A 50,018-nucleotide genomic window follows, 5' to 3' on the forward strand; every position below is an offset into this window, starting at 1 on the left:
TGCCGACCGCCGCCAGCATCGCCTCGCGCCGCGCCGCGTACAGCTTGCGCATGGCCCGCACGTGCGCGTTGTAGTGGCCGTCGGCCATGAAGCGCGCCAGCGTCAGTTGCAGGATCTGCGGCGTATGGCCGTCAACGATGCTGCGCGCGCGGCTGAAGGCGCCGACCAGTTCGTCCGGCAGGGCCATGTAGCCCATCCGCAGGCCCGGATAGAGCGTCTTGCTGAAGGTGCCGAGGTATATCGTGCGGCCATGCCGGTCCAGCCCCTGCACGCAGGCGGTCGGCAGGCCGTCGTAATGGAATTCGCTGTCGTAGTCGTCCTCGATGATCCACTTGCCGCTCTCGGCCGCCCAGCGCGTCAGGTCGAGCCGCCGCTCCAGCGACAGGGTCGCCCCGGTCGGATACTGGTGCGACGGCGTCACGTAGACGCAGCTGGCGCCGCTGCGGTCGGCCCGCAGCAGGTCGGTGCGGATGCCCTGCGCGTCGACATCGATCGGCACCACCCGGGCCTCGGCGAATTCGAATGCCTTGCGGGCGCCGAAGTAGCCCGGATTCTCCAACAGGATCGGCTTGCCCGCGTCCACCAGCAGCTGCGCGCACAGGAACAGCGCCTGGCGCGTGCTGCTCAGCACCACGATCTGCTCGGCGCGGACCTTGGCGCCGCGCTCCAGGTTCAGGTAGGTCGCGATAGCCTTGCGCAAGGGCTCGGCGCCCTGCGGATCGCCATGCAGCAGCACCGTGCCGCGATGATCCTTCATCACCTGCCGCTGCAGCCGTTCCCACACGCCGGTCGGAAAGGTGCGGGTCTCGGGCAGGCCGGTGGCGAAGGCCTGGATCGTCTGCTGGTCGGCCACGCCGCCGCTGTCGAAGATCGCGCGCCCGCGCCGGCTCAGGCCCGCCGTCGGCGCGGCCGGTTGCGGCGCCTCGGGCCGGCGTTCGCGGGCCGGCGGGCGGCGCCGCGCCGATCCGCGCAGTTCGGTGCCGATGGTCTCGGACACGTAGCTGCCCGAGCCCTTGCGCCGCGCGATGAAGCCGTCGCGCTGCAACTGCACGTAGGCGTTTTCGACCGTGTCGCGGGCCACGCCCAGCGACTGCGCCAGCGCGCGCGTGGCGGGCAGTTTCACGCCCGGGTCCAGATCGCCGTCCAGCACCAGCGCGCGCAGGGCACGCTGGATGCGCAGATGCAGATCGAGCGGCGCCAGGTCGGCGTCGCCCATGCGGATCTTCAGGGTATCCAGCGCGAAGGTCTTGCTCATGCGGTCTGCCCAAAGGCCATGAAAGCGTAGATGAAAGCCGACCATTCTAGTCGCGGCCGGCTGCGTCGGGCTAAAAAAGTGGTCTGGCCTGGAACGATAAAGTGTACTGACGTGACAGTCCAATACGGCGCTACAAAGTGGGCTGCCACTCAACCCTTCCCGCATCCCCTCGCCCCCCATGTCCTCCCCCAGCGCCTCCTCCCTGCTTCCGCGCGATCTCGTCCATCCCATCGTCGCCGGCCTGATCTCGGTCATCGTCAACTACGGCGGCACCTTCATCCTGGTGTTCCAGGCCGCCAAGGTCGCCGGTCTCAGTCCGGCGCTGACCGCCTCCTGGGTCTGGTCGGTGTCGATCGGCGTGGGCATCACCGGCATCGTGCTGAGCTGGCTCAGCCGCGAACCGGTCATCACCGCCTGGTCCACGCCCGCCGCCGCCTTCCTGGTCACGGCCCTGGCGACCACGCCGTATGCCGAGGCCATCGGCGCCTACCTGATCTCGGCCGCCGCCTTCGTCCTGCTCGGACTGTCCGGCTATTTCGACAAGGCCATCCGCCTCATCCCCCCGGGCGTGGCCGCCGGCCTGCTGGCGGGCATCCTGCTGCCGTTCGGCATCGGCGCCTTCGGCGGCATGAGCCTGGACCCGCTGCTGGTGGGCTGGCTGATCCTGGCCTATGTCGCGCTCAAGCGCTATACGGCGCGCTACGCCGTGGTCGGCATCCTGGTGTCCGGCCTGGCGCTGCTGCTGGCGCAGGACCGGGTCGACCTGTCGGGGCTGCGGCTGGAATTCGCCGCGCCCGTCTTCACCGCGCCCGCGTTCTCATTCAACGGACTGCTGAGCGTGGCGCTGCCGCTGTTCCTGATCACGCTGACGGGCCAGTACATGCCCGGCATGCTGGTGCTGCGCAACGACGGCTTCAAGACCAGCGCCAACCCCATCGTCACCCTCACCGGCCTGGGTTCGCTGCTGATGGCGCCGTTCGGCTCGCATGCCTTCAACCTGGCCGCCATCACCGCCGCCATCTGCACCGGCCGCGAAGCCCATGACGACCCGTCCAGGCGCTGGATCGCCGGCGTCGCCGCGGGCGTCTTCTACATCCTGGTCGGCATCTTCGGCGTGACGCTGGCCGCCGTATTCATGGCGCTGCCCGCGACCTTCATCACCACGCTGGCGGGCCTGGCCCTGCTGGGCACCATCGGCGGCAGCCTGGCCAGCGCGCTGGCCGACGCCAAATCGCGCGAGGCCTCGCTCATCACCTTCCTGGCGGCCGCCGCCAACATCAAGCTGTTCGGCATCGGCGGCGCCTTCTGGGGCCTGGTGATCGGCCTGCTGGCGCACGCCCTGCTCAATGGCCGCCTGCCATGGCGCGCGGCCCGTTACACTGCATCGACGCGTTCCGACTCCGCGCCCAAGCAACTGGTGAAATGATGACGACTTCCCCCGACAGCGCTGCGGCCACGCCGGCCGACGGCGACACCCAGACCCGGCACGACCAGCATGGCCGCTATCCGCAGGCCCTCAGCGTCGAGGATTTCCAGCACAACCTGGCGACGATCCACGCCCGCATGGCGGCCGCCTGCGATCGCGTCGGGCGCGATCCGGCCAGCGTGCAATTGCTGCCGGTCAGCAAGACCATGGACGAATCCCGCATCCGGCTGGCCTACGCCGCCGGCTGCCGCCTGCTGGGCGAGAACAAGGTGCAGGAAGCGCACCGCAAATGGGAAAACACCGCCGACCTGGCCGATCTGCGCTGGTCGGTCATCGGCCACCTGCAGACCAACAAGGCCAAGCTGGTGGCGCAGTTCGCCAGCGAGTTCCAGGCGCTGGACAGCCTGCGGCTGGCCGAGGCGCTGGACCGGCGCCTGCAGGCCGAGGGCCGCGCGCTGGACGTGTTCGTGCAGGTCAACACCTCCGGCGAACCCAGCAAGTATGGCCTGGCGCCCGACGACGTGGCGGCCTTCCTCCAGGCGCTGCCGGCGTATTCCGCGCTGCGCGTGCGCGGCTTCATGACGCTGGCGCTGTTCTCCAGCGAGGCCGAACGCGTGCGCCAGTGCTTCGTGCTGCTGCGCGGCCTGCGCGACCGCCTGCGCCAGGAAGCGCCCGCGGGCATCCACCTGGACGAACTGTCGATGGGCATGTCCGGCGACTTCGAGATCGCCATCGAAGAAGGCGCCACCCTGGTGCGCGTCGGTCAGGCGATCTTCGGCGCGCGCGCGTTGCCGGACAGCCATTACTGGCCGGGCAGCGCCTGATCCGCCGGGCGCTTCAGCCCACCGGCCAGCGCCCTGCCCCCTCCGGCAACGCCGGCAGGCTGGCCCGCAGCATCTCATCGATGAACGCCGCCGGCCGCAGCCGGCCGTCAGGCTTGTACCACTGCACCGTCAGGTTCATCGCGCCCAGCACGCAACGCTTGATCACGCGCGCGTCGCCGCGCAGCAGGCCGGCGGCCACCGCCGCCGCCACCGCGTCCTGCCACATCGCCTCGTAGCGGTCGCTCAACCCCTTGACGCTGGCCTGGCTCGGCGCCGACAGGCTGCGCCACTCGTAGACCAGCGCATTCATGGCATCGCCGCCGGCGCCGTGCAGCATGCTCCACATGTGCACGCGAAACAGCGCCGCCAGCCGGTCGGCCGGCGCCTGGTACAACGCCAGGGCCTGGCGGCCCGCATCCAGCACTTCCTGGATGCCGTTGTTCATCACCGCCACCAGGATTTCCTCCTTGCTGCGGAAATGGTGGAACAGGCTGCCGGACTGCAGGCCCACGGCGCGCGCCAGCTCGCGCACCGTGGTGCGCTCGTAGCCATGCTTGCGGAACAGGCGGGCCGCCGTCAGGATCACCTCGGCGCGACGCAGCGATTCCGCGCCGTCCTCGTGTCCGATCGGCGCCGCGCCCAGGTCGTCCCTGTCGATCCGGCTCATAGGCGTTCGATGATCGTCGCGGTCGCCATGCCATGGCCGATGCACATGACCTGCAGCCCGAACTGGCCGCCGGTGGCGCGCAGTCCCGCCAGCATCTTGGCCATCAACGCCGCGCCGGTCGCGCCCAAGGGATGACCATGGGCGATGGTGCCGCCCCACGGGTTGACCTTCGACGGATCCGCGCCCAGCGTCTTCAGCCAGGCCAGCACCACGCTGGCGAAGGCCTCGTTGATCTCGATCCAGTCGATATCCGCCAGCCGCAGGCCGGCGCGCGCCAGGGCCTGCTCGGTGGCGGGGATGACGCCGGTCAGCTGCAACACCGGGTCCGAGCCGATCGCCACGCGCGCGCGGAACCGCGCCTGCGGCCGCAGCCCGTCGGCCAGCGCCACGGCGCGGTCCGCCAGCAGCACCGCGGCGGCGCCGTCGGCCAGCTGGCTGGCCTGCGCCGCCGTCACATTGCCCTGCCCCGGCGCGCGCATGGCCGGCGCCAGCGCCGCCATCTTGGCCGGGTCGGCGCGCTCGCGGATGCCTTCGTCGCGCGCCGGCGTGCCGGCCGGCCCCGGCAACAGCTCGGCGTGGCGGCCCGCGCTGGCCGCCTGCCAGGCGCGCGCATGGCTTTGCATCGACCACGCGTCCAGTTCTTCGCGGCGCAACTGCCACTGCTCGGCGATACGCTCCGCGCTCTCGATCTGATGGATCAAGGGATAACGTTGCAGCAGTCCGGGGTTCAGCGATTCGAAGCCGCGGAACTCGCCCTGCCCCAGCGTCACGTCCAGGAACATGGGCACCCGGCTCATGCTCTCGACGCCGCCCGCCACCACGTAGCGCATATCGCCCGCGGCAATCGCCTGCGCCCCGACATGCACGGCTTGCTGGCTCGACCCGCACATGCGGTTCAAAGCCACGCCCGGCACCGTTTGCGGCAGGCCCGCCAGCAGCGCGGCCAGGCGGCCGATGTTGGCGCCCTGCTCGCCCGCCTGGCTGACGCAGCCGGCCACCACGTCGTCCACCTGTCCGGCCGGCAGGCCGGCGCGGGCCAGCACGCCCTGGATGGCCATGGCCAGCAAGTCATCGGGCCGGGTATGGGCCCACCAGCCGCCGCGCCGCCCGAACGGGGTGCGCACCGCTTCCACGATCACCGCGTCATTCATGCCGGCGTCTCCTCGGCGTACAGCCGTTCGATCTCGTCCGCGTAGCTGCGGTAGATGCTGGCGCGCCGCACCTTCATGGTCGCGGTCACCTCGCCATCGTCATGATCCAGTTCCTTGGTCAGCAGATGGAAGCGCTTGATCTGCGCCACGGGCGCCAGCCCCGCGTTGGCGCGCGCCACCTCGCCGGCCACCAGTTCCCGCACCTGCGCGCACTCGGCCAGCGAACGGAAATGGGTGAAGGCGATGCGCTGCGATTCGGCCCACTTGCCCACCGTCTCGAACTCCAGCTGGATCAGCGCGGCCACATAGCGCCGGCCGTCGGCGACGACCACGCACTCCTTCACGTAGGGACTGCTCTTGACCGCGTTCTCGATCTCGGACGGCGTCAGGTTCTTGCCGCCGGCCGTGATCATGATGTCCTTCAGGCGATCGACGATGCGCAGCTGGCCGTCCCGCACCGCGGCCACGTCGCCCGTGTGCAGCCAGCCGTCGCGCACCGTGTCGGCGGTGGCGGCGTCGTTCTTGTAGTAGCCCGCGAACACCATCTCGCCGCGCATCTGCAATTCACCCGCCTCGCCCAGGCGCCATTCGACGCCCAGGATCGGCTCGCCCACCGTGCCCGCCTTCACACGGTCCGGGTGCTGGCCGAAGATCATGCCGGTCGACTCGGTCAGGCCATACACCTCCACCAGCGGCACGCCGAGATTGCGGAAGTAGCGCACCACCTCGGGCGCGATCGGCGCCGCCCCCGTCATCGCCACCCGCACGCGCCGCAGGCCGATGAAGTTCTGCAGGGCCCGCAACACCAGCCAGTACCAAAGGGCGTAGGTCAGCCGTTCGCCCGCATTGCGCTGCCCGGCCGACTTTTCCGCGAACGGCGCGCAGGCCGCCATGGCCCGCTGGTACAGCCAGCGCTGCAGGCGCCCGGCCTCCTGCATCTTGATCGAGATCGACGCGTGCAGCTTCTCCCAGATGCGGGGCACGCCCAGAAACACGGTCGGCGCCACTTCGCGCAGGTCTTCCTGCACGGTGCGGATCGACTCGCCGAAATTGACCTGCGCGCCCAGGTAGATGGGCACGAAGGTCGACAGCATCTGCTCGGCCACGTGGCACAGCGGCAGGTACGACAGATGCACGCTGGCCGCGTCCATCCCCAGGCGGTCGGCGATCCCCGGCGCCACGCCGCGCATGTTGCGATAGCTCAGCATCGCGCCCTTGGGCTTGCCGGTCGACCCCGAGGTATAGATCATCAATCCCAGGTCATCCAGCCGCTGTCCGTCCAGCACGCTGTTCAACGCCGGCAGCGCCTCGGCCTCCATCCGCTGGCCGTCGGCCTCCAGTTCGGCGAAGGCGGTGATGCGGTCGCGCTCGGCCGGCGCATAGGAGCGCAGGCCCTTGGTCTCCATCACCACGATGCGGCGCAACAGCGGCAGGCGGTGCGCCACCTGCAGCACCTTGTCGGTCTGCTCCTGGTCCTCGCACACCACCAGCTCGACGTCGGCGTGCTCCAGCACATAGCCCATTTCCTCGGCCGGGCTGGTCGCGTAGACGCCCACCGCCACGCCGCCGACGGCGCCCGCGCCCAGCTGCGTCAACAGCCACTCCAGCCGGTTCTCCGCCACGATCGCCACGCGTGCGCCGCGCGACAGGCCGGCCGCCTGCAGCCCCAGCCCCACGCGGCAGGCGCGGCGCCAGTACTGCGCCCACGACACCGGCTGCCAGATGCCGTAGTCCTTTTGCCGCACGGCGATGCCGTCGGGCTGGCGGCGCGCCTGCTCGCGCAGCATCTGCGGCAGCGTCAGCGCCGGCCAGGCATCCGGCTTCACGCGGGAACCTCCGCCAGGCGCGCTCATGACAGCCAGCGCTTGCGGCGCTTGTAGTGCTTGATGTCGCGAAAGCCGCGCGCCTCGCCCGCCCCGCCCACGCCCAGATAGAACTCGCGCACGTCGGGGTCGGCCGCCAGCTTCTCGGCCGTGCCGTCGATCACCACCTTGCCGGTCTCCATGATGTAGCCGTAATGCGCCACCGCCAACGCCACCGACGCGTTCTGCTCGACCAGCAGCATCGACACCCCCTGTTCGCGATTGATGCGGGCGATGATGGAAAAAATGGTTTCCACCAGCATTGGCGACAACCCCAGCGACGGCTCGTCCAGCAGCATCAGCTTGGGTTGCGCGATCAGCGCCCGCCCGATCGCCAGCATCTGCTGCTCGCCGCCCGACAGATAGCCCGCCAGGCCGCGGCGACGCTCGTACAGGCGTGGAAAATACCCGTACACCAGATCGAAATCGGCCTTGGCGCCGCGCCTGCCGCTCAGCGCGTAGGTCGCGGCCACCAGGTTCTCCTCGACCGACAGATCCTCGAACACACGGCGCCCTTCCATCACATGCGCCAGCCCGGCGCGCACCAGGTTCTGCGGCCGCGCGCCGGCGGTGTCGCCGCCGTCGAACAGGATGCGCCCGCGCGCCAGCTCGCCGTCCTCCAGGTCGAGCAGGCGCGACACCGCCTTCAGCGTGGTCGACTTGCCGGCGCCGTTGCTGCCCAGCAGCGCCACGATGGCGCCGGCCGGCACCGACAGCGACAGGCCGCGCAGCACCTGCACCGCCTTGTTGTAGACCACCTCGATGTTGTTGATGTCCAGCACCGTGGATGGCGACGCGGCGTGTCCGGGAGTCACGGGCGCCTCACTGCAGCACGATCCAGTCGGAAGCCGGCACCATCTGCTTCTGCTTGGTATCGGCGCGATAGATCCGGCCCACCGGAATCGAATTGCCCTTGATGGTGATCGGCACGCCGATCAGTCCGCCGGTGTCGAAGTCCTTGATACCCTCCAGCGCCGCCTTCATGTTGGCGCTGGTCAGCTCCTTGCCCGCTTCCAGCGTGCGCTTGGCCACCTCGGTGAACAGCATCGCCGCCAGGAAGCCCTGCATGTAGCCGGTGCTCTGGTATTGCGGCCGCATCTCGCGGATCTTCTTGAGCATCGGCGCATCGGCCGTCTCGTCGTAGTAATAGCGGTACGGCATCACGCCCATGAAGCCCTCGGCGTCCTCGCCCATCTGCATCACGGTGGAGTTGTCCATGGTCCAGAACGTGCCCATGTAGCGCGTCTTCAGGCCCATGCGCTTGCCCTGCCCGACGAACTCGGGAATCGGCGCCAGCACGTAGCCGTGGAAGATGGTGAAGTCCGGATCGGCGCGGCGCAGCTTGATGACCTCGGTCGACACATCGACGCTACCCGGCGGCGTCATGATCTCGGTGGCCACCGTCAGCCCCAGCTTCTGCGCCACCGCGCGCGAACTGGCGATCGGGTCGCGGCCGAACTCGGTGTCCGAATACACGAACGCCACCTTGGCGCCCGGCTTCTCCTTGGCGATGTAGCGCAGCAGGATGCCGAACATCTCCGTGTAGTCCGGCCCCAGCATGAACTGCGCCGGATACTTGGCCGGGTCGTTCAGCTCGGTCGCGAACGACGCGCCCGTCATCAGGATGTTGCCCGAGCGATTCAGTTCGGCATTGATGGTCTTGGAGAATCCGGTCGAATCGCCATAGTAGAAATTGACCTTGTTCTGGCTGGTGATCTTCTTGAAGGCCGCCACCGACGCGTCCACCTTGTAGGCGGTGTCCTCCGGCACGTAACGCAGCTTGCGGCCCTTGATGCCGCCCTGGTCGTTGACGATCTTGACGTAGTCGGTGATGCCGGCATGGATGCCCTGCCCGGCGAACGCGAACACTCCGCTCAGCGGGATCGAGCCGCCCAGCACCAGGTCCTCCTCGGCCTGGGCCGCCGGCGCCGCGGCCAGCGCCAATGCCACGCCCAAGGGCGCCAGCAACTTCGATAGACCGCTGCCTATCCGGATGCGCTTCATGGTTTCGTCTCCTGGTTCTCTTGGGAATACGCGGCCGCCGTCTAGGTGCGGAATGGCCACAGATGGAAGTAGCGGCGCACGCGGCGCCAGATTTCCGCGAGCCCGTGCGGCTCGAAGATCAGAAAGCCCACGATCAGCAGGCCGAACACGATGGTGCGCACCGGCGAGATCAGCCGCAGGGCATCGCCCCCCACCGGCAGCCAGCCCACCACCAGCTTGAACAGTTCGGGCACCATGGTCATGAACACGGCGCCCAGGATGGAACCCAGGATCGACCCCATGCCGCCCACGATGATGGCCGCCAGGAAGAAGATCGACATGATCAGCGGAAAGCTCTCCGGCGTGACCACGCGGAAGAAATACGCCCACAGGCCGCCCGCCACGCCCGCATAGAACGACGACAGCCCGAACGACAGCAGCTTGTAGCGCAGCAGGTGGATGCCCAGCACCTCGGCGGAAATGTCGCGGTCGCGGATCGCGATGAACGCGCGGCCGATGCGCGTGCGGAACAGGTTGGCCGCGCCCAGCACCATCAGCGCCGTCAACGGCACGATCAGCCAATAGATCTTGAACGACGTGTCCAGATCGATCCCCAGCAGCCGCGCCGGCGGCACCTGCAAGCCGCCCGTGCCGCCAGTGAAGGCCCAATTCGCGAACACGAAGTGCGCGATGAAAGACGCCGCGATGGTCGAGATCGCCAGGTACAGCCCCTTGACCCGCAGCGACGGAATCCCCACCAGCAACCCGCCCAGCATCGCCACCACGCCGGCCCCCAACAGATTCAGCAGCACCGGCGTGCCCAGCCGCAGCTCCATCACCGCCACCGTGTACGCGCCCAGTCCCATGAACGCGGCCTGTCCCAGGCTCACCAGCCCGGTGTAGCCGGTCAGGATGTTCAACCCCGTGGCGCTGGCCACGTTGATCGCCACCAGGCACGCCAGGTACAGCCAGTAGGCGTCGGCCACGAACGGGAACAGCGCCAGCGACGCCGCCAGCAACGCCAGCCACAGCCGCTGGGTTGTTGTGTCGAACAGCGCCTCGTCGGCCCGGTAGGTCTCTTTCGCGGTCGCGATGCGCATGGCTACAGCCTCTCGATTTCGCGCGTGCCGAACAGCCCGTAGGGCCGCATCATCAGCACCGCCACCAGCACCACGAAGGTCGCCAGCAGTTTGTATTCGCCGCCCAGGTAGGCCCCGGCCCAGGCCTCCAGCAGCCCGATGAAGATGCCCCCCACCAGCGCCCCCCGCCACGCTGTCCAGCCCGCCCACGATCACCACCACCAGCACCGACAGGCCGAACACGCCCATCGACGACGAGATGCCGCCGATCGCCCCCACGATCACCCCCGACACCGCCGCGATCGCGCCCGCCGCCGCCCACGACAGCGAGAACACCCGCGGCACGTTGATGCCCATCGCATACGCCGCCCCCCCTGGTCCGACGCCGTGGCGCGCAACGCCACCCCGCCGCGCCAGTAGCGGAACACCGCCAGCACCAGCAGCACCAGCGCCAGCGCCACCCAGAAGCCGTAGAACACCTTGGGCGCGACAAACGCCTCGCCCACCATCACCGGCGCGCGCGGCATGAACTCCGGCAGGCGGCGCTGGTCCGCGGTCCAGATCAGTTCCACCACGCCCACCAGGATCGACGCCAACCCCACGGTAATCATGAACACCGAGATCGGCGATTCGCCCAGCATCGGCCGGATCGTCACCCGCTCCACCACCGCGCCCAGCACGGCCGACAGCGCCACCGCCCCGGCGATCGCCGCCCACACCGGCCAGGCCATGCCGGCGGCGAAGGCATAGAACACATAGGCGCCCATCATCAGGAATTCGCCGATGGCGATGTTCACCACCCGCGTCGCCTTGTAGACGATCACGAACGCCAGCGCCGCCAGCGCGTACAGGCCGCCGCTGCCCAGCCCCGCCAGCGTCACCTCCAGGAAGAACAGACCGTCCATCAGGCCGCCTCGCGCAGCCGCCGGCGCAGGTCGCCGACGTCGCCCGCGCCCAGATAGGCCTTGATGACCTCGGGATCGGCCTGCACCGCCGCCGGCGCGCCATCGGCGATCACCTGGCCGAAGTTCAGCACCACCACGTGGTCCGACAGGTCCATCACCATGCCCATGTCGTGCTCCACCATCAGCATCGTCACGCCCCACTCGGCGCGCGCGTCGAGGATGAAGCGCGCCATGTCGTCGGTCTCCTCGCGGTTCATGCCCGCCACCGGCTCGTCCAGCATCAGCACCTTGGGCTGCATCGCCAGCGCCCGCGCCAGCTCCACCCGCTTGCGCAGCCCGTACGACAGCGCCGCCACCGGCGCATGGCGGATGTGGTCGATCTCCAGGAAGTCGATGATGCGTTCTTCGATATCGGCGCGCAGCGCCATCTCCTCGCGCCGCGCCCGGCCGAGGTAGAACAGCGCACCGAGCACATTGGTGCGCAGGTGGGCGTGGCGCCCCAGCTTGATGTTGTCCAGCACCGTCATGCCGCGGAACAGCGCGATGTTCTGGAAGCTGCGCGCCAGCCCCAGGCGGGCGCGCTCCGGCGCCGCCACGCGCGTGATGTCGCGACCCAGGAAGCGGATGGTGCCCGCGGCCGGCCGGTAGAAACCCGAGATGGTGTTGAACAGCGAGGTCTTGCCCGCGCCATTGGGGCCGATGACCGTGGTGATGGATCCCGGCGCGACGCGAAAGCCCACGCCCGTGAGCGCCTTGACCCCGCCGAACGCCAACGTGACCCCATCCACCTCCAGCAAGGGAGGGCTATCGGATTGATCCACCTTTGTCTCCTCGCTGTTGATCGCGAAGCTGTTTTTCTATTGGCGGTGAATCAGCGTAGCCCCGAGGCAGGCGATGCGGCGAACCTGTCTTTACCTACGCTGTACAGCGCCGGAAAATCGTTCTATGCGTTACGCTTGCATGGCGGACGGCAACCGAGCAAGCGCTTGGTTCCGACCATAGCATCGTGGTTTTTGGATCGAAAGTTGGTATTTACCCGATAACGGAGACAAGCCATGAACCCACCCTTGCCCGTCTTTCCCACCCTCTTGCTGGAAGCCGGCGACGGCATCGCCACGCTCACGCTGAACCAGCCCGCCACGCTCAACGCCATCGACGTCGCCATGGCGCTCGACCTGCAACGCGCCGCCCAATGGCTCGAAACGCGCGCCGACATCCGGGTCGTGCTGCTGCGCGGCGCCGGCACGGCCTTCTGCGCCGGCGGCGACATCACGCTGTTCGAAGGCGACGTCAACGCGGTGCGCGGCAAGCTGCTCGACCTGTTCACGCCGCTCAACGATTTCGTCGCGCACGTCGCGCGCATGGACTCGCTCTGGCTGGCGCAGGTCCACGGCGTCGCCGCGGGCGCCGGCCTGTCGCTGGTGCTGGCCTGCGACCTGGCCATCGCCGAGGCCGACACGCGCTTCATGACGGCCTACCTGAAGCTCGGCGCCACGCCCGACGCCGGCATGACGCATGGTCTGAACCGCCTGCTCGGCCCGCGCCGCGCGCTCGACCTGCTGCTGCGCCACGACGCCTTCAGCGCCGCCGATGCATTGGACTGGGGCCTGCTCAACCGCGTCGCCGACACGGGCCTGCTCGCGCAACAGGCGCAGGCCTATGCCAGTCAGCTCGCCAGCCACGCGCCGCACGGCATCGCCGGCGCCAAACACCTGCTGCGCAACGCCGCGCACGCCCCGCTCGAAACGCAGCTGGCCGAAGAAACCGCCTGCTTCCTGGAGACCGCGCGGCGCGAGGATTTCGCCGAAGGCGTGCGCGCCTTCCGTGAAAAACGCGCGCCGCGCTTCCAGGGCCGCTGACGCCCCGCGTCAGAACTTGTAGGTGACGCTGGCGATCGCGCTGCGGCGCGCGCCGTACCAGCAATCGCCGCGCGACAGGCACGTCGCCAGATAGGTCTTGTCGGTCAGGTTGTTGACGTTCAAAGCATAGCGCCAGTGGTTGGTCTCGTACGCCATCATGGCGTCCACCAGCCACACCGGCGCCAGCTTCGGCCCATCGCCATCGCGGAACGACGCCATCCAGCGGGTGCCCGCGCCCACCGTGAAGCGCCCATCCAGGTTGTCGAGCGCGAAACGGTAGCGCCCCCACGCCGCGGCCTGATGGCGCGGAATGCCTTCCAGCTGCGGATCCAGATCGATGTAGTTGTAGTGCGCGATCACGTCGAACGACGACGTCACCTGGCCGCGCCATTCCAGCTCCAGGCCGCGCGTGCGCGTCTTGCCGGTCTGGATGTTGTTCAACGCCGCCGTCGGATCCGGCACCAGGCGGTTCTTCTCGCGCAGGTCGTACACCGACGCGGTGGCCAGGTGGGCGCCATCCGCCGACTGGTACTTGACGCCCGCCTCCCACTGCTTGCCGCGCAGCGGCTTGTACAGCTCGGGCACGGCGCCGTCGGGCGTGCTGCGCGTGGTGCTGGCCACCGGCGTGAACGATTCGCTGTAGCTGATGTACGGCGACCAGCCATTGCTGGCGGCGTACATCAGCCCGAACCGCTTGGTGGTGGCCTGCGCCTTGTCCACCTCGCCGCCTTCGAGCTGGCTGCGCGCGCGGTCGTACCGCAGACCCGCCGTCACGATCCAGTGCTGGCCGATCTTCATCTGGTCCTGCAGGTAGAGGCCCGTCTGGCGCTGCGTGAAGCGCGGCTCGCCGGTCAGCTCGGGGATATAGCCGTTGCCATACACCGGATCATAGGCGTCGATCGTATCCTTGCCGCTGCCGCTCTGGCGGTCGCGCCGGTAGCGCGACCAGTCCAGCCCCAACAGCAGCTTGTGCGTCACCGCGCCGGTGCTCACCTCGCCCGTCAGATGCTGGTCCAACGTGTCCATGCGCACCTTGGTGATGGTGTCATCGGCATAGCGGCCGATGATGCGCTGGTTGATCGGATCATCCGCCCAGCCGCCGGGCACCGAGAACGCGTCCGCGTAGTGCGTGAAGTACGTCACCTTGTTGTTGGCGTGGCGGAAACCCTGGCTGAACGACCACTTGTCGTTGAACTGGTGCTCGAACAGCCAGCCGAAACTGCGGCGCTCGGAATCGTAGCGGTCATGGTCCGGTTCGCCGATGAAGCGATAGGTCGGAATCATGCCGTTCGGATTCGGCGTGCGCATGCCCGACCACGGCATGAACTGCGCGGTCGAACCCGACTTGTCCTTCTGGTACAGGGCCTGCAGCGTCAGCGACGTCGCCGCGCTCGGCCGCCAGGTCAGCGACGGCGCCACCAGCGTGCGGTCGTCCGGCACATGATGCACCTGGGTGTCGGCATCGCGCTGCAACGCCACCAGGCGGTACAGCCATTGGCCATCCTCGGTGACCGGCCCCGTCAGGTCGATCTGCGCCTGCTTGCGCCCATGGTTGCCCACCTGCACGCCGACCTCGCGCTGCGCCTCGGCCAACGGGCGCTTGCTGACCATGTTGATCAGGCCGCCCGTGCTGCCCTGGCCATACGTCATGGCCGCCGGCCCGCGCAGCACCTCGATGCGTTCCAGCATGTACGGATCGGGGCGGGTCGTGCTGGTGTAGTAATCGAACGCCTGGCGCATGCCGTCCAGGTAGACGTCGACATCGGTCCCGCGCACCCGCACGCTGTCGCTGCGCGAATCCAGGCCGTAGGCGTCGGAGCGCACGCCGGCCGCATAGCCCAGCGCCTCCTGCAGGCTGGTGGCGCCCTGGTCCACGATCTGGTCGCGCGGCACCACGGTGATCGACTGCGCCGTCTCGTTCAGCGGCGTGTCCGTCTTGGTGGCGGTGGCCGAACGCGTGGCGGCGTAGCCCAGCACCGGGCTGGTCGCCGTCTCCGCGCTGCCTTCCACCTTGACCGACGGCAACGTGGTCGGTTCGACGGGCGCGGACTGCGCGACCAGCGCGGCCGGCAGCAGGCTCAACGCCGCCGCCAGGCTGGCGCGGCGGGACATGGCAGGATCAAACATCGACGTGGCTCCCCTTGATAAATTTTGAAGAGCCAAATGTTAATGTTTCTCGTTATTGAAATCGTTCCTTTTCCCTACAAAAGGAAAGACTTCCCCTGTTTACAACAGGCCGCCCACGGGCAAAACGCCCCAAACGTCCCTCCCCCATCAGGGAAAACGACAAGAAAAAAGGCGCCCCACAGGGCGCCTCGACAACACACAACCGGGTCAACCGCGCCCGGCGCGCAACTCCACCGCCTTGGCCCAGCGCCGCGCCACCGATGGCGAGGTCGCGCAGGTGGCCGACTCCGTCACCACGCGCACCGCGCGTTCGAGCAGCTGGATATCGGCCTCATGCTGGCGCGCCACATGGGGATCTTCGAAGAAGATGACGCGCTGGCACTGGTGCTCCAGCACCAGTTCCGCGATCTGCGCATCGCCGCCCAGCGGACCGCTCAGGTAGCGGTGCACCCACGGTGTGTCCTTGGGCCAGCCGCGCGACCAGGCCAGTTCGTTCAGGCGGCCGCCGGTGGTGCCGGTGGCCACGCGCCGCGCGAATTGCGACAGCACGTCGAAGTGCTCGGCGGCGAACGCCACCATCTCGTCCTTGAGCGCATCGTGCGCGATCAGCGCCAGCGTCTGGCCGGTGTAGTTGAACAGCCGCGACGCCGCCATGTCCGGCGCCAGACCCGCATGCACGCGCTCGACCTCCATCCACTCGATGGCGCCGGCCAGCGTCGAGATGAACGGCCGGCCATGCGTGATGCACTGGCGCTTGAGCGCCAGCGCCTCGGGAAAGATCGACGACGGGTCCACCGGATCGATCAGGTAGATCGCGCCATCGAACGGCTCCTGCCCATCGCGGCCCTCGGTCACGCGCGCCACCAGCTTCATCAGCCCGCCTTCGCGGCCATACGGATAGCGGATCAGGCCGGAATAGCCTTGCAGCATGCCCTCGCGCACGATGGCATCGTGGGTGCGGCCCACGGTATGCAACTGCACGCCCAGTTCGCGGATGGTGGACGAACAGGCCCGCAGCCAGGTGAACAAGGCGGCATCGGGCGATTCATGGTGCAGCCGGTTGGCGGCCAGGCCAAAGCGCAGGGGAGCAGCGGGCATCGGTAGACTCAGGGCAAGGACAACGAAGAGAGCCTTGATGATACCCCGCGTGCGCGGCCCCAATGCAAAAAACGCTCCCCGAGGGGAGCGTTTCGCGCCAGGATCAGTCGGCCTCGTCGATCCAGGCCATCTGGATGGCCTCCAGGATCTTCTCGCCGCTGCGTTCCGGGTCGTCATTGAAGCCCGGCAAGGCCAGCACCCATTCGCGCAGCTGCGTGAAACGCAGCGTCTTGGGGTCGACATCCGGATGCGTATCCGCCAGCGCCTCGGCGATCTGGTAAGTATCGGTCCACTTCATCAATGGCCCTCTTTCGCGTGGTTGATGGTGTACTTGGGAATCTCCACCGTCAGGTCGGCGTCCGTCACCAATGCCTGGCACGACAGGCGCGAGGTCGGCGTCAGGCCCCAGGCCTTGTCCAGCAGATCCTCTTCGTCGTCGGTCGCGTCTTCCAGCGATGCATAACCCTGCTTGACCACCACGTGACAGGTCGTACACGCGCACGACAGCTCGCAGGCGTGTTCGATGTCGATGTGGTTGTCCAGCAGGACGCGGCAGATCGACACGCCCTTGGGCGCGTCCTCGATCACGGCGCCCTCGGGGCAGTAGTCGGGATGAGGCAGTACAGTCAGTTTCGGCATAGCTTCTTATCAGGCGATTTCGTCAAGTTTGCGGCCGGCCAGCGCGGCGCGGATGCTGCGGTCCATGCGGCGCGCGGCGAATTCATCGGTCGCGGCCGACAGGGCCTCGACCGTGGCCTTCACCGCGTCCACGTCCTGCGCCTCCTGGGCGCGGGCGGCCGCCTGCAGGCATTCATCGACCCGTTGGCGTTCCTCTGCGTTCAGCAGGTCGCCGTCCACCGCCAGCGCGGCCTGCACCGATTCGACCAGCTGGCGCGCTTCCACCTGCTGCTCGCGCAGCATGCGGGCGCGGGCATCGTTGTCGGCCTGCGCCACGCTATCGGCCAGCATGCGCGCGACTTCGTCGTCGCTCAGGCCATACGAAGGCTTGACCGACACCGCCGCTTCCACGCCCGTGCTCTGTTCACGCGCGGTCACGCTCAACAGGCCATCCGCGTCCACCTGGAACGTCACGCGGATGCGCGCGGCGCCCGCCACCATCGGCGGAATCCCGCGCAGTTCGAAGCGCGCCAGCGAACGGCAATCCGTCACCAGGTCGCGCTCGCCCTGCAGCACGTGGATGCTCATGGCCGTCTGGCCATCCTTGAACGTCGTGAATTCCTGCGCGCGCGCCACCGGAATGGTGCTATTGCGCGGAATCACGCGCTCGACCAGCCCGCCCATGGTTTCCAGGCCCAGCGACAGCGGCGTCACGTCCAGCAACAGCCAGTCCTCGCCCGGCGCGCGGTTGCCGGCCAGCAGATTGGCCTGCAGCGCGGCGCCCAGCGCCACCACCTGGTCCGGATCCAGATCGGTCAGCGGCTCGGCGCCGAACATCTCGCCGACCGCGGCGCGCACCACCGGCATGCGCGTGGCGCCGCCCACCATCACCACGCCACGCACGTCGGCGGGTTTCAGCGCGGCGTCGCGCAGCGCCCGGCGCGCGCTCTCCAGCGTGCGCTGCACCAGCGGCTGCGCCAGCGCCTCGAACTGGGTGCGGGTCAGCGTGTGATCGATGACCTGGCCGTTGGCCAGCGTCAGTTTCAGCGTGGCGTCCTGCGCGTCCGACAGCGCCTCGCGCGCCGCGCGCGCCGCCATCAGCAGGCCGCGCCGGTCGGCGTGTGTCAGGTCGGTGGCGCCCGCGGCCGCCACCACGTGATCGACAATGAGCGAATCGAAATCATCGCCGCCCAGCGCGGTATCGCCGCCGGTCGAGATCACTTCGAACACGCCCTGCGTCAACCGCAGGATGGAAATATCGAAAGTGCCGCCGCCCAGGTCATAGACGGCATACACGCCTTCGGCGGCATTATCCAGGCCGTAGGCGATCGCCGCGGCGGTCGGCTCGTTCAAGAGGCGCAGCACGTTCAGGCCGGCCAGGCGCGCGGCGTCACGGGTGGCTTGGCGCTGGGCGTCGTCGAAATAGGCAGGCACCGTGATGACGGCGCCCACCAGGTCGTCGCCCAGCACGTCCTCGGCGCGCTGGCGCAGCACCGCCAGGATCTGCGCCGACACTTCCACCGGGCTCAGGTCGCCCTGCGCCGTGCGGATGCGCACCATGCCGGGCGCATCCACGAATTCGTACGGCGCGCGCGTGGCGCGCGCCTCTTCCAGCGAACGGCCCATGAAACGCTTGACCGACACCACCGTGTTCAGCGGATCCTCGGCCTGCTGCGCCAGGGGCTCGCGGCCCGTCGTGACCTTGCCGCCGGGAAAATAGCGCACCGCCGAGGGCAGCAGCACATGGCCCTGCGCATCGGGCAGGACTTCGGCAACGCTGCTGCGCACCGCGGCAACCAGGGAATTGGTGGTGCCCAGGTCGATCCCCACCGCCAGCTTGCGCTGGTGCGGCGCGGGCGATTCGCCGGGCTCGGATATCTGCAATAAGGCCATGATTGTTCTTTTCTACTCAGTAGGCGGCGAAGTCCGGGTCGCCTCGCGGCCGGGCCTTGCCCGGTCCCGTTGGCTAGGAATCGGGATGGGCGTGGGCCAGCTCTTGCGCCAGCTTCTCCACGAACATCCATTCCCGCACCTTGAGACCCGCGGCGGCGTAGTCGCGCTGTTCGTCCAGCAGGTGCGTCAACACCGTGCGCATCTGCTGCCGGGCTTCCTCCAGCTCGGTCCGCAGCGCGGCCAGGACGCCGGCGTCGTCGCGCGCATCGTCCATCATTTCGCGCCAGGTCATCTGCTGCATCAGGAAAGCCGTGTCCATCGACGTATTGCTCTCGGTCTGCAGATCCACGCCGGCCTGCTCGCACAGATAGCGCGCCCGCAACAGCGGATCGCGCAACTGGCGGTAGGCCTCATTGGCGCGCGCCGCCCACTGCATGGCCACGCGGCGTTCCGCGGGACTGGCGGTGGCAAAGCGGTCGGGATGCACCTGCGCGGCGACGGTGCGCCACGCCGATTCCAGCGCCTGGGCGTCCAGGTCGAAGCGTGACGGCAAGCCGAACAGGCTGAAGTGATCGTCTCCAGCCAAGACTTACACCGTGAACGACTCGCCGCAGCCGCAGGTCGCCTTCTCGTTGGGGTTGCGGAACTTGAAGCCTTCGTTCAGGCCTTCGCGGGCGTAGTCGAGCTCGGTGCCGTTCAGGTAGGCCAGGCTCTTGGGATCGACGAACACCTTCACGCCGAAGCTCTCGAACACCTCGTCCTCGGGCGCCGCGTCGTCCACGTACTCCAGCTTGTAGGCCATGCCGGAACAACCCGTCGTCCTAACGCCGAGGCGCAAGCCGATCCCCTTGCCGCGCTTTTGCAAGTAGCGGCCGATGTGGGTGGCGGCCTGTTGGGTCAGGGTAACGGACATGTTCAGCTCGCAACAGCTTCGGCCGGAACCGAATGCTTTTCCTTGTAGTTCTGCACGGCGGCCTTGATCGCGTCTTCGGCCAGGATCGAGCAGTGCACCTTCACGGGCGGCAGGGCCAGTTCTTCGGCGATCTGCGTGTTGCGGATGTTCATCGCTTCGTCCAGCGTCTTGCCCTTGACCCATTCGGTCACGAGCGAGCTGGAGGCGATGGCCGAGCCACAGCCATAGGTCTTGAAGCGCGCGTCTTCGATGACGCCGGCTTCGTTCACCTTGATCTGCAGCTTCATGACGTCGCCACAGGCCGGCGCGCCGACCATGCCGGTGCCCACCGAGTCGTCCGACTTGTCGAACGAACCGACGTTGCGCGGGTTTTCGTAGTGATCCAGGACTTTGGTGCTGTAAGACATGTTAGTTCTCCACGTATTCTTTGGCGCGGGCGCTTAGTGCGCGGCCCACTGCACGGTATTCAGATCGATGCCTTCCTTGGCCATTTCCCACAGCGGCGACATATCGCGCAGCTTGCCGACACGGCTCTTGAGCAGTTCGATGGTGTAGTCGACTTCCTGCTCGGTGGTGAAGCGGCCCAGCGTGAAGCGGATCGAGCTGTGCGCCAGCTCGTCGTTGCGGCCCAGAGCGCGCAGCACGTAGGAAGGTTCCAGGCTGGCCGAGGTGCAGGCCGAACCGCTGGACACGGCCAGTTCCTTGATCGCCATGATCAGGGACTCGCCTTCGACATAGTTGAAGCTGACGTTCAGGTTGTGCGGCACGCGGTGGTCCATGTCGCCGTTGAGGTAGACCTCTTCGATCTGCGACAGGCCAGCCCAGAGGCGATCACGCAGCATGCGGATGCGCTCGTTTTCGGTGCCCATTTCTTCACGGGCCAGGCGGAAGGCCTCGCCCATGCCGACGATCTGGTGCGTGGCCAGCGTGCCCGAGCGGAAACCGCGCTCGTGGCCGCCGCCGTGCATCTGCGCTTCGATGCGCACACGCGGCTTGCGGCGCACGTACAGCGCGCCGATGCCCTTGGGGCCGTAGGTCTTGTGGGCCGAGAACGCCATCAGGTCGACCTTCAGCTTCTGCAGGTCGATCTCGACCTTGCCGGTGGCTTGCGCGGCGTCGACGTGGAAGATGATGCCCTTCTCGCGGCAGATCTCGCCCAGGGCTTCGATGTCCTGGATGACGCCGATTTCGTTGTTCACCATCATCACCGACACCAGCACGGTGTCGGGCCGCAGCGCCGCCTTGAAGACGTCCAGATCGATCAGGCCGTTGTCCTTGACGTCCAGGTAGGTCACTTCAAAGCCCTGGCGCTCGAGTTCACGACAGGTGTCGAGCACGGCCTTGTGCTCGGTCTTGATGGTGATGATGTGCTTGCCGCGCTCGGCGTAGAAGTTGGCGGCGCCCTTGATGGCCAGGTTGTCCGACTCGGTGGCGCCGGAGGTCCAGACGATTTCGCGCGGATCGGCGTTCACCAGCTTGGCGACTTCCTCGCGGGCACGTTCGACGGCGTCTTCGGCTTCCCAGCCGAACGAGTGGCTGCGCGAAGCGGGGTTGCCAAAGCTTTCGTACAGCCAGGGCACCATCTTTTCGACGACGCGCGGGTCGACCGGGGTCGTGGCCGAGTAGTCCAGGTAAATCGGGCGGGTGGTCATATCTACAACTCCTACTGCTTATACGGTGGCATTGGCCGCGACGGTGGTGGTCGGGGCATTGGCGGCGTTATTGGTGCCTCCCACCCGATTCACGCGCACCGCGCAGGCCTGCGCTTGATTGTTGGCTTCCTGCAATTGGCGCACGCGCTGCTGATCGACCAGATCTTGCAGCGACACCGAATCCAGGTAATCGACCATCTTGCGATTCAACGTGGCCCAGAGTTCATGCGTCATGCACTTGCCAGGCTTGCCGTCGTTGCCGCTCGTACAGTCCCGCTTGCCGCCGCAGCTGGTCGCGTCCAGCGGTTCGTCGACGGCGAAGATGATGTCGGCCACGGTCACGTTGCGCGCCAGGCGGGCGAGCGAGTAACCGCCGCCGGGGCCGCGCACGCTGTCCACGAGTTCGTGGCGGCGCAGTTTCCCGAACAGCTGTTCCAGATAGGAAAGCGAAATATTCTGACGCTGGCTGATGGCCGCAAGAGTGACCGGGCCGCTATGCTGCCGCATAGCCAGATCGATCATGGCAGTCACGGCGAAACGCCCTTTGGTAGTTAGCCGCATGGTGAATTCCCTGTGATTCGGCAATGGCCGCCGGCGAATCCGGCGGTCAATACCCGAGTAATTGGCTCAAGTATAGCAAATTCCCGAGTAATTTGGTATGGCTCCCGGCTAGAAAAAACCGCGCTGTCGCGCGGTTCTTTTCACTGCCAATCGGCCAGGCGCCCCGCAGGGCGCCCCGGCGCACAGGGGATCAAGCCGCCTGGTATTGGGTAGCGCGCTTGCGGACCAGTTCGAGCACGCCCTGACAGGCGTCTTCGAGGTAGTCCAGCACCTTGCCGAAGCCGTCGGCACCGCCGTAGTACGGATCGGGCACGGTAGCCTCTTCGAACTCATTGGCGAAGCGCATCAGCAGCATCAGCTTGTGCTGGTACGCCTTGGGGCACTGTTGCCGCATGGCGGACAGATTGTCCCAATCCATGGCGAGGATGAGGTCGAAGTCGCGGAAGTCTTCCGCGGTGACCTGGCGGGCCTCACAGTGCGTGATCTCGTAGCCGCGCTTGCGCGCTGCGGCCTGCGCCCGGGCATCAGGCGCCTCGCCGATGTGAAACGCGTGCGTGCCCGCGGAGTCGATGCGAACCACATCGCCCAAACCCGCGTCGTTCACCAAATGGCGAAACACGCCCTCTGCGCTCGGCGAGCGACAGATATTGCCCATGCAAACGAAAAGTACCTTGGTCATCATGGGAGTAAGTGTGCGGGAAAACCCGAGATAAGGCAAGCTTTTTTTGTGGTTTCGCCATCCGTTACAAGCCAGCCCGGACCCGAAAATAACGCCAATAAATCATATAGTTAACATCTATATCTGAGACGCCCCGGAAGGCTGCGGATGCGTCATTCGCGCAAATTTCGGACATCCGCTGACAACATGATGACTTCTTCCAATATTCAGCATGTTGTCAGCGAAAAGATACGTTTAGATACGGATTGCGTTCATACCGCGCCGTCCAGCAGCACCCGCTGCTTCAACGCCGTCAGGGCGTCGCGGGCGGCGGCGGCCTGCTCGAACTCGAGGTTGCGGGCATGGTCCATCATCAGCTTTTCCAGGCGCTTGATTTCGCGCGCCAGGGCCTTCTCGTCCTTGAGCAATTCGGCCGGCACCGCGGCTTCGAGCGCGTCGTGCTGCACCGGCGCGACGATGCCGTCGATCAGTTCGCGCACCGCCTTATGCACGCCACGGGCGGTGATGCCATGGTCGGCGTTGAACTGCAGCTGCTTGGCGCGGCGACGGCTGGTTTCCTCCATGGCGCGCTGCATCGAATCGGTGATGCGGTCGGCGTACAGGATGGCGTGGCCGTTCAGGTTGCGCGCGGCGCGCCCGATCGTCTGGATCAGGCTGCGCTCGGAACGCAGGAAGCCTTCCTTGTCGGCATCCAGGATGGCCACCAGCGACACTTCCGGAATATCCAGGCCCTCGCGCAGCAGGTTGATGCCCACCAGCACGTCGAACGTGCCCAGGCGCAGGTCGCGGATGATTTCCACGCGTTCGACGGTGTCGATATCGGAGTGCAGATAGCGCACCCGCACGCCGTGCTCGGTCAGGAAGTCGGTCAGGTCCTCGGCCATGCGCTTGGTCAGGGTGGTGACCAGCACGCGGTCGCCCTGCCCCGTGCGGACCTTGATCTGCCCCAGCAGATCATCGACCTGGGTGCGGGCCGGCAGCACCTCGACGATCGGATCGACCAGGCCGGTGGGCCGCACCACCTGCTCGACCACGTTGTCGGCGTGTTCCTTTTCATAGGCCGCGGGCGTGGCCGACACGAACACGCACTGGCGCATGCGGGCCTCGAACTCCTCGAGCTTGAGCGGCCGGTTGTCCAGCGCCGACGGCAGGCGGAAGCCATACTGCACCAGGGTTTCCTTGCGCGAGCGGTCGCCCCGGTACATGGCGCTGAGCTGGCCGATGGTGACGTGGCTCTCGTCGATGAACATCAGCGCGTCGCCCGGCAGGTAGTCGATCAGCGTGGGCGGCGGCTCGCCGGGCGCGGCGCCCGACAGATGGCGCGAGTAGTTCTCGATGCCCTTGCAGAAGCCCAGTTCCTGCAGCATTTCCAGGTCGAAGCGGGTGCGCTGCTCCAGGCGCTGGGCCTCGACCAGATGGCCGTCGTCGACGAAGCGCTTGGTGCGTTCGCGCAGCTCCTCCTTGATGGTCTCGATGGCGCGCAGCACGGTGTCGCGCGGCGTCACATAGTGCGAACCGGGATAGACCGTGAAGCGCGGCAGCTTCTGGCGGATGCGGCCGGTCAGCGGGTCGAACAGCTCGAGGCTTTCGATCTCGTCGTCGAACAGCGTCAGGCGCAGCGCCAGTTCGGCGCTTTCCGCCGGGAAGATGTCGATGGTCTCGCCGCGCACGCGGAACACGCCGCGCGTGAATTCGGCGTCGTTGCGGGTGTACTGCATGGCCACCAGCCGCGCCAGGATCTCACGCCGCGAGATCTGGTCGCCGGCGCGCAGGATCAGCACCATCGCGTGGTAGTCGCCGGGGTTGCCGATACCGTAGATACACGACACCGTGCCGACGATGATGGTGTCGCGACGTTCCAGCAGGCTCTTGGTGGCCGACAGGCGCATCTGCTCGATGTGCTCGTTGATCGACGAGTCCTTTTCGATGAACAGGTCGCGCGTCGGCACGTAGGCCTCGGGCTGGTAGTAGTCGTAGTACGAGACGAAGTACTCCACCGCGTTCTTGGGGAAGAACTCGCGCATTTCCGCGTACAGCTGCGCCGCCAGCGTCTTGTTGGGCGCCAGCACCAGCGCCGGCCGCCCCAACTGGGCGATGACGTTGGCCATGGTGTAGGTCTTGCCCGAACCGGTCACGCCCAGCAGGGTCTGGTACATCAGGCCGTCCTGCACGCCCTGGATCAGTCCCTCTATTGCGCCCGGCTGGTCGCCGGCGGGCGGATACGGTTGGTACAGGTGAAACGGGCTGTCGGGGTAATCGATGAACCCCGGGCCTGGGGCCGCCGCGGCAGCGCCAGGGGCCGTATCGGCCGCCCCGTCGGTGACGGCGCCAATGGCTGCGGCACCCGCCGCGCTCGGGTCTATTGCGCTCTTAGGCATGCTAGACTGTTCCCAGGGTAAACCCCCCATTATCCACAGCACTTCCGACTGCGTCCACTCACCCTCAGCAGAGTCCCATGAGCACCCTTTTCGATTCCGTCGAACTCGCGCCGCGCGACCCCATTCTTGGTCTGAACGAACAATACAACGCGGACACCCGCCCCGGTAAAGTCAATCTGGGCGTGGGCGTGTACTACGACGACCAGGGTCGCATTCCCCTGCTGGGCGCCGTGCGCAAGGCGGAAATCGCCCGCATCGAGGCCGCCGCCGCCCGCGGCTACCTGCCGATCGAAGGCATCGCCGGCTACAACCAGGGCGCGCAAGCCCTGCTGATCGGCAAGGATTCCCCGCTGGCCGCCGCCGGCCGCGTCCTGACCACCCAGGCCCTGGGCGGCACCGGCGCGCTCAAGATCGGCGCCGACTTCCTGCGCCAGCTGCTGCCGACCTCCAAGGTCCTGATCAGCGATCCCAGCTGGGAAAACCACCGCGCGCTGTTCGAACGCGCCGGCTTCGAAGTCGGCACCTACGCCTACTACGACGCCGCCACCCGCGGCCTGAACTTCGACGGCATGCTGGCCGCCCTGAAGGCCGCTCCGGCCAACACCGTGGTCGTGCTGCACGCCTGCTGCCACAACCCGACCGGCGTCGACCCCACCTTCGACCAATGGAAGCAGATCGCCGCGGTCGTCAAGGAAAACAAGCTGGTGCCGTTCCTGGACATCGCCTACCAGGGCTTCGGCGAAGGCCTGCGCGAAGACGCCGCGGTCGTGCGCCTGTTCGCCGACCTCGACCTGACGATGTTCATCAGCTCGTCGTTCTCGAAGTCGTTCTCGCTGTACGGCGAGCGCGTCGGCGCCCTGACGGTCGTGGCCGGCAGCAAGGACGAAGCCGCCCGCGTGCTGAGCCAGCTCAAGCGCGTCATCCGCACCAACTACTCCAACCCGCCCACCCATGGCGGCACGATCGTCTCCACCGTGCTGAACTCGCCCGAGCTGTTCGCCATGTGGGAAGAGGAACTCGGCGCCATGCGCGACCGCATCCGCCTGATGCGCAAGCAGCTGGTCGAGAAGATCAAGGAACACGGCGGCAAGCAGGACTTCAGCTTCGTGCTGGAGCAGCGCGGCATGTTCTCCTACTCGGGCCTGACCTCGGCCCAGGTGGATCGCCTGCGCGAAGAGCACGGCGTCTACGCCGTCTCCAGCGGTCGCATCTGCGTCGCCGCGCTCAACAGCGGCAACATCGACCAGGTGGCCAAGGGCATCGCCGCGGTGCTGTAAGACACACCGCCAGCAACACCCTCAAACGGGACCTTCGGGTCCCGTTTTCATTGCCTGTCACATTACCGGGCCGATCAACGCTTGCATTTTTGCGTTATGTCCCCCAGAATGCCGCTGTATATATGTACAGTCCGACTCACCAACGGATCATCGCCATGGCCAGCAAACTCACTGATCGTCAACAGCAAATCCTGGACCTCATCCGGCAGACCGTCGCGCGCACCGGCTTTCCGCCCACCCGCGCCGAGATCGCCCAGGCCCTCGGATTCCGCTCGCCCAATGCGGCCGAAGACCATCTGAAGGCGCTGGCCCGCAAGGGCGCCATCGAGCTCACGGCCGGCGCTTCGCGCGGCATCCGCCTGAAGGACGCCTCGCCCGCCCAGACCCAGGCGCCGCTGCCCCTGCCCGGCCTGGCGCAGCTGCTGCTGCCGCTGGTGGGCCGCGTGGCCGCCGGCAGCCCGATCCTGGCGGCCGAGCACGTCGAACGCGAGATCGGCGTCGATACCAGCCTGTTCGCGCAGGCCCCCGACTACCTGCTCAAGGTGCGCGGCATGAGCATGCGCGACGCCGGCATCCTCGAAGGCGACCTGCTGGCCGTCAAGAAGGTGTCCGAGGCCCGCAACGGCCAGATCGTGGTGGCGCGGCTGGGTGACGACGTCACCGTCAAGCGCCTGCAGCGCCAGAACGGCCGCATCGAACTGCTGCCCGAGAACCCCGATTTCAATGTCATCGTGGTCGAGGCCGACCAGGAATTCGCGCTGGAAGGCATCGCGGTCGGGCTGATCCGGCCGCACACGCTGCACTGAATTCCCTGCTACCGATCCGGCGCCGGCTCGATCGCCGCGCCAAAAAAGAAACCCCGCTTGCGCGGGGTTTCTTTTTGCGGGCGCCCCTTGTGCAAAGGGGCGCCTCGGGCCAGGCATCAGTGCTTGAGCACGGGATCCGTCGAGCCCGGTTCGGCCGGCTTGGCGACCAGCGGTTCCTTGACCGCTTCGTCTTCAGCCAGCGGCTCCGGCAGGCGTTCCAGGGCCAGTTCCAGCACCTTGTCGATCCAGCGGACCGGCACGATCTCGAGATGGTTCTTGACGTTGTCCGGGATCTCCGCCAAGTCCTTGACGTTTTCTTCCGGGATCAAGACCGTCTTGATGCCACCGCGGTGGGCGGCCAGCAGCTTTTCCTTCAGGCCACCGATCGGCAGGACTTCGCCACGCAGCGTGATCTCGCCGGTCATGGCGACGTCGGCGCGCACCGGGATGCGCGACAGGGCCGACACCATGGCCGTGGTGATCGCGATACCGGCGGACGGGCCGTCCTTGGGCGTCGCGCCTTCCGGCACGTGCACGTGCATGTCGTGCTTCTCGAACACGCTGTCGGCAAAGCCCAGGCGACGCGCCCGCGAGCGCACCACCGTGCGGGCCGCCTCGACCGATTCCTTCATCACGTCGCCGAGCGAGCCGGTGCGTTGGATCACGCCCTTGCCGGGCATGTCCGCCACTTCGATCGCGAGCAGGTCGCCACCGACTTCCGTCCAGGCCAGGCCGGTCACCTGACCGATCTGGTTTTCCTTTTCGGCCATGCCGAAGGTGTAGCGGCGCACGCCGAGGTAATCGCTGAGGTTGTCGCCCGTGACGTTGACCGGCTTGAGTTCGAAGGTCTTGCCTTCGGCCTTGGCGCGATCGCTCTGGGTCAGCAACTGCTTGATCACCTTGCGGCAGATCTTGCCCACCTCGCGTTCGAGCGCACGCACGCCGGCTTCGCGGGTGTAGTAGCGCACGATGTCTCGCAGCGCGCTGTCATCGACGGTCAGCTCGGTATCCTTGACGCCGTTGTTCTTCATCAGCTTGGGCAGCAGATGGTCGCGGGCGATGTGGATCTTTTCTTCCTCGGTGTAGCCGGACAGGCGGATCACTTCCATGCGGTCCAGCAGGGCCGGCGGAATGTTCAGCGTGTTGCTGGTGGCCACGAACATGACGTCCGACAGGTCGAAGTCGACTTCGATGTAGTGGTCCTGGAACGTGTGGTTCTGTTCCGGGTCCAGCACTTCGAGCAGCGCCGACGAGGGATCGCCGCGGAAATCCATGCCCAGCTTGTCGATTTCATCGAGCAGGAACAGGGGATTGCGCACGCCGACCTTCGACATGTTCTGGACGATCTTGCCGGGCATCGAGCCGATGTACGTACGGCGGTGGCCGCGGATCTCGGCTTCGTCGCGCACGCCGCCCAGGGCCATGCGCACGAACTTGCGGTTCGTGGCCTTGGCGATGGACTGGCCCAGCGAGGTCTTGCCGACCCCAGGAGGACCGACCAGGCACAGGATCGGCGCCTTGACCTTGTCGACGCGCTGCTGCACGGCGAGATATTCGAGGATGCGTTCCTTCACCTTCTCCAGGCCGTAGTGGTCGTTGTCGAGCACGGTCTCGGCGTTGGAGATGGAGTTGTTGATCTTGCTCTTCTTCCTCCAGGGGAGGTTGATGAGCGTATCGATGTAGTTGCGCACCACGGTGGCTTCGGCCGACATGGGCGACATGAGCTTGAGCTTCTTGAGCTCGGCATCGGCCTTCTTGCGTGCCTCCTTGGGCATGTGCGCGGCGATGATCTTCTTTTCGAGCTCCTCGATGTCGGCGCCCTCTTCGCCTTCGCCCAACTCTTTCTGAATGGCCTTGACCTGCTCATTCAGGTAGTAGTCGCGCTGGCTCTTTTCCATCTGCTTCTTCACGCGGCCGCGGATCCGCTTCTCGACCTGGAGGATGTCGATTTCGGTTTCCAGCTGCGTGAGCAGGCCTTCGAGGCGCTCGGAGGTGCCGACGATCTCGAGCATCTTCTGCTTCTGCTCGAGTTTCAGCGGAAGATGCGCGGCGATCGTGTCGGCCAGGCGGCCGGCGTCATCGATACCGGCGAGCGAGGTCAGGATCTCCGGGGGGATCTTCTTGTTGAGTTTTACGTATTGCTCGAACTGGGCGACGATCGCGCGGCGCAGGGCCTCGGTCTCGGAGCCCTGGACGGCGTCCGGCTCGATCGGGGTGACCTGGCAAGTGAAGTGCGAATCGGCGTCCTCGATGCTGTTGATGCGGGCGCGCTGGGTGCCTTCGACCAGCACCTTGACGGTGCCGTCGGGCAGCTTGAGCATCTGCAGGATGCCGGCAACGCAGCCGATCTCGTAGACGTCTTCGGGAGTGGGATCATCCTTGCCGGCGGATTTTTGGGCCACAAGCATGATGCTCTTGCCCGCTTCCATCGCAACCTCGAGCGCGCGGATGGAGCGCGGACGGCCGACGAACAGCGGGATGACCATGTGCGGGAACACCACGACGTCGCGCAGCGGCAGCAGGGGAAGGTCGATCGGGTCGGAAGGCAGGGTCTGGCTGGCAGACATAGGAGGTTCCTCGGTATGACTCGGCGTATCGGGGACAGGATGACCGGGTATACCCGGACAGCCCCGTCGGTTACGTCTGTTATGGGAACAATAGCCGAAAATTCAAGGTCCCGGCGGCCGGATAAACAAAACGGCAAAAAAATCGGCGGCCGGTATCCCGTTTTATTGGACACACCCTGGCAGTGTGCGTTCAATCAGGCGCCGGAGACAAAAAAACCCGTTACGGAAACGGGTTTTTTTGAAACATCCGTCAGGCCGCGGCATCGCGGACTTCTCCGCGCTCGGGCTTTTCGGCCGTCCCCTCTTCGTCGGCGTAGATCAGCAAGGGCTTGCCCTCGCCTTCGATCGCGCCTTCGTCGAGCACCACGCGCTTGACGTTGCCTTGCGACGGCAGGTCATACATGGTGTCGAGCAGGGCCTGCTCGATGATGGAACGCAGGCCGCGGGCGCCGGTCTTGCGCTTGAGCGCCTTGCGGGCGATGGCCTTGAGCGCCGCGGGGCGCACGTCCAGCTCGGCGCCTTCCATGGCGAACAGCTTCTGGAATTGCTTGAGCAGGGCGTTCTTGGGCTCGGTGAGGATCTGCACCAGGGCAGCCTCGTCGAGCTCGTCCAGCGTGGCGACCACCGGCAGGCGGCCGACCAGTTCGGGGATCAGGCCGAACTTGATCAGGTCTTCGGGCTCGACCTCGGAGAACAGCTCGCCCACGCCGCGCTCGGACTTGGCGCGCACGGCGGCCGAGAAGCCGATGCCGGACTTTTCGGTGCGGTCGCGGATGACCTTTTCCAGCCCGTCGAAGGCGCCGCCGACGATGAACAGGATGTTGGTCGTGTCGACCTGGACGAAGTCCTGGTTGGGGTGCTTGCGCCCGCCCTGCGGCGGCACCGAGGCCACCGTGCCTTCGATCAGCTTGAGCAGGGCCTGCTGCACGCCCTCGCCCGACACGTCGCGGGTGATGGACGGGTTGTCGGACTTGCGGGAAATCTTGTCGATTTCATCGATGTAGATGATGGCGCGCTGCGCCTTCTCGACTTCGTAGTTGCAGTTCTGCAGCAACTTCTGAATGATGTTCTCGACGTCTTCACCGACGTAACCGGCTTCGGTCAGCGTGGTGGCGTCGGCCATGACGAACGGCACATTCAGCATGCGCGCGAGGGTCTGCGCCAGCAGCGTCTTGCCCGACCCGGTGGGGCCGATCAGCATGATGTTGCTCTTGGACAGCTCGACTTCGTCGCCCTTGATCTCGCCGTGGCGGATGCGCTTGTAGTGGTTGTAGACGGCCACCGCCAGCATGCGCTTGGGCGAGCTCTGCCCGATCACGTACTGGTCGAGGAACGTCTTGATTTCAGCCGGAGTGGGCAGCTCGGAACGAATCGCCGCGCGCGCGGTCGCCTGCGCTTCCTCGCGGATGATGTCGTTGCACAGGTCGATGCATTCATCGCAGATGAATACGGACGGACCCGCGATCAGCTTGCGGACTTCGTGCTGGCTTTTATTGCAAAACGAGCAATGCAGCACTTTAGCGTCTGCCGATCCCTTTTTTTCTGGCATATGTATTCGTATCTCAGGTAAAGAAGCGCCGGACCGGGTGAAGGGCCCGGCGCTTACTCAAACATGGCAACAGCGGGTGGGACTCAACCGGGAAGTCAGCCTTCCGAACGGGAGGTCATCACCTTGTCGACCAGTCCATACGATACCGCATCTTCGGCGGACATGAAGTTGTCACGTTCCGTGTCCAGGGCGATGCGCTCGATCGACTGGCCGGTGTTGTCGGCCAGGATGCGATTGAGACGCTCGCGCAGGTCCAGGATCTCGCGAGCCTGGATCTGGATGTCGGAGGCCTGGCCCTGGGCGCCGCCCGAGGGCTGGTGGATCATGATGCGCGAGTTGGGCAAGGTGAAGCGCTTGCCCTTCTTGCCGGCCGCCAGCAGGAAGGCGCCCATGCTGGCCGCCAGGCCGGTGCACAGGGTCGACACGTCCGGCTTGATGAACTGCATGGTGTCGTAGATGGCCATGCCCGCGTACACCGACCCGCCAGGCGAGTTGATGTACAGGGAAATGTCCTTGTCAGGATTCTCCGATTCCAGGAACAGCAACTGCGCCACGACCAGGTTGGCCGTCGCGTCGTTGACCGGACCCACCAGGAAAATGAGCCGCTCGCGGAGCAGACGCGAATAGATGTCGTAGGCGCGTTCGCCGCGCCCCGACTGCTCGATCACCATGGGAATGTAGCCCAGGCCGGTGGGGGTCACCGACGACCCGCCATTCATTGCCGCATAGAAATCGGTGAATCTCTGCATAGTGTTACGCCATCCCCATCAACTGATCGAAAGGCACCTTTTCGTCGGTGACCTTGGCCTTTTCCAGAACGTGCGCGACGACGTTGTCTTCGAGCACGATAGCCTCGATTTCAGCACGACGCTGGCGGTCGGCCAGGTAATAGCTGACAACCTGGGCGGGTTGTTCGTAGTTTTCCGCGAATTCCTCGATGCGGGCGCGAACCTGTTCCGGCTTGGCTTGCAGCTGGGCTTGCTTGACCAGTTCCGACACCAGCAGGCCCAGGCGCACGCGGCGCTCGGATTCGGTGGAGAAGGCTTCGGCCGGGATCGGCACCGACTCGGCGTTGGGCACGCCACGCTGCTTGAGCTCTTCGCGAGCGGCGGCGATGCGGCCTTGCACGTCGTTGTCGATCAGCGACTTCGGCACGTCGAACTTGCCGGCTTCGACCAGGGCGTCCATCACGCTGGACTTGGTGCGGCCTTGCGAGCGCACCTTGACTTCGCGTTCGATGTTGCTGCGGATGTCGGCCTTCAGCTTTTCGATGTCGCCTTCGGCCTGGCCGAGCGACTTGGCGAATTCGGCGTTCAGCTCGGGCAGGACGCCTTCAGCCACTTCCTTGACGGTGATGGTGAATTCGGCGGTCTTGCCGGCGACTTCCTTGCCTTGGTAGTCATCGGGGAACTTGAGCGGGAAGACCTTGCTTTCGCCAGCCTTCAGGCCGCGGGCGGCTTCTTCGAATTCCGGCAGCATGCGGCCTTGGCCGAGCACGAACGGGAAGTCTTCGGCCTTGCCGCCTTCGAACGGCACGCCGTCGATGGTGCCGGCGAAGTCCAGCGTGACACGGTCGCCGTCTTGCGAGGCGCGGCCTTCACGGGCTTCGAACGTGGCGCGCTGCTTGCGCAGGACGTCCAGGGTCTGCTGCACTTCGGCGTCGGTGACGGCGGTCTCGAAGCGGGTCACGGCCAGGGCCGACAGATCCGGCACGGCGACTTCGGGGTAGACCTCGAACGTGGCGGTGAAGGCCAGCGTGTCTTCGCCGACGCCTTCCGTCTTGGGTTCCAGGTTCGGGGCGCCAGCGACGCGCAGCTTGGCGCCGTCGACGGCTTGTTCGAATGCACGGCCGACCTGGCTGTTGATCACGTCGTAGCGGATGCCGGGGCCATGGCTGCGCTCGAGCATGGCGAGCGGCGCCTTGCCGGGACGGAAGCCGGGAACCTTGGCGGTACGGGCCACGCGCTTCAACTGCGCCTGGACTTCCTTTTCGACGTCGGCCACCGAGACGGCCAGATCAACACGGCGCTCGAGGCCGGAGAGGGTTTCAACCACAGGCTGCATTAAAAGACCTATTTTCCGAAAGATATGAGATGACGGGCGGATAAACGCGGCATTTTACCGGAAACTTCCGGACCCCTGACGCAAAGGGGCGCGAGCACCCGGATAAGCCCGGATGCTCGCGCCCCGTTTTCCACCCGGAAAGGGCGGCAAATTGCCCGCCAGGGCGCTTTATTTGGCCTTGGCGATGCGATCTTCGATGTGCTGCGCGCGCTTGGCCGAAGACGGGTGCGAGCTCATCATATCGCTCTTGCCGCCGTCCAGCTCGGCCAGCTTCTGGAACGCCGTCACCAGGCCGCGGGTGTTCAGCTTCTTGGCTTGCAGCTGGTCGAACGAGTAGTCGTCGGCGGCGCTTTCCTGCGACTGCGAGAATTGCGCATTGATGAACTTCTCGGTCAGGTCGCCCAGCTGCGACGAGTTCAGGGCGGCGACCGTGGCGCCACCGGCGGCGCCGGCGGCGTCGCGCGCGGCCGAGACCGTGTAGGCGGTCTGCATGGCCTTCTTGCTGTGGCCCAGCGCCACGTGGCCGATTTCATGGCCGACCACGCCCAGCACTTCGTCGTCGGTCATCATGTCCATCAGGCCGCTGTAGACGCGGATGCAGCCGTTGGCCATGGCCCAGGCGTTGACGTCCTTGGTGACGTAGACCTTGTAGTTGGCCTTCTGGCCGTTGACGGTGCCGCCCAGCTGCTTGGCGATCTTCTGCAGGCGCACGTCGTACTTGCTGCCCGGGGCGGCAATCTTTTCCTGGGAATCGCTTTGCGCGCAAGCCTTGTCCGACAAGGTCTTGATTTCGGCATCGCTCAGGGTGGCGGCCTGCACCACCTTGCTGCCGGCGCCCACCAGACCCCCGATATCGAGGGCATGCGACGCGGAATAAGGGGCAAGTGCGACGGCCAGCGCGGCAACGGTGTAGCGGATCTTCATGGAAAAAACTCCTCTTGACTGACTCTGTTCGAGTGAGGCGGCAATTCTATATACGGCAAAAGCGCTCAAACCGTTTCGCCACAGAGTTTCGCAAATGCGAATTTCACTTACATAAAAGGCATGCGGAAGACTTCTTACCGTGGTAAGTACCCCTGCCCCGCCATCTATTCGTCATCAAAAACAAATGCCGGGAGAGCGCGGCATTGTTAGAATTGCCGCCGCACTTTTTCCGTATCCCTATAACGGCTCGCCCCCATCATGACCCCCAACACCCCTCCCCGTCTTGGCCTGCTGCCTAGCCTGATTTTCAGCTCGCGCTGGCTGCAACTGCCGCTCTATCTGGGACTGATCGTCGCCCAGGGCGTCTACGTGATGCTGTTCCTGAAGGAACTCTGGCATCTGCTGACGCACGCCAACAGCTTCGGCGAAATGGAAATCATGCTGCTGGTGCTGGGCCTGATCGACGTGGTGATGATCTCGAACCTGCTGGTGATGGTGATCGTCGGCGGCTACGAGACCTTCGTGTCGCGCCTGCGCCTGCAAGGCCACCCGGACCAGCCGGAATGGCTCAGCCACGTCAACGCCAGTGTCCTCAAGGTCAAGCTGGCCATGGCCATCATCGGCATCTCGTCGATCCACCTGCTGCGCACCTTCATCGAGGCGGGCACGCTGGGCACGCCCAACGCGCGCTTCTCGGAGGCGGGCGTGATGTGGCAGACCATCATCCACGCGCTGTTCATCCTGTCGGCGCTGGGCATCGCCCTGGTCGACAAGCTGTCCACGCCGTCGCACCCCAAGCACTGAACGCCCCGCGCCGCGCGGGAAAAGAAAAGCCCCGGCACTGGCGTGTCGGGGCTTTCTATTACGGCCGGCCGGAGACGGCCCGCCGCGGACCTGTACTCAGGCCGCCACCTTGATGTTCTTGGCGCTGGGACCCTTGGGGCCGGTACCGACCTCGAACGTGACGCGCTGGTTTTCCTGCAGCGACTTGTAGCCTTCGCTGCGGATTTCCGAGTAGTGGGCGAACAGATCCTTGCTGCCGTCGTCGGGCATGATGAAGCCATACCCTTTTTCGGCGTTGAACCACTTGACGATGCCGGTTGCCATGGAATTTCCTCGAACCTAAAGAAGCGATTGCTCGCGGGGCGCCAGATGATCAAGGATGGGAGAGGAAAGCAACCGCAGCACCACTGACCGCGACAAGTTAAACGCAGACCGCGTCTCTTGAAAATCTCGCTGAACCCAGTGTATTGGCGAACCCGGAAAAACGTCAAATATGCGGTGATCGCGCCACCGACGCCGCGCCGGGCGCGCGGCCGTGGCGCCCGCGGTCTTTCAACTCGCCATGCGTCGATACATGCGGATACGCTCGTGTCGCCAGCCGCGCCGCCGCGTGTCAGCCGGAGAAGCCGCCGGCCTCCAGGAACTCCTGCTCGGGCTGCGTGGTCTGCCGGCCCAGCGCGGCGTTGCGATGGGGAAAGCGGCCGAAGCGCTTGATGATGTCGCGGTGCAGGACGGCCCAGCGCACCGCGTCGGCGCCCAGCGGCTCCATCAACGCGACCGCCCGGTTCTGCGCGGCCACGGTCTCGGCGTGCTCGAAGGGCATGTAGAAGAACTGGCGCAGCGCCGGATCGACGGCGAGGTCATGGCCGGCAGCGATGGCGCGCTCGGCGAACAGCAGCGCCAGCGGGTCGGTGGCGAACATGTGAGCCGTGCCGCGGTAGGCGTTGCGGGGGTACTGGTCCAGCAGGATCATCAGGGCCAGCGCGCCGTCCGGCTCATCCAGCCAGGCATCCAGCTGGCGCGCGGCGGCGGCCATGTGGGCGGCGCCGCAATGCTGGCGGAAGCGCTCGTCGAAGGCCGCGTCCTTGGTGAACCATTGCTGCGGCCCGGCGTCGCGCCAGAACGCGACGACGTCCTGCGGCGTCAGGGATGCGGGGGCTTGGCCAGGGTGGGTCATGGAGATCGTCCTCTGTCGATGGCGGGTCCGGCCAGGCTGTGCGGCGGGAGACAGGGGCAAGGATACCGCGCGGAGCCCAAATGCAAAAAAGCCCCCGAAGGGGCTTTTCCGAAAAGCCAGAACCTTACAGGACCTGGATCTTCGTGGCTTGCGGGCCCTTGGGGCCATTGGCCGTCACAAAGCTGACGCGCTGGTTCTCTTCCAGAGACTTGAAGCCCGAGCCCTGAATTTCGGAGAAGTGAGCGAACAGGTCCTTACCACCCGCTTCCGGGGTGATGAAGCCATAGCCTTTTTCCGAATTGAACCACTTAACGACGCCGGTTTCCATACTGTATTTCCTAGAGATAATGGGCAAATGCCCGGAGGTCACGAATCAATCAAGGAGGGGACAGTAGAACAATAACGCTGAGCCGGAAAAGGCACGGCACTGAACGAAAATCGCAACGCTTGTGATCGTGTGCCGACACTATCGTTATGTTCCCCTCACAAGTCAACATAATCCTAAAAAATACGTGCCAATAATGCAACAAAGAGAAACTGCGAACAGAATTTGCACGTTTTCATAGGGAAAAAGAAGTCCTGCATAGGTGTAAACACCCACGCATCATAAAAAAACAATCAAGGCTTATTTAAATGCCGCCAAAGAGCGTATTGGATGCATACGCCGTTTGGACGGGCACTTTGGTTTGCCGTCAGGCTTACTCGTCGATAGGTAAACCCAACAGATCGAGCGCCGCGCCGAAAGCATCGGGGCCCGAGCAAAGGAAAACCGCCACGTCGCCGGGATTCATATTTTCCAGGACTTGGTCGATTTGTTCTTGCGCATTATCAACATTGTCGACACTGGCGGCGTGTATGTCCGCGCCGGCTTCGACTTTCTCGGGGGGCACGATGTCGGCGATCGCGTTGAGATCGTCCACATCGGTCACGACATAGACGCTGATGCTCTCGCCATCCAGCGTTGTGTGCAGCTCAACGCCGCCCGCCACGTCGGCAACATGCCGACTCAGTATTTCCATGATCACTCTTCCTTGACTTGCGGGCCAGGCCCGCCTGGGCGCGCCCGCACGGATGCGTGTACGCCCAGGCGCGACTATAACAGCCTTATGCTAAGGCTTCCTGACAGCCGGCCCCAGCGAGCGGCGGGCGGCGCCGGACGTGGCGGCCACGCTACGGCTGCGCACCCCGGCCGCGGCGAGCGCGGCCAGCAGCGGCTTCTGGGCGTCCAGGAACACGGTCTTCTCGTCGCCGACCAGCTTGCACAGGAACATCTGGGCCAGCAGTTGCGTGCGGCGCGCCTTGCGGTTGTCGGCCTCTTGCGCGAGCCAGCTGGCCACCCAGTCGGCGGCGGCCTGGGCATCGCCCTCTTGCTTGATGTGCCCCAGCAGGTCGAACACGGTGACGCCAACGATGGCGCCTTCCTCGGTGCGCGTCAGGAACAGCTTGGCGGCCTGGCCGGTGTAGCCAGGGACCAGGGCGAGGCAATCGCGCTCGGCGGGTTTCTTCATTGATACAGCCTATCTGTGATCGGTAATCCCGCACTGTAACCCGACCCGGCCGGCTGTCGCGTCGCCGCCACGGAACTCTGCTATTGTGGGCTGTTCCACTCCAACCCCCTACGGCGGACATCATGCAACGCGATTTCGATCTGGTCGTCACGATCCTGGGAGCCCTGCGCGACGCGGCGGGCCCCAACCTGAGCACCCATGACATCAAAGAGGCCGCCCTGGCGCCCCACGCGCAGGAACAAGGTCTGCAACTGATTGCGCACCACCTGGACCTGCTGGCCGACGCCGGCCTGGTCAAGCAGATCAGCGAAACCGCGGCGACCGCGGGCGACACGCGCTGGCGCATCACCTGGAAGGGCTACGACGCCCTGGAACAGGACGAGGAAGACGAAGAGGACGAGGACTTCGACGACGAGGAATGAGCGTTCAACGGCGCCGCAGGATACGCCGCGTCAGCAACGCGGCGGCGGCGCCGATCACCAGGCTGAACATGAACGCGGCGATCGCCAGCATCGCCGCCTGATCGCCGAAACCGGCCGATCGCGACAGCGCCACCACGCTGGCGCAGACCGCGAGGGCCAGCGCGGCCACGCCCGCCAGCACCCGGCCGGGTGAACGCAGGCGGCCGCAGAGCGACCCGCCCACCAATGCCGGCGCCACCATGGCGGCCATGGACCAGAACAGGTATTCGTACTGCATGCGGACGGACTCCCCTGGGATGTTGCGGCGCCCGCATTATAGGTGGGCAGGCGCCCCATCCGTCCCCGAGGCTGGATACCGGCATCCGGACCAGACCGTCGCCGGCGCCTTGTTCAACCCTGGGGAACGACGGCGACGGCGCTGATTTCCACCAGCGCCCCATAGTGCAATTCGCGCGTGGGCACGATCGCGCGGGCCGGCTTGTGGTCGCCGAAGCTGCGCTCGTAGACGCTGTTCACGTCGTTCCAGAGGCCGACGTCGGGAATGTAGACGGTGACATTGACCACCGACGCCATCGACGCGCCGGCGGCCTGCAGGATGGCGGCCAGGCTGCGCAGCGCGGCCTCGGTCTGCGCGGCGACGCCCTGCGCCAGCTGCGGCCGTTCGCCCGGCTTGGCGGCGGGCAGGAATCCCAATTGTCCGGAAACGAACACGAAGCCATTGGCGCGCACGGCCTGCGAATAGTGGCCGGCCGGCGGCGTGGCATGGGGGGGTGTGGATCAGGTCCATCTCGATTCCTTTGGCGGAGCGGCCGGGCTTACCAGCCGCGAAAGCGCTGCCATTGCGCCACGACACGGCGGTCGCCGTCGCGCACGACCGCATAGGCGTCGTGCTGGGCGCAGGTGGCGCAGGCATGGTTTGGCACGATGCGCAGTTTGGCGCCCAGCGGCAGTTCCGGCAAGGCGGCGCCGCTGCCGGCGCGCAGCTTGATGATGCCCTGCTCCTGGTTGGTTTCGGCCAGCAGCAGGTCGGGGTAGACCTTGCCGTCGGCATCGCACACCAGCCCGTACAACTGGTCCACCGGCTGCCTGGCGGTGCCGCGGTCGCGCGACATGGCCATCCAGCCCGCGTCCACCAGGATCCAGCCCTTGTCGGGCTGGTGGCCGATCACCGTGGTCAGCACGGTGGCGGCGATGTCGTCCACCCCGCAGACGCCGAGCCCGGCCATGACCAGATCGAAGAACACATACACGCCGGCGCGCACTTCGGTCACGCCTTCGAGGTTGCGGGCGAAATGCGCGGTGGGCGTCGAGCCCACGCTGACCACCGGACACGGCAGTCCCGCCGCGCGGATGGCCTCGGCGCAGCCGACGGCGGCCGCGCGTTCCTGTTCCGCCATGTCGGCGATCGCCTGCACGCTGCGGCAGCCATAGGACTCGCCGGCGTGGGTCATGACGCCGCGCAGGCAGTCCGCCGCATGCAGCGTCCGCGCGATCGCCAGCAACTGGTCGGTGTGGCCCGGTTGCACGCCGGCGCGGTGGCCGTCGCAATCGATCTCGATCAGCGCGGGGATGGCGGCGCCCTCTTCCCGGGCGCGCGCGGCCACCGCCTCGGCGGCATCGATGCTGTCGACCACCACGGTCAGGTCGACGCCCTGGCGGCGCAGCGCCAGCACGCGGCCGAGCTTGGCCGGCGCCACGCCCACCGCGTACAGCAGGTCGGTCACGCCGGCGGCGGCGAATTGCTCGGCTTCCTGCAGCGTCGACACGGCCGCCGGGCCCTCGGGACGCGTCATGACGCGGCGCGCCACCTCGATCGACTTGGGCGTCTTCAGATGCGGACGCAATTGCACGCCATGGCCGGCCATCAGGCCGTTCAGGCGCTCGATATTGCGCGTCATGCGGGTTTCGTCCAGCAGCAGGCAGGGCGTTTCCAGCGTATCGAGGGTGGCGGAGGCTGTGGTCATGGCGGTATCGGCGAAACGGGAGGGGCGGATGAAAGAGAATTGACGCGGGCGCCGCCCGGGACGCGACCGCATGCCCGCAGTATGGCGCGCCACGCGGCTTGCGTGTTTAATAAGGACTTAATCAATCATTAAGGCGTTTCTGAATGATTACGACGGACGACCTGCGGTTTTTCCTGAGCCTGGCGGCCACCAGCTCGCTGGCGCAGGCGGCGCGCGCGCTGGACGTGACGCCGCCGGCCGTGACGCAGCGCCTGCACGCGCTGGAAAAGCGCCTGGGCGTGCGGCTGGTCAACCGCTCGGGACGCGGCACCGCGCTGACCGACGAAGGCCGGCTGCTGGCGCTGCGGGCCGGCCAGATCTGCGGCGAATTGAATGACCTGGTCGATGAGCTGGCAGGCCGGCGGGGCGTGGTGGCCGGCCACCTGCGCGTGGTGGCGCCGCTGGGCTTCGGCCAGCGCTACGTCGCCGGGCTGGTGGCCGATTTTCGCCAGGAAAGCGAGAACGTGACCGCCAGCCTGCTCCTGTCCGATGGACCGCCGCGCCTGGCCAGCGACGACTGGGATGTGATGATCCACATCGGCGAACTGCGCGATTCCACGCTGGTGGCCTATCCGCTGGCGCCGAACCGGCGCATCCTGTGCGCCTCGCCCGCCTATCTGGCGCGGCATGGCGCGCCCGCCAAGCCCGAGGACCTGCGCGAACACGATTGCATCGCCCTGCGCGAGAACGAGGAAGACGTGACCCTGTGGCGCTTCAAGCGCGGGCGCGGGCCGGCGGTGGGCGTGCGCATCGCGCCGGTGCTGTCCAGCAACGCCGGCGCCGCCGCCGTGGCCTGGGCCCTGGCCGGCCACGGCATCGTGGCGCGATCGGAATGGGATGTGGCCGAGCATGTGAAAACCCGCGCCCTGGTGCCGCTGCTGTCGGGCTGGACGCTGCCCGAAGCCAACGTGGTGGCGCTGGTCAAGTCGCGCCAGGAGCTGCCGGCGCGCACCGCCGGCTTCCTGGCCCACCTGCGCGAGGCCTTCGCGGCGCCGCCGTGGCGCGACAAGGCGTCCGCCTGAGGCGAGCGCCGGCGGCGCGCCTGGCGCCGGATCAGTCCAGCATGGCCTCGGCCTCGATCTCGACCAGCCACTCGGGCAGCGACAGGCCGCTGACGATGATCCAGGACGACGGCGGCGGATCGACCGGAAAGCGGTCGCGCAGCGCCTGGGCGATCGCTTCCTGATCCTCGCGCGCCGTTTCGCAGATGTAGATGCGCAGCATGATGACCTGCGCCAGCGTGCCCCCCGCCGCGGCCAGCACCCGCCCGATGTTGTCCAGCGCGGCATCGGTCTGCTCGCGCAGGCCGGGGCCGACGGTGCGCTCCTGCGCATCGACGCCGACCTGGCCGGACAGCAACATGCGGCGCTGGCCCGTGACGATGACGGCCTGGCTGAAGCCGTACTGCACGGTGTTGAAGACGGTGTCGGGATTGACGACGGTTCGGGACATGATCGTGCTCCTTATGGACGCCGCGCCCCGCGGCGCGGCGTTACCGGCATTCTAGGGGCCCGCGGCCGCCGCGCTCAGGCCGCCGCGGTGGCGGGCCGGGCGCCGCGCGCCGCGTAGACCGCGACCAGCAGCACCACCGCCCCCGCGCCCGCCGCGGTCCAGAAGCCCGCGCCGACGCCATGGCGGTCGACGATCCAGCCCGCCAGCGCGGCGCCCGCCGCGACGCCGGCCCCCAGCCCCGTCACCAGCCAGGTCAGGCCTTCGGTGAGACGGCGGCCCGGTACGCTGCCCTCCACCATCGCCATGGCGATGATCATGGTCGGCGCGAACGACAGGCCGGCCAGCAGCACGCCTAGCGACAGCGTCAGCAGGTCGCCCACCCACAGCAGCGGCAAGGTGGTGAAGGCGGTCACGCTGGCCGCAATGGCCAACATGCGTGCCAGCGGCATCTGGAATTTCAGCACGCCGAACGCCAGGCCGGCGACGCACGAGCCCAGGGCATAGGCCGACAGCACCACGCTGGCGCCGGCCGGCAGGCCCTGCTGGCGGGCGAAGGCCACGCTCATGACGTCGATGGTGCCGACAATGACGCCCATGGCGGCCATCATGGCGGTCAGCTGGCGCATCAGGGGCACGCCCAATACCGACGATTCGCGGCCCGCCTCGCGCGGCTGCACCGCCGGCGCGGTGGCCCGTTGCAGCACGAAGGCGGTCACGCCCAGGCCCAGCAGCAGCGCCGCGCCGAGCGGACCGGCCTCGGGGAACAGGATCACGCACAGCCCCACCGCCAGCGGCGGGCCGATGATGAAGCTCAATTCGTCGAACACCGACTCCAGCGCATAGGCGGTGCGCAATTGCGGCCGGTCGCGGTAGATCTCGGTCCAGCGGGCCCGCGCCATGGCGGGCATGCTCGGCAGGCTGCCCGCCAGCGCCGCGAACACGAACAGCGTCCAGTCGGGCGCCTGCAAGCGCACGCAGGCGGCCAGGCCCGCCAGCCCGGCCACGCAGGCGCCGGCCGCCAGCGGCAGGATGCGGCCCTGGCCATGGCGATCCACCAGGCGCGAAATACGCGGCGCCAGCAAGGCGGTGGCCAGCGCGAAGGTGGCCGCCACCGCGCCGGCCAGGGTGTAGGCGCCGCGCACCTGGGACAGCATGGTGATGATGCCGATGCCGATCATGGGCAGGGCCAGCCGCGCCACGGCGCAGGCGGCGACGAAGGCGGCGGCGCCGGGCGCCTGGAACAATTCGCGATAGGGATTCGACACCCGGAACCTCTGGGGATGTTGCAGCCGGCGGTGGGCGCCGCCGGACAGATTGACATACGAAGCGTATGCAAGATGGTATTCACATACCCAGCGTATGTCAATTAACATACGCCTCGTATGCCACTGGAGCCAGCCATGTCGCGATCGCGCGCCGAGATGATCGAAGAAACCCGCGGAAAACTGCTGTCGACGGCACGCGAGTCGTTCCGCCGCGCCGGCTATGCGGGCACGTCGATGGACGACCTGACCGCCGCCGCCGGGCTGACCCGAGGAGCGTTGTATCACCATTTCGGTGACAAGCAGGGCTTGCTGGCGGCGGTCGCGGCGCAGATCGACGCCGAGATGGAGGCGCGGCTGCAGGCCATTTCGCGCGACGCCCCCGACGCCTGGACCGCCCTGCGCGAACGCTGCCGGGCCTATCTGGCGATGGCGGCCGAGCCCGAGATCCGCCGGATCGTGCTGCAGGATGCGCGCGCGGTGCTGGGCCATGGCGGCGCCGCCGCGCAGGAACAATGCACCACGTCGCTGGGCGCGCTGCTGCAGGCCCTGATGGCGCAAGGCGCCATCGGCCAGGCCGAACCCGAGGCGCTGGCGCGGATGCTGCACGGCGGACTGGCCGACAGCGCCCTCTGGATCGCCGGGGACGACAGCCAGGCGCGGCTGGCGCAGGCGCTGCAGGCGCTGGACCTGCTGCTCGCGGGCCTGCGCCGGCCCTGATCGCAACCACCGGCGGCGAGGCCGGCACTCGCGGCAAACGCCGTCGTCGCGCATAATGCAACACTGCGTTTGATGGGCCGCCCCTGGAAACCGGCCCCCGCCCCCGCAACCCGGACCCCTCGCCCCACCAAAATGAAGCTCCTGCGCCTTTACGCCCTGGCCGCCCTGCTCGGCGGCACCGCGCTATTGCCCGCCGCGGCGCCCGCCCAACCGCCGACGCAGCAAGCCGCCGCGCAAGCCCTCGTCGGCAAATGGCGGCACCAGACCATGCTGCGCACCGTCGACGGCCAGGCGCTGCCGCCCCAGCCGTCCGGCGGCGCGGGCGTGGCCGAATTCCGCAGCGACGGCACCTGGTCGATGCAGGGCCCGGGCGCGCTTTCCAGCGGCACCTACCGCTGGCTCGACGCCAAGCGTATCGAGCAGACGCTGGAGCGATCCACCAGCGAATACGAGATCGGCGAGGCCTCCATCCGCTACGTGAAGATCCAGGGCGACCACCTGACGCTCACCCGCGTCCAGGACCGCAAGGAAATGGACAGGCTGATGCCGCCGGCCACGCCGGGCACCAAGCGTCCCGATCAGATGATCGTCACCAATCTCTTCACCCGCCTGCCCGCGGACTGATGCCTGCCGCCCCGGACGCAATCCGCTGGTAATCCAAATGCAGTATGGAAGGATGAAATCTTCTTTGCTACGCTGGGTCACCCTTGTGGAGGTCCCGTGACCATGCAACCCAAGATCCGAGTGCTTTGCGTGCAACCGTCATCGGTGATGGCCCGCTTCGCCTTCCTGGGCGTTGCGCTGCGCTGGTCGCTGGGCGCCACGCCCCGGCCGGCGCGACTGCGCATCGGTCCGCACGACCTGGCGCCGGTCGGCTCGGAAGCCGCGTTCTGGATGTTCGCGTTGCGCCACGCCCTGTCGTCGCAGTCGGTGCTGATCACCCGCGGCGACCACTGGGACGTCGCCGCCTCGATCGACGGCGACGAAATCCGCGCCTTTGGCCGCAAGTTCGCGCTGCGCCAGTGCCTCTAGCGCAGCCAACCGCCCCCCCTTTCAATAGTCGACCCGCGGCTTGCGGCGGTAGGCCGCCAGTTGCTCGGCGGTCCAGCGCTGCCGCGCTTCCTCCTGGCAACAGCTGCGGAACACCCGCGCGCCCACGTCCAGGAAACGCCGTAGGTCGTCCTCGGTCAACTTGCCCTGCACCTGCAGCAGGCAGTCCGCGTAGGCGGACAGGATGCCATCCCAACCTTCGGGCTTGCCGGGCGCGATGGGCTTGCTGATCATGCGGGCCATCATTTCGTTATGGTCCATCATGTTGGTTCCCCCTGAAGCCCCGCCGTGGCCGCGCCGGTCGCGGCGGTATGACGGCACTAGCGGCAGCAAGCGCCATGCCCGCCACGCGGCGCACGGCAACGGGCAGGGCGAAGGGTGGAGAAATTACCAGCCGGGGCAGTACGGGCTTACCGCTCCAAGGGCCTGTTCACGCTACAAGGAGCCTCGCGCAGGCCCTAGAATTCGGGCAGGTCGAACACGGTATGCAGGGTGGAACTGGGCATCGGCACCGACGCCAGGTGCTCGCGCCCGTCATCGTCGGTCAGCACCCGCACCGGCCGCGAGGCCACGGACAGGCCGTCGACGCTGATCACGGTTTCGACCTCGGCGCCGGCCTTGATGGCCTCGATCACTTCGGAAGCCGCCGCCGTCACGGGGTCGCTGACCCAGCCGGGCACGCCGCGCTCGGCCAGCCCCCAGCGCACGTAGGCCACGTGGCCGCTGACGGCTTCTTTACGAACGGCGACGATTGCGTAAAACGACATCCAGGCCTCCCGAAAGTTGGTGGCCCGGATCGTATAACAACTTCACTGATCCGCGATGACAGGCGGCATCAGGGTTCGATGTCGATGGGCGCAAAGGATTTCACCAGATCGTCCAGCTGCTTGAGCTGGGTCAGGAACGGCTCCAGCTTGTCCAGCGGCAGGGCGCTGGGGCCGTCGCACTTGGCGTTCCTGGGGTCCGGATGGGCCTCCAGGAACAGGCCCGCCAGCCCCACGCCCATGCCCGCCCGCGCCAGTTCCGCCACCTGCTCGCGGCGGCCGCCCGAGGCCGCATCCAGGGCCGAGCGCTGCTGCAAAGCGTGGGTGACGTCGAAGATCACCGGCCGGTTGCCGGAAACCTTCTTCATGACGCCGAAGCCCAGCATGTCCACCACCAGGTTGTCATAGCCGAAACTGGTGCCGCGGTCGCACAGGATGATCTGCTGGTTGCCCGCCTCGGTGAATTTCTCGACGATGTTGAGCACCTGGGTGGGGCTGAGGAACTGCGGTTTCTTGATGTTGACGACGCGGCCGGTCTTGGCCAGCGCCACCACCAGGTCGGTCTGGCGCGCCAGGAACGCCGGCAGCTGCAGGATGTCGGCCACTTCGGCCACGGGCGCCGCCTGCCAGGGTTCGTGCACGTCGGTGATCACCGGCACGCCGAAGTTCTGCTTGACCGCCTCGAAGATCTTCATGCCCTCTTCCAGGCCCGGGCCGCGGTAGGAGTGGATCGACGAGCGGTTGGCCTTGTCGAACGACGCCTTGAACACGTAGGGGATGCCCAGCCGGGTGGTCACGCGCTGGTATTCCTCGCAGGCGCGCAGCGCGAGATCCTTGGATTCCAGCACGTTGATCCCGCCGAACAGCACGAAAGGCTGGTCGTTGGCGCAGGTGATGGAGGGCGAGATGACGACTTCCGGGGCGGTCATGGGAGAGCGATCCTGTAAAGGTGTAGCGGGTGATAGAGCGTAATGTACAACCTGCCCGCCCCGGATCCGGCCCCCAACCGCCCCTTTTTTGCGGCGCCTCAGCGGCTGGCGGTCATGCGGCGCAGCACGCCGTCGCGCAGGACGTAATGATGGAACAGCGCCGCCACGGCGTGGATACAGGCCAGCACGATGATGCTCCAGGCCACGGTGTTGTGCAGGCCGCCGAAAAAGCGCCGCTGCTCGTGGTCGATGCTGACCAGCGTGGGGATGTCGAACAGGCCGAAGAACGCGAACGGCTCGCCCTGCGCCCAGCGGAACAGGAAGCCCAGCACGATCTGCGCCGCCAGCAGCAGGTACAGCAGCCCGTGCATGCCGGCGCCCGCCAGCCGCAGCCAGCCGCCCGAGGCCGGCGGCAGGTGCCGGCCGCGGCTCAGCCGCCAGACCACGCGCAGCACGAATACCGCCGCGAACAGCAGCCCGAAGGAGATATGCACCGATTGCAGCAGGCGCCGCGTCGGCGTGCCGCGCAGCAGGAAGCCCCAGATCTCGGCCAGGGCGAACAGGCCGACGACCAGGATCACCGTCAGCCAGTGGAAAGCGATCGTCGCCCGGTCATAGTGCGGGGTGCCGGCGGAAGCTGGCGGCGTCATCGTGGCAGTCACAAGATACGCTCGTTGGCAGGAAGCAATACCCGCGAGCGTATTGAGAACAGACTTACGACAACCTGATTCATGGACACCGATACCCTGCAAGGCCGGCTCGAATTCCTGCGGCAAGCCGAAAAGCTGAAAGATGTCCTGCGCAGCGCCCGCAGTTCGGGCGGACGCCAGGAAAGCACGGCCGAACACACCTGGCGCCTGTGCCTGATGGCGATGATGCTCGAAGACGGCCTGGCGGACCTGGATTTCGCCCGGATCCTGCGGCTGTGCGTGGTGCACGACCTGGGCGAGGCCATCCATGGCGACATCCCGGCGACGCAGCAGGCCACGGGCGCCGACAAGGGCGCCCAGGAACGGCTCGACCTGCTGCAGCTGGCCGCCCCGCTGGACGCCGCGGCGCGCGCGCGGCTGCTGGCGCTGTGGGACGACTATGAAAACGCCGGCTCGCCCGAGGCCCGGGCCGTCAAGGCGATGGACAAGCTGGAGACGCTGCTGCAACATAACCAGGGCGCCAATGCCCCGGATTTCGACTATGCGTTCAACCTGGACTACGGCCGCAAGCACACCGACGCCCTGCCCCTGTTCCGCGAGATCCGCCGCCTGCTCGATGCCGACACCGAAGCGCGCATCCGCCAGCAGGCCGCCGTGCGCGACACGGCCCCCGCCGGCCCCGCCGACGTGGTGCAGCGGCAGCTGGACGCCTACAACGCCCGCGACATCGACGCCTTCATGCCGGCCTGGGCCGAGGACTGCCAGTATTACGCCTTCCCCGACACGCTGCTGGCCAGCGGCCGCGCCGAAATCCGCGCGCGCCACGTCGAACGCTTCCAGGAACCCGACCTGCACGGCAAGCTGGTCAACCGCATCGTCAACGGCGACGTCGTGGTGGACCAGGAGATCGTCACCCGCAACTTCGCCGACGGCCCCGGCGAGATCGACGTCGTCGCGATCTACGAAGTGCGCGGCCAGCACATCGCCCGGGCCTGGTTCAAGCTCGGCCAGCCGCGATTACACGCCAGACCGGCATAGCGACGCCTCCACCAGGTGAGAAAAGCATGGGATTCCTAGACTCGCTGTTCCGGCGCAAGCCCACGCAAGACCAGTTCGCCACGCTTTTCATCGCCGCCGTCCGGCAACGGGGCTACAACGGCGAGCTCACCTACAAGGCCGATGAATTCCGCCTGCTGCACGGCGACAGCGCCTACTTCAACCTGCACAACGCCTACCACGCCTATTGCGACGCCCGCGGCGGCCAGCGCCAGGGCGCCTTGCAGGGCTACGTCTCCACCCTGCTCAGCAGCGGCCAGGCCATGCCGCACTCGCTGGCCGACGCCCGCCCCCTGCTGCGCCCGGTGATCCGCGGCCGCAGCGCCGTCGAGGCCGTGCGCATGCACCACCTGCGCAACGACGGCAACGACGCGGCGTTCCAGCCTGCCCTGCGCCCGTTTGGCGACGACTGCGTGGTGCTGCTGGCGCTGGACCGGCCGGAATCCATCGCCACCCTCACCAACGGGCCCGAGGCCTCGTGGGGCATCACGTTCGACGAAGCGCTGGCGATCGCCATCGACAACCTGCGCGATTCGGCCGACAACTTCGTGGAGGTGGCGCCCGGCGTCTACGGCGGCGGCTGGGAAGACGGCTACGACATCAGCCGCGTGCTGCTGCCCGACATGCTGGAGCGCGTCCCGGTGCGCGGCCGGCCGGTCTTCATGATGCCGACGCGCGACCTGCTGCTGGTCAGCGGCGACAACGACACCGAAGGCCTGATGAAGATGGTCGAGCTGTGCCAGCAGGTCATCCCGCACGGCCGTCCCGTATCGCCCTGTATGTATCGCTATGGCGAGGCCGGCGTCGAGCGCTTCGCGCCGCCGCACGATGAGTTGCGGCAACGCCAGGCCCACCTGGGGCGCATGCTGGCCAAGGGCGACTACGACGCCCAGAAAGAGGCGCTGGACCATCTCTACGAGGAACAGGGCGTCGACGTGTTCGTCGCCACCTACAACCTGTTCGCGCAGAACGGCGACGCCGACGCCTCGTTCTCGCTGGCGACCTGGACCCGCGGCGTGGACACCTCGCTGCCCGAGGTCGACCGCCTGGCGCTGGTGCGTCCGGACGCGGCCGACGAGATCGGCGAAGTCCGGGTGGTCGGCTGGGAACAGGCCCTGGCTTTGCTGGCGCCGCTGCTCGAACGCGAGAACCTCTACCCGGTCCGCTACCGCACCCGCGGCTTTCCCAGCGATGCGCAGCTGGCCCAGCTGCGGGCCATGGATTGACCGGGGCCAGTCCGCCCCGCTCCCTACGCTTGCGAGGCCGGTTCGCTCACCAGCCGGTAGGCCAGCGCCCCAATGATCGCGCCGACGATCGGCGCCACCCAGAACAGCCATAGCTGCTCCAGCGCCCAGCCGCCCACGAACAACGCGGGGCCGGTGGAACGCGCCGGGTTCACCGACGTATTGGTGACCGGAATGCTGACCAGGTGAATCAGCGTCAGCGCCAGGCCGATGGGAATGGCGGCGAAGCCGGCCGGCGCCCGCTTGGCGGTGGCGCCCAGGATCACGAACAGGAAGCCCGCCGTCATCACGATTTCGGTGACCAGCGCGGCCGCCATCGAGTACTTGCCGGGCGAATAGGCGCCGTAGCCGTTGGCGGCGAAATGGCTGCCCTTGAGGTCGAAGCCCAGCTTGCCGTCGGCGATCACCGCCAGCACCGCCGCCGCGGCGATGGCGCCCAGCACCTGCGCCACCACGTACGGCAGGATCTCGCGCGCCGGGAACCGGCCGCCGGCCACCAGCCCGACCGTGACGGCGGGATTGAAGTGCCCGCCGGAGATATGGCCAACCGCGAACGCCATGGTCAGCACCGTCAGGCCGAACGCCAGCGCCACGCCGGCGAAACCGATGCCCAGTTGCGGAAACCCGGCCGCCAGCACCGCCGCGCCGCAACCGCCCAGCACCAGCCAGAAGGTGCCGAAGAATTCCGCGCCGCAGCGCTTCGATAGGGGATACATGACTTGCCTCCGCAACAGAAAACCCGACGGTAGCCCGCGACGCGAATTGCGACTTTCAAACAATGCAAATTCGTTTTGATTCTTGACAGTACTTGACGATCACCGCCCGGGCCATGATGCAATGCGGCTAGGCCGAACAGCTTGCCGCGGACACCGCCCCCCCCC

At 66.9% G+C, this 50,018-nt stretch carries 53 protein-coding genes and 2 pseudogenes; 14 read left to right on the top strand and 41 right to left on the bottom strand.

What is annotated here, in order from left to right; translation table 11 throughout:
- The coding region (locus tag AOZ49_RS25670) for a MocR-like pyridoxine biosynthesis transcription factor PdxR (protein WP_054478511.1) at positions 1-1,255 on the bottom strand (1,255 nt) is incomplete at its 3' end.
- A 178-nt stretch (positions 1,256-1,433) separates the two neighbouring features.
- Here AOZ49_RS25670 and AOZ49_RS25675 point away from each other — a divergent pair.
- Complete coding sequence (locus tag AOZ49_RS25675) at positions 1,434-2,681, top strand: benzoate/H(+) symporter BenE family transporter (RefSeq protein WP_054478513.1); 1,248 nt, start codon at positions 1,434-1,436, stop codon at positions 2,679-2,681.
- On the top strand, positions 2,678-3,505 hold the full coding sequence (locus tag AOZ49_RS25680) for a YggS family pyridoxal phosphate-dependent enzyme (RefSeq protein ID WP_197286779.1): 828 nt from the start codon (positions 2,678-2,680) through the stop codon (positions 3,503-3,505). Before AOZ49_RS25675 ends, AOZ49_RS25680 begins: the two co-directional genes overlap by 4 nt.
- Positions 3,506-3,518: 13 nt before the next feature.
- Here AOZ49_RS25680 and AOZ49_RS25685 read toward each other — a convergent pair whose 3' ends face one another.
- The 8 genes and pseudogenes from AOZ49_RS25685 to AOZ49_RS25720 form a co-directional block, all read right to left on the bottom strand.
- Positions 3,519-4,172, bottom strand: a complete 654-nt coding sequence (locus AOZ49_RS25685) for a TetR/AcrR family transcriptional regulator (RefSeq protein WP_054478515.1) — start codon at positions 4,170-4,172, stop codon at positions 3,519-3,521.
- Positions 4,169-5,323 (bottom strand): thiolase family protein, encoded by a 1,155-nt coding sequence (locus tag AOZ49_RS25690; RefSeq protein WP_054478517.1) that lies wholly within the window; start codon positions 5,321-5,323, stop codon positions 4,169-4,171. Before AOZ49_RS25690 ends, AOZ49_RS25685 begins: the two co-directional genes overlap by 4 nt.
- Positions 5,320-7,110, bottom strand: coding sequence for an AMP-dependent synthetase/ligase (locus AOZ49_RS25695; protein WP_231690444.1), 1,791 nt, complete (start codon positions 7,108-7,110; stop codon positions 5,320-5,322). Before AOZ49_RS25695 ends, AOZ49_RS25690 begins: the two co-directional genes overlap by 4 nt.
- 62 nt (positions 7,111-7,172) lie before the next feature.
- The gene (locus AOZ49_RS25700) at positions 7,173-7,967 is read right to left on the bottom strand and encodes an ABC transporter ATP-binding protein (protein WP_049077697.1); all 795 of its coding nucleotides are present in this window, start codon (positions 7,965-7,967) and stop codon (positions 7,173-7,175) included.
- A gap of 40 nt (positions 7,968-8,007) precedes the next feature.
- Positions 8,008-9,189: an ABC transporter substrate-binding protein gene (locus AOZ49_RS25705; RefSeq protein WP_054429934.1), complete on the bottom strand. Its 1,182-nt coding sequence runs from the start codon at positions 9,187-9,189 to the stop codon at positions 8,008-8,010.
- Positions 9,190-9,230: 41 nt separating this feature from the next.
- The gene (locus AOZ49_RS25710; protein ID WP_054478521.1) at positions 9,231-10,268 is read right to left on the bottom strand and encodes a branched-chain amino acid ABC transporter permease; all 1,038 of its coding nucleotides are present in this window, start codon (positions 10,266-10,268) and stop codon (positions 9,231-9,233) included.
- A gap of 2 nt (positions 10,269-10,270) precedes the next feature.
- Positions 10,271-11,152: pseudogene (locus AOZ49_RS25715) on the bottom strand (branched-chain amino acid ABC transporter permease).
- Positions 11,152-11,949, bottom strand: a complete 798-nt coding sequence (locus AOZ49_RS25720) for an ABC transporter ATP-binding protein (RefSeq protein ID WP_369815874.1) — start codon at positions 11,947-11,949, stop codon at positions 11,152-11,154. Before AOZ49_RS25720 ends, AOZ49_RS25715 begins: the two are co-directional and overlap by 1 nt.
- 258 nt (positions 11,950-12,207) lie before the next feature.
- Here AOZ49_RS25720 and AOZ49_RS25725 point away from each other — a divergent pair, with 258 nt between their 5' ends.
- Positions 12,208-13,011 carry an enoyl-CoA hydratase/isomerase family protein gene (locus AOZ49_RS25725; protein ID WP_054478525.1) on the top strand — a complete coding sequence of 268 codons (804 nt, stop codon included), beginning with the start codon at positions 12,208-12,210 and terminating at the stop codon, positions 13,009-13,011.
- A 9-nt stretch (positions 13,012-13,020) separates the two neighbouring features.
- Here the strand turns inward: AOZ49_RS25725 and AOZ49_RS25730 are convergent, their stop codons facing one another.
- The 12 genes from AOZ49_RS25730 to uvrB form a co-directional block, all read right to left on the bottom strand.
- Complete coding sequence (locus AOZ49_RS25730) at positions 13,021-15,123, bottom strand: TonB-dependent siderophore receptor (protein ID WP_054478527.1); 2,103 nt, start codon at positions 15,121-15,123, stop codon at positions 13,021-13,023.
- A 222-nt stretch (positions 15,124-15,345) separates the two neighbouring features.
- Positions 15,346-16,236 (bottom strand): methylglyoxal synthase, encoded by an 891-nt coding sequence (locus AOZ49_RS25735; protein WP_006395858.1) that lies wholly within the window; start codon positions 16,234-16,236, stop codon positions 15,346-15,348.
- A 103-nt stretch (positions 16,237-16,339) separates the two neighbouring features.
- Entirely contained in the window at positions 16,340-16,534 is a 195-nt protein-coding gene (iscX, locus tag AOZ49_RS25740) for a Fe-S cluster assembly protein IscX (RefSeq protein ID WP_006395859.1), read from the bottom strand.
- The gene (gene fdx / locus AOZ49_RS25745; RefSeq protein ID WP_006395860.1) at positions 16,534-16,875 is read right to left on the bottom strand and encodes an ISC system 2Fe-2S type ferredoxin; all 342 of its coding nucleotides are present in this window, start codon (positions 16,873-16,875) and stop codon (positions 16,534-16,536) included. Before fdx ends, iscX begins: the two co-directional genes overlap by 1 nt.
- A gap of 9 nt (positions 16,876-16,884) precedes the next feature.
- Positions 16,885-18,747, bottom strand: a complete 1,863-nt coding sequence (hscA, locus tag AOZ49_RS25750; RefSeq protein ID WP_054478530.1) for a Fe-S protein assembly chaperone HscA — start codon at positions 18,745-18,747, stop codon at positions 16,885-16,887.
- Positions 18,748-18,820: 73 nt separating this feature from the next.
- Positions 18,821-19,333: a Fe-S protein assembly co-chaperone HscB gene (gene hscB / locus AOZ49_RS25755; RefSeq protein ID WP_054429948.1), complete on the bottom strand. Its 513-nt coding sequence runs from the start codon at positions 19,331-19,333 to the stop codon at positions 18,821-18,823.
- A 3-nt stretch (positions 19,334-19,336) separates the two neighbouring features.
- Entirely contained in the window at positions 19,337-19,660 is a 324-nt protein-coding gene (gene iscA, locus AOZ49_RS25760) for an iron-sulfur cluster assembly protein IscA (RefSeq protein WP_054478531.1), read from the bottom strand.
- Positions 19,661-19,662: 2 nt separating this feature from the next.
- Positions 19,663-20,067: a Fe-S cluster assembly scaffold IscU gene (gene iscU / locus AOZ49_RS25765; protein WP_006386173.1), complete on the bottom strand. Its 405-nt coding sequence runs from the start codon at positions 20,065-20,067 to the stop codon at positions 19,663-19,665.
- A gap of 33 nt (positions 20,068-20,100) precedes the next feature.
- Positions 20,101-21,312 (bottom strand): IscS subfamily cysteine desulfurase, encoded by a 1,212-nt coding sequence (locus AOZ49_RS25770; protein WP_006395865.1) that lies wholly within the window; start codon positions 21,310-21,312, stop codon positions 20,101-20,103.
- Between the two features lie 18 nt (positions 21,313-21,330).
- Positions 21,331-21,873 (bottom strand): Fe-S cluster assembly transcriptional regulator IscR, encoded by a 543-nt coding sequence (iscR, locus tag AOZ49_RS25775; protein ID WP_035360559.1) that lies wholly within the window; start codon positions 21,871-21,873, stop codon positions 21,331-21,333.
- A gap of 190 nt (positions 21,874-22,063) precedes the next feature.
- Positions 22,064-22,555: a low molecular weight protein-tyrosine-phosphatase gene (locus tag AOZ49_RS25780; protein ID WP_054478533.1), complete on the bottom strand. Its 492-nt coding sequence runs from the start codon at positions 22,553-22,555 to the stop codon at positions 22,064-22,066.
- A 248-nt stretch (positions 22,556-22,803) separates the two neighbouring features.
- Positions 22,804-24,930: an excinuclease ABC subunit UvrB gene (gene uvrB, locus AOZ49_RS25785; protein WP_231689756.1), complete on the bottom strand. Its 2,127-nt coding sequence runs from the start codon at positions 24,928-24,930 to the stop codon at positions 22,804-22,806.
- Between the two features lie 77 nt (positions 24,931-25,007).
- Between uvrB and AOZ49_RS25790 the strand changes: the two genes are divergently transcribed.
- Together AOZ49_RS25790 and lexA are read left to right on the top strand one after the other, a co-directional pair.
- Positions 25,008-26,207 carry an amino acid aminotransferase gene (locus AOZ49_RS25790; RefSeq protein WP_054429952.1) on the top strand — a complete coding sequence of 400 codons (1,200 nt, stop codon included), beginning with the start codon at positions 25,008-25,010 and terminating at the stop codon, positions 26,205-26,207.
- A gap of 155 nt (positions 26,208-26,362) precedes the next feature.
- Positions 26,363-27,013: a transcriptional repressor LexA gene (lexA, locus tag AOZ49_RS25795; protein ID WP_054429954.1), complete on the top strand. Its 651-nt coding sequence runs from the start codon at positions 26,363-26,365 to the stop codon at positions 27,011-27,013.
- 116 nt (positions 27,014-27,129) lie between these two features.
- Here the strand turns inward: lexA and lon are convergent, their stop codons facing one another.
- From lon to AOZ49_RS25820, 5 genes are all read right to left on the bottom strand, one after another.
- A complete protein-coding gene (gene lon / locus AOZ49_RS25800; RefSeq protein ID WP_054478535.1) occupies positions 27,130-29,580 on the bottom strand; it encodes an endopeptidase La in 2,451 nt (816 codons plus the stop codon).
- 250 nt (positions 29,581-29,830) lie between these two features.
- Positions 29,831-31,129 (bottom strand): ATP-dependent Clp protease ATP-binding subunit ClpX, encoded by a 1,299-nt coding sequence (gene clpX / locus AOZ49_RS25805; protein ID WP_006395871.1) that lies wholly within the window; start codon positions 31,127-31,129, stop codon positions 29,831-29,833.
- Between the two features lie 95 nt (positions 31,130-31,224).
- The gene (gene clpP, locus AOZ49_RS25810) at positions 31,225-31,878 is read right to left on the bottom strand and encodes an ATP-dependent Clp endopeptidase proteolytic subunit ClpP (RefSeq protein WP_006395872.1); all 654 of its coding nucleotides are present in this window, start codon (positions 31,876-31,878) and stop codon (positions 31,225-31,227) included.
- 4 nt (positions 31,879-31,882) lie between these two features.
- Positions 31,883-33,193 carry a trigger factor gene (gene tig, locus AOZ49_RS25815; RefSeq protein ID WP_054429956.1) on the bottom strand — a complete coding sequence of 437 codons (1,311 nt, stop codon included), beginning with the start codon at positions 33,191-33,193 and terminating at the stop codon, positions 31,883-31,885.
- 168 nt (positions 33,194-33,361) lie between these two features.
- Entirely contained in the window at positions 33,362-34,117 is a 756-nt protein-coding gene (locus AOZ49_RS25820) for a metalloprotease LoiP (RefSeq protein ID WP_054429958.1), read from the bottom strand.
- Between the two features lie 258 nt (positions 34,118-34,375).
- Here AOZ49_RS25820 and AOZ49_RS25825 point away from each other — a divergent pair, with 258 nt between their 5' ends.
- The gene (locus tag AOZ49_RS25825) at positions 34,376-34,921 is read left to right on the top strand and encodes a TIGR00645 family protein (RefSeq protein WP_006395875.1); all 546 of its coding nucleotides are present in this window, start codon (positions 34,376-34,378) and stop codon (positions 34,919-34,921) included.
- A gap of 96 nt (positions 34,922-35,017) precedes the next feature.
- Here the strand turns inward: AOZ49_RS25825 and AOZ49_RS25830 are convergent, their stop codons facing one another.
- The 5 genes from AOZ49_RS25830 to AOZ49_RS25850 form a co-directional block, all read right to left on the bottom strand.
- The gene (locus AOZ49_RS25830; protein WP_006225311.1) at positions 35,018-35,224 is read right to left on the bottom strand and encodes a cold-shock protein; all 207 of its coding nucleotides are present in this window, start codon (positions 35,222-35,224) and stop codon (positions 35,018-35,020) included.
- Between the two features lie 289 nt (positions 35,225-35,513).
- Positions 35,514-36,077, bottom strand: coding sequence for a DUF924 family protein (locus AOZ49_RS25835; protein WP_054429960.1), 564 nt, complete (start codon positions 36,075-36,077; stop codon positions 35,514-35,516).
- Between the two features lie 124 nt (positions 36,078-36,201).
- A complete protein-coding gene (locus AOZ49_RS25840; RefSeq protein ID WP_006220190.1) occupies positions 36,202-36,405 on the bottom strand; it encodes a cold-shock protein in 204 nt (67 codons plus the stop codon).
- 370 nt (positions 36,406-36,775) lie between these two features.
- Positions 36,776-37,096, bottom strand: coding sequence for a hypothetical protein (locus AOZ49_RS25845; RefSeq protein WP_006395877.1), 321 nt, complete (start codon positions 37,094-37,096; stop codon positions 36,776-36,778).
- 90 nt (positions 37,097-37,186) lie between these two features.
- On the bottom strand, positions 37,187-37,585 hold the full coding sequence (locus tag AOZ49_RS25850; protein ID WP_054429962.1) for a hypothetical protein: 399 nt from the start codon (positions 37,583-37,585) through the stop codon (positions 37,187-37,189).
- Positions 37,586-37,707: 122 nt separating this feature from the next.
- Between AOZ49_RS25850 and AOZ49_RS25855 the strand changes: the two genes are divergently transcribed.
- Complete coding sequence (locus tag AOZ49_RS25855) at positions 37,708-38,007, top strand: DUF2513 domain-containing protein (protein ID WP_054478538.1); 300 nt, start codon at positions 37,708-37,710, stop codon at positions 38,005-38,007.
- Positions 38,008-38,011: 4 nt separating this feature from the next.
- Here AOZ49_RS25855 and AOZ49_RS25860 read toward each other — a convergent pair whose 3' ends face one another.
- From AOZ49_RS25860 to AOZ49_RS25870, 3 genes are all read right to left on the bottom strand, one after another.
- On the bottom strand, positions 38,012-38,284 hold the full coding sequence (locus AOZ49_RS25860; RefSeq protein ID WP_054478541.1) for a hypothetical protein: 273 nt from the start codon (positions 38,282-38,284) through the stop codon (positions 38,012-38,014).
- Positions 38,285-38,397: 113 nt separating this feature from the next.
- Positions 38,398-38,736, bottom strand: coding sequence for a RidA family protein (locus AOZ49_RS25865; RefSeq protein ID WP_054478543.1), 339 nt, complete (start codon positions 38,734-38,736; stop codon positions 38,398-38,400).
- 86 nt (positions 38,737-38,822) lie between these two features.
- Positions 38,823-39,971, bottom strand: a complete 1,149-nt coding sequence (locus AOZ49_RS25870) for a DSD1 family PLP-dependent enzyme (RefSeq protein WP_054478545.1) — start codon at positions 39,969-39,971, stop codon at positions 38,823-38,825.
- A 143-nt stretch (positions 39,972-40,114) separates the two neighbouring features.
- Between AOZ49_RS25870 and AOZ49_RS25875 the strand changes: the two genes are divergently transcribed.
- The gene (locus AOZ49_RS25875) at positions 40,115-41,032 is read left to right on the top strand and encodes a LysR family transcriptional regulator (RefSeq protein WP_054478547.1); all 918 of its coding nucleotides are present in this window, start codon (positions 40,115-40,117) and stop codon (positions 41,030-41,032) included.
- 31 nt (positions 41,033-41,063) lie between these two features.
- On the opposite strand, the gene AOZ49_RS25880 is transcribed toward AOZ49_RS25875, so the two are convergent.
- Positions 41,064-41,462 (bottom strand): RidA family protein, encoded by a 399-nt coding sequence (locus AOZ49_RS25880; RefSeq protein WP_006395884.1) that lies wholly within the window; start codon positions 41,460-41,462, stop codon positions 41,064-41,066.
- A gap of 74 nt (positions 41,463-41,536) precedes the next feature.
- A complete protein-coding gene (locus AOZ49_RS25885) occupies positions 41,537-42,727 on the bottom strand; it encodes an MFS transporter (protein WP_054429973.1) in 1,191 nt (396 codons plus the stop codon).
- A 135-nt stretch (positions 42,728-42,862) separates the two neighbouring features.
- On the opposite strand from AOZ49_RS25885, the gene AOZ49_RS25890 reads away from it, so the two are divergent.
- The 3 genes from AOZ49_RS25890 (at position 42,863) to AOZ49_RS25900 (ending at position 44,476) form a co-directional block, all read left to right on the top strand.
- Positions 42,863-43,444: a TetR/AcrR family transcriptional regulator gene (locus AOZ49_RS25890; RefSeq protein WP_054429974.1), complete on the top strand. Its 582-nt coding sequence runs from the start codon at positions 42,863-42,865 to the stop codon at positions 43,442-43,444.
- 132 nt (positions 43,445-43,576) lie between these two features.
- Positions 43,577-44,068: a hypothetical protein gene (locus AOZ49_RS25895; RefSeq protein WP_054429976.1), complete on the top strand. Its 492-nt coding sequence runs from the start codon at positions 43,577-43,579 to the stop codon at positions 44,066-44,068.
- A gap of 102 nt (positions 44,069-44,170) precedes the next feature.
- Positions 44,171-44,476: a hypothetical protein gene (locus AOZ49_RS25900; protein WP_054430334.1), complete on the top strand. Its 306-nt coding sequence runs from the start codon at positions 44,171-44,173 to the stop codon at positions 44,474-44,476.
- Positions 44,477-44,497: 21 nt separating this feature from the next.
- On the opposite strand, the gene AOZ49_RS25905 is transcribed toward AOZ49_RS25900, so the two are convergent.
- The 4 genes from AOZ49_RS25905 to AOZ49_RS25920 form a co-directional block, all read right to left on the bottom strand.
- Positions 44,498-44,758: a hypothetical protein gene (locus AOZ49_RS25905; RefSeq protein WP_231690442.1), complete on the bottom strand. Its 261-nt coding sequence runs from the start codon at positions 44,756-44,758 to the stop codon at positions 44,498-44,500.
- A gap of 194 nt (positions 44,759-44,952) precedes the next feature.
- Positions 44,953-45,261 (bottom strand): hypothetical protein, encoded by a 309-nt coding sequence (locus tag AOZ49_RS25910; protein WP_054429978.1) that lies wholly within the window; start codon positions 45,259-45,261, stop codon positions 44,953-44,955.
- A 68-nt stretch (positions 45,262-45,329) separates the two neighbouring features.
- Positions 45,330-46,187: a 3-deoxy-8-phosphooctulonate synthase gene (kdsA, locus tag AOZ49_RS25915; protein ID WP_054429979.1), complete on the bottom strand. Its 858-nt coding sequence runs from the start codon at positions 46,185-46,187 to the stop codon at positions 45,330-45,332.
- Positions 46,188-46,285: 98 nt separating this feature from the next.
- Positions 46,286-46,849: a cytochrome b gene (locus AOZ49_RS25920; RefSeq protein ID WP_231690443.1), complete on the bottom strand. Its 564-nt coding sequence runs from the start codon at positions 46,847-46,849 to the stop codon at positions 46,286-46,288.
- Between the two features lie 69 nt (positions 46,850-46,918).
- Between AOZ49_RS25920 and AOZ49_RS33680 the strand changes: the two are divergent.
- From AOZ49_RS33680 to AOZ49_RS25930, 3 genes and pseudogenes are all read left to right on the top strand, one after another.
- Positions 46,919-47,488, top strand: a pseudogene (locus AOZ49_RS33680) (HD domain-containing protein); the annotation flags it as partial.
- Positions 47,489-47,527: 39 nt separating this feature from the next.
- Positions 47,528-47,875, top strand: a complete 348-nt coding sequence (locus tag AOZ49_RS33685) for a nuclear transport factor 2 family protein (protein ID WP_255353595.1) — start codon at positions 47,528-47,530, stop codon at positions 47,873-47,875.
- A 26-nt stretch (positions 47,876-47,901) separates the two neighbouring features.
- Positions 47,902-49,119 carry a DUF1444 domain-containing protein gene (locus AOZ49_RS25930; RefSeq protein ID WP_054478552.1) on the top strand — a complete coding sequence of 406 codons (1,218 nt, stop codon included), beginning with the start codon at positions 47,902-47,904 and terminating at the stop codon, positions 49,117-49,119.
- 23 nt (positions 49,120-49,142) lie between these two features.
- Here AOZ49_RS25930 and aqpZ read toward each other — a convergent pair whose 3' ends face one another.
- Positions 49,143-49,853 (bottom strand): aquaporin Z, encoded by a 711-nt coding sequence (aqpZ, locus tag AOZ49_RS25935; RefSeq protein ID WP_054429988.1) that lies wholly within the window; start codon positions 49,851-49,853, stop codon positions 49,143-49,145.
- Positions 49,854-50,018 lie beyond the last annotated feature (165 nt).

The organism is Achromobacter sp. 2789STDY5608615 (assembly GCF_001298995.1).
Lineage (GTDB): Bacteria > Pseudomonadota > Gammaproteobacteria > Burkholderiales > Burkholderiaceae_B > Achromobacter > Achromobacter insuavis.

What these genes read in the sequence shown, in the direction of transcription:
- AOZ49_RS25675 (WP_054478513.1), top strand. Translation starts at nt 1,434, where the DNA reads ATGTCCTCCCCCAGCGCCTCCTCCCTGCTTCCGCGCGATCTCGTCCAT.
- AOZ49_RS25680 (WP_197286779.1), top strand. Translation starts at nt 2,678, where the DNA reads ATGATGACGACTTCCCCCGACAGCGCTGCGGCCACGCCGGCCGACGGC.
- AOZ49_RS25685 (WP_054478515.1), bottom strand. Translation starts at nt 4,172, where the DNA reads ATGAGCCGGATCGACAGGGACGACCTGGGCGCGGCGCCGATCGGACAC.
- AOZ49_RS25690 (WP_054478517.1), bottom strand. Translation starts at nt 5,323, where the DNA reads ATGAATGACGCGGTGATCGTGGAAGCGGTGCGCACCCCGTTCGGGCGG.
- AOZ49_RS25695 (WP_231690444.1), bottom strand. Translation starts at nt 7,110, where the DNA reads ATGCTGCGCGAGCAGGCGCGCCGCCAGCCCGACGGCATCGCCGTGCGG.
- AOZ49_RS25705 (WP_054429934.1), bottom strand. Translation starts at nt 9,189, where the DNA reads ATGAAGCGCATCCGGATAGGCAGCGGTCTATCGAAGTTGCTGGCGCCC.
- AOZ49_RS25710 (WP_054478521.1), bottom strand. Translation starts at nt 10,268, where the DNA reads ATGCGCATCGCGACCGCGAAAGAGACCTACCGGGCCGACGAGGCGCTG.
- AOZ49_RS25725 (WP_054478525.1), top strand. Translation starts at nt 12,208, where the DNA reads ATGAACCCACCCTTGCCCGTCTTTCCCACCCTCTTGCTGGAAGCCGGC.
- AOZ49_RS25730 (WP_054478527.1), bottom strand. Translation starts at nt 15,123, where the DNA reads ATGTCCCGCCGCGCCAGCCTGGCGGCGGCGTTGAGCCTGCTGCCGGCC.
- AOZ49_RS25735 (WP_006395858.1), bottom strand. Translation starts at nt 16,236, where the DNA reads ATGCCCGCTGCTCCCCTGCGCTTTGGCCTGGCCGCCAACCGGCTGCAC.
- iscX (WP_006395859.1), bottom strand. Translation starts at nt 16,534, where the DNA reads ATGAAGTGGACCGATACTTACCAGATCGCCGAGGCGCTGGCGGATACG.
- fdx (WP_006395860.1), bottom strand. Translation starts at nt 16,875, where the DNA reads ATGCCGAAACTGACTGTACTGCCTCATCCCGACTACTGCCCCGAGGGC.
- hscA (WP_054478530.1), bottom strand. Translation starts at nt 18,747, where the DNA reads ATGGCCTTATTGCAGATATCCGAGCCCGGCGAATCGCCCGCGCCGCAC.
- iscA (WP_054478531.1), bottom strand. Translation starts at nt 19,660, where the DNA reads ATGTCCGTTACCCTGACCCAACAGGCCGCCACCCACATCGGCCGCTAC.
- iscU (WP_006386173.1), bottom strand. Translation starts at nt 20,067, where the DNA reads ATGTCTTACAGCACCAAAGTCCTGGATCACTACGAAAACCCGCGCAAC.
- AOZ49_RS25770 (WP_006395865.1), bottom strand. Translation starts at nt 21,312, where the DNA reads ATGACCACCCGCCCGATTTACCTGGACTACTCGGCCACGACCCCGGTC.
- iscR (WP_035360559.1), bottom strand. Translation starts at nt 21,873, where the DNA reads ATGCGGCTAACTACCAAAGGGCGTTTCGCCGTGACTGCCATGATCGAT.
- AOZ49_RS25780 (WP_054478533.1), bottom strand. Translation starts at nt 22,555, where the DNA reads ATGATGACCAAGGTACTTTTCGTTTGCATGGGCAATATCTGTCGCTCG.
- uvrB (WP_231689756.1), bottom strand. Translation starts at nt 24,930, where the DNA reads ATGCCTAAGAGCGCAATAGACCCGAGCGCGGCGGGTGCCGCAGCCATT.
- AOZ49_RS25790 (WP_054429952.1), top strand. Translation starts at nt 25,008, where the DNA reads ATGAGCACCCTTTTCGATTCCGTCGAACTCGCGCCGCGCGACCCCATT.
- lexA (WP_054429954.1), top strand. Translation starts at nt 26,363, where the DNA reads ATGGCCAGCAAACTCACTGATCGTCAACAGCAAATCCTGGACCTCATC.
- lon (WP_054478535.1), bottom strand. Translation starts at nt 29,580, where the DNA reads ATGTCTGCCAGCCAGACCCTGCCTTCCGACCCGATCGACCTTCCCCTG.
- clpX (WP_006395871.1), bottom strand. Translation starts at nt 31,129, where the DNA reads ATGCCAGAAAAAAAGGGATCGGCAGACGCTAAAGTGCTGCATTGCTCG.
- clpP (WP_006395872.1), bottom strand. Translation starts at nt 31,878, where the DNA reads ATGCAGAGATTCACCGATTTCTATGCGGCAATGAATGGCGGGTCGTCG.
- tig (WP_054429956.1), bottom strand. Translation starts at nt 33,193, where the DNA reads ATGCAGCCTGTGGTTGAAACCCTCTCCGGCCTCGAGCGCCGTGTTGAT.
- AOZ49_RS25820 (WP_054429958.1), bottom strand. Translation starts at nt 34,117, where the DNA reads ATGAAGATCCGCTACACCGTTGCCGCGCTGGCCGTCGCACTTGCCCCT.
- AOZ49_RS25825 (WP_006395875.1), top strand. Translation starts at nt 34,376, where the DNA reads ATGACCCCCAACACCCCTCCCCGTCTTGGCCTGCTGCCTAGCCTGATT.
- AOZ49_RS25830 (WP_006225311.1), bottom strand. Translation starts at nt 35,224, where the DNA reads ATGGCAACCGGCATCGTCAAGTGGTTCAACGCCGAAAAAGGGTATGGC.
- AOZ49_RS25835 (WP_054429960.1), bottom strand. Translation starts at nt 36,077, where the DNA reads ATGACCCACCCTGGCCAAGCCCCCGCATCCCTGACGCCGCAGGACGTC.
- AOZ49_RS25840 (WP_006220190.1), bottom strand. Translation starts at nt 36,405, where the DNA reads ATGGAAACCGGCGTCGTTAAGTGGTTCAATTCGGAAAAAGGCTATGGC.
- AOZ49_RS25845 (WP_006395877.1), bottom strand. Translation starts at nt 37,096, where the DNA reads ATGGAAATACTGAGTCGGCATGTTGCCGACGTGGCGGGCGGCGTTGAG.
- AOZ49_RS25850 (WP_054429962.1), bottom strand. Translation starts at nt 37,585, where the DNA reads ATGAAGAAACCCGCCGAGCGCGATTGCCTCGCCCTGGTCCCTGGCTAC.
- AOZ49_RS25855 (WP_054478538.1), top strand. Translation starts at nt 37,708, where the DNA reads ATGCAACGCGATTTCGATCTGGTCGTCACGATCCTGGGAGCCCTGCGC.
- AOZ49_RS25860 (WP_054478541.1), bottom strand. Translation starts at nt 38,284, where the DNA reads ATGCAGTACGAATACCTGTTCTGGTCCATGGCCGCCATGGTGGCGCCG.
- AOZ49_RS25870 (WP_054478545.1), bottom strand. Translation starts at nt 39,971, where the DNA reads ATGACCACAGCCTCCGCCACCCTCGATACGCTGGAAACGCCCTGCCTG.
- AOZ49_RS25875 (WP_054478547.1), top strand. Translation starts at nt 40,115, where the DNA reads ATGATTACGACGGACGACCTGCGGTTTTTCCTGAGCCTGGCGGCCACC.
- AOZ49_RS25880 (WP_006395884.1), bottom strand. Translation starts at nt 41,462, where the DNA reads ATGTCCCGAACCGTCGTCAATCCCGACACCGTCTTCAACACCGTGCAG.
- AOZ49_RS25890 (WP_054429974.1), top strand. Translation starts at nt 42,863, where the DNA reads ATGTCGCGATCGCGCGCCGAGATGATCGAAGAAACCCGCGGAAAACTG.
- AOZ49_RS25895 (WP_054429976.1), top strand. Translation starts at nt 43,577, where the DNA reads ATGAAGCTCCTGCGCCTTTACGCCCTGGCCGCCCTGCTCGGCGGCACC.
- AOZ49_RS25900 (WP_054430334.1), top strand. Translation starts at nt 44,171, where the DNA reads ATGCAACCCAAGATCCGAGTGCTTTGCGTGCAACCGTCATCGGTGATG.
- AOZ49_RS25905 (WP_231690442.1), bottom strand. Translation starts at nt 44,758, where the DNA reads ATGATGGACCATAACGAAATGATGGCCCGCATGATCAGCAAGCCCATC.
- AOZ49_RS25910 (WP_054429978.1), bottom strand. Translation starts at nt 45,261, where the DNA reads ATGTCGTTTTACGCAATCGTCGCCGTTCGTAAAGAAGCCGTCAGCGGC.
- kdsA (WP_054429979.1), bottom strand. Translation starts at nt 46,187, where the DNA reads ATGACCGCCCCGGAAGTCGTCATCTCGCCCTCCATCACCTGCGCCAAC.
- AOZ49_RS25930 (WP_054478552.1), top strand. Translation starts at nt 47,902, where the DNA reads ATGGGATTCCTAGACTCGCTGTTCCGGCGCAAGCCCACGCAAGACCAG.
- aqpZ (WP_054429988.1), bottom strand. Translation starts at nt 49,853, where the DNA reads ATGTATCCCCTATCGAAGCGCTGCGGCGCGGAATTCTTCGGCACCTTC.